The following is a 57,671-nucleotide window of genomic DNA, read 5'->3' as shown; positions in this document are numbered from 1 at the left end:
CGCTGCATCAAGTACATATTTTGGCACCTCAAATGTTGGAAGTGTTTCAAAACCGCCAGAGAAGAATCGTTTAGCTTTATGATTATAAATTTGCCAATGATCTCTGGCCATTAAGTATTTACAAGCATAAATAGCACGCCCATTTAATACACCTATGCGCCAATCGAATTCTGTATATAAATATTCTTGTACTAAAACCAATGCACTTACTTTAAACATATCTTCGAGCTTAGTTGTTAACTCAGCACGATCTTTAGCTTTGAATACACCATTAGAAAATGATCCCTCAGGCATTTTTAATACTACAGGGTAATTAAACATACCTTCTAAGAAAGCTATGGTTTCAGCACTTTGATCACTAACCACTTGAGTTTTGGGGCTACGTACTTTTTTATAATTAAACGCGTCATGCAAGTACACTTTATTACAACAACGTAAAATAGAAGCTGAATCGTCGATAACGACCAAACCTAAGTCTTCCGCTTTACGTGCTAGACGATAAGTGTGGTGATCAATTGCGGTAGTTTCACGAATAAACAAGGCATCGTAATGTGCTATGTCATCAAGTTGTTCAATACTTACAACCTCTGCGTTAATACCATACTTGCTCGCAGCTTTTACAAAGCGCGATATTGCCTCTTTGTTACTTGGTGGCACTTTATCTTCATGATCAACCAAAATGGCCATATCCCAGCGAAAGTTTTTACGTTTGTTGTTAATACGCCACACGGTTTGTTTAAAATCATCAAGGTGTTGTAAAAAGCTTTCTTGTTGCTGTTTATCAAGCTCGGAAAATGAAGTGCGAGTAATCGTTATATTAGGCTTTCCGTCTAGCGATTGAACATTCAAATTAAGTAATGGAGCTGGATATAAAGCGAAAAGTTTTGCTGATAATTTGTCGAATTCTCTATTATCGGTTTTTCCAAACCATACTTGTTTGTTAATAACCGTACCCAAGTCACTCAATAAGTGAGAGAACACTGCGGTACTATCACTATCGTGAGTAATATTGCGTAAGCCATTAATAGTTTTTAAACTTGGTAATACAAAATGATTACGTGCTTCTGCAAGTAACGAACAATAATAGCCTTTACTTAAATATTGTTCTGTATCACATAAATTGATAATGCGCGTTTTAGGCTCATTTAATTTAGGATATTCACGTAAATATTTTTCAAAACTAATAACGTCTGATCGACCTTCACCAAGATCAATTTGTTCATTATCGACAACAATAAGCGTTTTATACACAGTTGGTAACCCTCAAAAATTAAGCCATATGTTTTGCCAAGTTATGCTAATTTTTAAAGATGTATTTTCAGTAGATGTAGGACGGATTTTAAGTTCGTGTTAATCGACGAAGCAGCATAACGCGCTAAATTTAGCACCTTTTTTAGAATATGCAATTATTATTTAGTAATATTTTACAACTACATTTTCTTCAATTAAATCAACGAATAACTAAAGCAATAAAAACTTTATTTACTGCACATAAACAATGTTTATTATTTTTTTAAATAGTCTAAGGTATCTACCATTTCAAATTTAGGACTTCTTTGAATAAACTCTCTCAAAAACGCAGTATGAGCAGATCCCATTAGAATAAAAACACGGTCATTTTCATCCATTTTGATACGATTGAGGTTAGAATAAATTTTCATATTTCTATGATAAAAAACAGCTGCATTATCAGCACCTTCAAAATTATTTTCTGATCCTACATATAATAATTTATCTGCATTAGCATTGATCGACGCATCAAGTTTTACAGGATGATTAATTAGCCTTAATTTATCAATTAATGACAAGGTTTCGTACTGTTCATCTAGCGCTGCAATTTCTGGATAATCTTTAAACGGGGTATTGGTTATTTCTAGGTATGTTTCTGAATCTATGGCGTTTGTATAGTCTGGGCTGCTTTCAAAAAAATCACCCACGCTGTAGTTGTAATTCATTTTATTGTCTATACCATAAATTTTTTCAATATTATTCAGTCGAGCTACATCAAATGCCACCATACTCGTTTCACCACCAGAAGTGATTAACTTTTCAGGATTTTTTACAAATTGTTGGTACAACAAATTAAGTTGTTCATTTTCCTCAGGGAGAGCTTCAACACAAATAATAGTGGGCTTAAAAGTAGCAAGCATTTTTGAGAGCGCTCTTACTTCTTTTTGAGATTTCTCATCTTCTTCATCAAATTCAGTACTGTTTGCATCAGGTGTTGTGCCAAAGTGAAATGTACCAAAATTGAGTACTTGAATCTTTTGATTTTTTTGCGTGGCGAGGGTTGGATTGTTAGTCTGAGCATTCACATTAAATACAACTAAGGCACTGATAAAAAGAATAAAGGACATTTTCATTGTGTTGACCCAATAGTAAAACAATACCCAACCTAGTTGAGCGAGTAATTTCCTGTAATTATAAAAATGATGTCATATCATGATTAACTGACAGGGCTTTTGTTGATCGTCGATAAAGGCATATTAATATCAAATATTTTACCTCTAACCCCTTTTACTCCCATCTCAGTTAGGCGAGCAGAATGCATTGCTAAATAGGCTTTTGCGCTTTCTTCATCTTCAAATAAGTAAACACCACCGGCTATTTGATCTTTTTCGCTTTCTGTCCAAATCTTCCAAATAACACCTGCTTCATTATTAATAGATTCAGCTAAACCTAACAAAGCATTCGACATTTCTTCACCAAAAGGGCCTGAAAAATCAAAATCAACTTGTAGTAATTTTTTCAAAATTGTACTCCAATTATTATTAATTAAGTCTACTTTTAATAAAGTAGACTATAATCTAACGCTTAAGCAGTTATAAAACTACGCTTTATCTAATGCCTGACTTACATCTGCAATAATATCATCAATATGCTCTATACCAACCGATATTCTGATCAAGTCTGCACTAACACCTGCTGATGCCAGTTCTTTGTCATTCAACTGGCGATGTGTTGTTGATGCAGGATGACATGCAAGTGACTTAGCATCACCAATATTAACTAATCGTAAGATCATTTCAAGTGAGTCTATAAACCTAGCGCATGCTTCAATGCCGCCCTCAACCCCAAAGCTAATAATGCCTGAAGCTTTACCGCTAGTTATTTTTTCAGCGCTTGCAAAATAAGGGCTATCAGGTAATGCTGCATAATTAACCCATGTAACTTTGCTATGTTGCTGTAAGTATGCGGCAAGTTTTTCTGCGTTTTCACAATGCCGATCCATACGTAAACCTAGTGTTTCAAGACCTTGTAAAATCTGAAAAGCATTCATAGGTGATAACGCTGCGCCAGTATTCCTCAAAGGCACTACACGACAACGGCCAATATATGCTGCAGGCCCCAATGCTTCAGTGTAAACTACGTTATGGTATGAAGGATCTGGCTCATTTAACATTGGAAAGCGCTGTTTATTCGCAACCCAGTCAAACTTTCCTGAGTCAATAATAACACCACCAATTGAAGTGCCGTGGCCACCAATATATTTAGTTAGAGAGTGCACTACAATATCTGCGCCTAGCTCAAAAGGTCTGCATAAATAAGGGGTTGCAACCGTATTATCGACAATTAATGGTACACCATGTTTATGGGCAATTTCCGCTAGTCTAGTTATATCAACAACATTACCAGCAGGGTTACCAATAGATTCACAAAATACTGCTTTTGTATTTTCGTCAATCGCATTTTCAAAGCCTTGATAATCATTATACGAAACCATACGTGCTTCAACACCTTGTCTTGGTAAGGTGTGTGCAAAGAAGTTGTAGGTGCCGCCATAGAGTTCGCTTGTACTTACAATATTATCACCAACCTCACAGAGGCATTGTATAGCATAAGTAATAGCAGCCATTCCAGAAGCTACGCATAATGCACCAATACCACCCTCCATAGCCGCCATGCGCTTTTCTAATACATCAGTAGTTGGATTCATAATACGGGTATAAATATTACCTGGTACTTTAAGGTCAAATAAATCTGCGCCGTGTTGAGTATTATCAAAGGTGTAAGATGTTGTCTGATAAATTGGTACGGCAGCAGATTTTGTTGTTTCTTCTGATTTATAACCTTCATGTAAGGCAATTGACTCTAATCTCATGCTATTTAACTCCTAATAATAATTGTTGTTCTATTGGTATATGCCAGAAAAGGATACGCAAGGTAAAAGCTGGTTTTTTCGACCAACTAATCCTATCTAAGCTTAAATCGTTGTCCATAATGTGTAATGAATTATTTAGCAGTCTAGCCATCCAAAACGCCAATTACAATAAGTTTATTACTTTTTAACCGTTTTTAGATTAATAGTTGACTGAGAAATGGGGATTGGTAAGTTTATACCCAAGCCACCTCAAGATGCAGAATTCAGCGTGTCATAGGTACTTAACCTGAACTCGGGTTAATGAATGTTGATTTTCTCACATAAAACATTATTTTATTCACTGTTTAAAACAGTTAACCTTTATTTCTCAGTATTGATAGTTTTGTGAATATCAAGGCGAATTTATTGATCCAATAGCGGGCTATTGGCAACAAATTCAACGTAGATAGGCTCAAAAATAGCTTACTGAGTAACTTTGCTTAACCCGAGTTCAGGTTACTTAATATCAAGGCGTTAATTTGCAAGAATGGCAGTCCTTTTTAAGAAGAAACAACGATGAGAGTAAGTGACTGTGAAGCGCCTAAAAGATTGGTTTAAATCGATCTATACTACCTTATTCATTTTAATAATAGACACACTATTACTTGCAATCAATGCCTTGTCTCAATCACTTTTAATGCCAACTGAAACTCGCCTCTTAAGGTGGTTTGGCTTTAAGTGTCTATCTGCTCAATCTCTAACGGCGTTAAATACCGGCTTTCTCCGACTTTAATTTTATTATCTAGCGCCAATTTACCAATTGATTGACGATGTAAATTAACAACGGGATTGCGAAAGCGCCCGAACATCCGTTTAATTTGATGATACCGCCCTTCCACTAAGTCAACTTGCGCTACATAGTCAGATAAAATTGCTAGGGTTGCTGGTCGAGTCGTAACATTTTCAAAAGCAAAATACATACCTTGTTCAAATGCTGCTATATAATCTGGTGTTAATGGATTTTTTAAGGTAACGATATACCTTTTTTTAACTTTATTTTCTGGCTTTGTTAATCGTTCAGACCACCGACTATCATTAGTTAACAATACTAATCCAGAAGTATTCAAATCTAAACGTCCAACAATGTGTAAGCTTGATTTTTCAGGGAAAGTAAGTAAGTCAATAACCGTTTTATGTTGCTCGTCTTTTGTTGCGCTTACTACTCCTACTGGTTTATAAAGCATTATATAGCTCGCTTTATTTGCTTGTAGAACTTTACTATCAAATTCGATATGAGAAAATTTATTGATAATTAAACTAATATCGTCTGTAGTTTTACCGTCAACTACAATACGCTTTTGCGCCACTAGTAAACGTACATCACGTCGACTAATATTAAGTTTTTCACTAATATAACGATCAAGTCGTGATCGATTAATTGACATGCTTCACCTATTTGAACTCATTAATTTGGCTAACAGACTATTTATAAAAGCTGCTTAGTTACACGCCATGGTGGGTTGATCCTATTTTCACCAGCCCAATAAAGTTTAACTTTATTGCCTGACGGATCAAATAGCACGGCTTCTCGCCAAAGATAACGTTGTTCGGTTGGCTCTTGTACAAATTTAATTCCTCGTGATTTTAACTTATTTACCCAGTCATCTAATGCTTCATGTTCAAAATATATAACAGCACCATTGGTAAATGGCGCTGTTTCTAGCAGTAATGAAAAGGTGGCATTACCAACAGGACACTGAAACCTTGCATAGTGCTCTGTATCTACAATTTGAGTAAAGCCAAGCGCCAAATAAAAGCGTGTTGCCTTATTCATGTTGTCTACAGGTAAAGTAACTTGGTTAAGATTCATACAATTCCCTAATATTCAATTAAAATGGCCATAAAGTATATTTAGCGCCATAGCTGTAATATTTTATCAGCACCTTTTTCAGCTATCATGACCGTCGGCGCATGAATATTGCTACCGGTGATTGTTGGCATTATTGACGCATCAATAACTCGCAAACCGGTAACTCCATGGACCTGAAGATCAGTGTTTACGACAGCCATTTTATCGTTGCCCATTTTGCAACTGCCCGCTGTATGGTAAACAGTTTCTACATGATGTTTTATCCAGTTTTTTATTTGCTCATCTGTTTGTACATCAATACCTGGTAGTTCTTCCCCACCATTAAACTTTGCCAGAGCTGGCTGATTAAGAATATTTCTACATAGCTTAACACCTTTAACTAACGCATTAAGTTCCTTTTCTTTTTCGAAATAATTTGCTTCAATGATTGGCGCAACAAAGGGATCCTTACTTGCTAGTTTTACTTTACCTCTGCTTTCGGGTCGTAAATGACAAACATGAAGTACATAGCCACTTTTCATTGAGGTAAATAAACCTTCACCATGTGGTTGCATACGTACTGCACCAAATTGCAATTGTAAATCTGGTATAGGTTCGTCTGGACTCGACTTTATAAAACCACCAGCATCAGTGGGTGTATAAATAAAATCTTTGCTAAACAGAACCTTTTTAAAAAATTGCAATGTGTCCAACGAGAACGAAGTGGTTAAAGCACCACCTGCTTTACTCAAAAAACGAACAATTACATCTGGGTGGTCTTGTAAATTTTCACCAACACCCAATAGCTCATGTATTAACGGAATATTATGGTGTGCTAACTCACTAGCAGAACCTATACCAGAGAGCTTTAATATTTGAGGAGTGTTAATAACTCCTGCGCTTAAAATCACCTCTTTACTTGCTAGAATTTGCTCAAACTTACCTTTATTTGCGCCTCTGCTAATTTCTACGCCCGTCGCTCGTTTACCATTAAAAATTACTTTAGTAACATGAGCATTACTTAGCACGGTTAAATTTTTTCGTTCAAGTACATCATCTAAAAAGGAGTACGCTGAGTTTGCACGATGTCCACTCGGTGTTTGGGTTACCTGAAAAAAACCACACCCCTCTTGTTGTGCGCCGTTAAAGTCGTTACTTATGCGAAAGCCGGCTTCGTCACAGGCATTTACAAATGCTTTGCTGGTTGGAAAGTGAAAATTTGTATCAACTACATCCATAGTCCCTTGATTATCATGATAGTAGTTTGCACCTCGCGACCATCGTTGCGATTTCTTAAACCAAGGTAATACATCTTTGTAGCTCCAACCTTGATTACCAATTTGCGCCCAGTGATCAAAGTCCCACGGATGTCCTCTGGTATAAATCATTGCATTAATAGAACTACTGCCACCTAGTACTTTACCTCTAGGCCAAAAAAATTGTCGATTACCTGTTCTGCTCTCTGGTTGGCATTTATATCCCCAATTATACTGCCGACTTTTCATTAACATCAGCATGTTTAACGGGTTAGTGTTACGAACCAGATAATTTTTATCACTCCCGCCAGCTTCTATTAAACACACACTATGGTCAGGATTAGCGCTTAAACGATTAGCTAACACACATCCTGCTGAGCCAGCACCAATAATAATAAAGTCGTACATTATGATAACTCGATTGGTTAAGTGATATTAAAAAGACAAAGTATAGCTGTGTAACTTTACGATATTTGTTGTACTTATTTAAGTCTTTTAAATTAGACAATGACATGACGTTGTTAATGCAAAGGTAGGGAACAAGACGCTCCCTACCTGCATTTTTCATTATGAGCGGTCAAACTCTTTAATTGAGTGAGTTACTTCCACTAAATTATCTTTGATGGAATCTTCCAAATCCTGCGATAGCACTAAGCTAAAATTCTCCTCAGCTATGACTTTATCTACACAAACCCAGCAATCACGTTGCTGTCTTTTGCCCATATAAAGCGCATTATCTGCTAGTTTTACTAATTGGTCCCAAGGCCTAGTGAGATCATCTTCAGGTGAACTCGGGAATATGACACTACCAATAGTACAACTCACTTTGAGTTTCAGCATATTTTCAAGCTCAAATTCTGTGTCGCTAATAGCCCCCCTTACTCGCTCGGCAATTGCGTAATAATCATCTAATTCAAACAGTCTTGCAACCAATAGAAACTCCTCTCCACCCCAGCGTATGAACATATCAGAGTCCCTAATAGCCTCATTAATTCTTCGCGCAAACTCAATTAATACCTCATCACCCACATCATGCCCGTAGGTGTCATTAACATTTTTAAAATGATCAATATCAAACAGGTAGATTGCAATTGGCGTGTATCTGTCACCTTCTATAGCCCGTTTAACAAATCTCATCTCCCGCTTTATATTTTGTTCGAAATAATGCCTATTATTAAGACCTGTTAGTTTATCAAATAAGCTCATTTGGGCGAACTGATCTGCCAATTTCTGTTTTTGTCTTAACTGCAATACAACCATAAGTAAAAGAAGAATAAAAACAGCAATTATTGCTATCGTCAGGTTAGATTGGCTTGCTAGTTTTTCCTGCTCTGCAGCTGTAAGTGCTTTTTCTTTATTAATTAGTTCGCCCTTTAAACGAGACTCCTGCTGAAGGCGGGTTAACTCAGTGCGCGATGCTGATTTACCTGAATTTTGTTTGAGTAGTGGTAATAGGCTATTTATGTATAATGAGTAAAGCTTCTGTAGGCCTATTAAACTAAGCTCGGCATGTTCGGCATCAATCATGCGTTTTAAAAGGTCTTGTTGCACCTCAACTGATGTTGACTCACTGAGTAAGTGACATTGCTCAATTTCAGTAGAATCATCAAGTTTAACTTTGATAACCTCTTGATAACATTTCAAATAATCCGAGTTAAACGTTTGGCTGCTAGGTACTTGAAAAGATTGAGCTAATAGCGCTTTAGATTCTTCAAAATTATTAAGCTCTGCATAAGCTAAACTTGAAAACACTAAAACAGATTGTCTTAGCTCTGTAAGTTCGGGATCAATAAGCCCAAAATAATGTAATGCTTGTGGATAGTTTGTTCGATGAAAGGTATTGGCAATACCTAGGTTAAAATGAATTCTTGCGAGTGTATTCTCTACATACCTTGAAGCACTTGGATCATCTAGGAGTAAATTGTTGACACGTTCAATTGCATCAAGCATTAAACTTATCCCTTTTTCTACATATTCACTATCACCATGTACAATATAAAGAGTGGCCAAGTTAAGTGTTACATCATTAAACAAATATATGTTCGCGTACTCTGCTAACGGTAAAGCAATTTCATAATTTCGAAAAGCTTGCTCTATTTCGCCAAAACTTGAATAGATCCATGCGATGGTACTAGATGATTCTGCTGCAACTCTAATATTGTCAGCTTCGAGCGCATCTTTTTGCAGTACAACAAGCGTTTTTAGCTTAGTTTCATCATTATCTACATGCGCAGTTACACATAATAAGCGGTAATCTAGGTCTTTACTCTCAGGAGGGAGTGACTGACAAGTCGAGCGAATTAATTCTGTTTCATTATTTAAGTCGTATTGAAAAACAAGCTCTGTCGTTAAACGGTATATGTTATCGCGACTCTTACTATTATCAATTGCTTGTTTTAACCAATCAACTTTCTCTTCATAGCTATAAGTTTCATATACTTGCGGCAACGTAACTGGTACCTCAGTAATATTTGTTGTTACCACTTCACTAGCGAACAACTGAGTTGATACAAAAACGCAGAAAACCAACGCAATAAAATTGCTTAATGACTTAAATTGCACACCGTTCCATTGTAATAAAATCATAAACCCACCTAGTTTTAATGCAATTCAACACTTTCAATTTTATACATTCTACAGTTAATTTCAGTAGAAACTGCCGTTAAGTATATAAAATCTTGGATAAAGTTAAAGGTAGCAAGAAAAATATTAAAAAGCTAAGAATTATCATTTTATGAATAAATAGCAACATAAAAACAGAGAGTTCCTTAATTAAATAAATTCATTTGTGCATCTGTTATTTCATTAAAGCTAGTACCAATAAATGGCAGTATAGCGTCGGCAACTGAGGAAAGTTGCCGCTCTACATAAAGTTGATAGTCTAATGGAGCATTAACGTAGCCTTTAGCTTGAGGGCCTGAAGTGGTTAAGTAATATTCTATCCAACCTTTATTTTGAAATTTCAATGGTTTGTTATTCTCTTTGTTAAACTTATCTGCCAAACGTGCGGCTTTTATATGAGGTGGTATGTTTTTAACATAATGGTTAAGTTTGCGACGAATACGTTTGCGGTACAGCAGTTTATCGTCAAATTCTCCTGCATAAGTTTTTTCAACCGTTTGTTTAATAAAGGAAACCACACATTCTTGGTTAAATACTTTTAGGTATAACGTGCGTTGAAATTCTTTTGCTAGCTCGGTCCAGTCGGTACGTACACTTTCTAAACCTTTAAAAATTAATTGTTGTTTTCCTGCTTTTTCAACTAGGCCTGCATAGCGTTTTTTACTTCCTATTTCCAACCCTCTAATTGTTGGCATGAAGAATTGGCTAAAGTATGTTTCAAACTCTATTTCTAACTCACTTGTTACATTAAAGCGCTCATTTAATTCATTTATTAGATTGTTGTTTATCAGTTTCGCTAATATTTTACCTAGCCGTTGACTTTCTTTACTACTTTTATCTTCACCTACGTGAATAAAAATGGAATCTGTATCACCATAAATGACTTGATAGCCTTCTTGCTCTATCCATTTTTTGGTTGTTTTTAATATTTCATGGCTACGTTTAGTAATTGAGCCTGACAAACGCGGATCAAAAAATCGGCAACCCGTAGACCCTAAAACACCATAAAAGGAATTCATAATAATTTTTATCGCTTGGGATAAGGCACTGTTTTTATCTTTTTTTGCTTTGTCACGCTCTGACCACAAACTTTTAATAATGTCAGGAAGAAAGTGCTTATCACGTGAAAAGTATGCACCGTCAAAGCCTTCGATGCTACTTTCTGGCGTTTTTAGCCCTTCAATCATCCCCATAGGATCGATTTTAAAAGTACGAATAATACTCGGGTACAAGCTTTTAAAGTCCAGTACAAGTACATTTCGATATAAGCCAGGTACAGAGTCCATTACATAACCACCTGGGGAAACTAACCCTTGTAAACCATCTCCCATATTCGGTGCAACATAGCCACTTCGATGGAGTTTGGGCAAATATAAGTTGGTGAATGCAGCAACTGACCCACCTATACGGTCAAGCGCTAGCCCAGTTAAATGGGCTCTTAATATGGCAAAATCTAAGAGTAAGGTTTTATCAAAAATCAAGCTAACTAAACGGCAATCTTCAAGATTATATTTTGCTAAAGCGAGCTTATTGTGTTTGAAATTATCAGTAATTTCTGCAACACGGTTGTCAACATCATCAACTTTTTTGCCAATTCCTAACAATGTATTTGCCACGTAATCAAGTGAAAAACTAGGGAAGCTATAAGTAGCGCTTCTGAGCATATCTATGCCATCTATTACTACACGGCCTGCTATGTCGATAAAGTTTTGTTCACTGTTAGCATGCTTACGCCACCGGGGTTTAGACCCATCTCGCCCTATAGTAAAAGTAATGTTATGGTGGTCGAATCGTTTTTTTAATAACAAAAAGTCAAAGTTAATGACATTCCAACCAATGATAATGTCTGGATCGTATCTATTCATCCATTGGTTTAGCGCGTGTAATAATGCTTTTTCATTAGGCACCCAAACAAGATCAAAGTTGATGTCTTCAGTTAAGGCTTTAGGTTCACCAATCATTAATACCGTTTGCATTAATTTACTGTATAACCCGATAGAGTAAAGCTCCCCTTCCATTGAACATTCAATATCAAGAGAGACACTATTGAGTAAATCTGTTGAAAGAAGCGTTGGCTCATCACAACGTTTACACTTAACATCCTGATAATATTGGTAGTTACTTGTATTTAATGTGAGCCGTTGATCAGTTTCAGTTTTTTTAGCAATAGCCTTCCCAATAAATGAAACTTGGCCAGTAATAAAGCGCTCCATTAAAAAGCGATCGTCAGGCCTTAAATCATCTTCATAACATTTTATATTATGTTGCTTAAACAAATCTCTGATTAAATAAAAGTCACGTAGTTTATTAAAGTACACGCCTACAACATTTTGTTGAGTAAATGTTTTTAACGCTAATGGTTTAATCTGGGTTTGAAGTAACTTTGAACGGGTAATTAAGTGCTGTGCTTGCTCACTGTTGTTTTGTTCAATAAAAAAAACAGGCTTTTCACCACTAATTTCTAACTTAACAGGTCCGGTTGTAGTTTTAATCCACAAATACACTAAAGTACCGCCAGGTGTATCAATAACCTGTCGAGTTAATAAAATGCCTACACCGGTGTATAAAGAAGTTTTATCTGCAGAAATTTGCATTAATAATTCTGCTCTTTACTAAAAAGCTGTTAATATAACCAGTAGTGTAATTGATAGCGTCTTTAATGGAAACCATTAGCTAATGTTAAGTGATAAAATAAAAACAGCCATTCGTTCGTCTTATAAAGCTATTGGTGAAAATTTACCTAATTTTAATCCAAGAAAACAACAAACATTTTTAATTGCCGAAATAGCCAAAACTTTAGCTGGTGAATACGATAGTGTGCGTAAAATAATCACTATCGAAGCAGGAACAGGCACGGGTAAATCACTGGCCTATAGTTTGGGCGCTATTCCATTAGCCATATCACGTAATAAAAAGGTATGTATTTCAACCGCAACAGTAGCTTTACAAGAGCAATTGGTTGATAAAGATCTTCCTTTTTTAAAGAAAAATTCAGGACTTAACTTCAAATTTACACTAGTAAAAGGTCGTCAACGTTATGTTTGTCGGCAAAAACTGTCTTGTGCGGTTTCAAATGACGAAACCCCACAAGCAGGTTTTACTTTTGCTCAAAAGCCAAGTGCACTTGATGTTAGAACACTCAACACCATGCATAAAAAATTAACCGATGGTAGTTGGCTTGGCGATCTTGACTCTTGGCCTGATCCTGTGCCACATCACATTTGGCTGCAAATCCAATGCGACAAACATAGTTGTTTAAAACATTTATCTGAACATAGTCATTGCCCGTTTCATAAAGCACGAGAAACTATGGACGAAGCAGATGTATTAGTCATAAACCACAGTTTGTTATTGGCTGACTTAGCCCTAGGTGGTGGTAAAATACTCCCACCACCAGAGGATACTTTTTACATTATTGATGAAGCCCACCACTTACCTAAAATAACTAGAGACCACTCAAGTGCTAATGTGGCTGCTAAAGGTTCAGTAGAATGGCTAACCAAATTAAAAGAAACGGGTGATAAAATATCTGCTCTTGTAAAGTCTCAATCGGCAATTTCTCCAGCGTTAAAACTAGGTGATGACTGTCAAGACACTATTATTGAGATGCAAAAAGTAGTTACGTTCTTTGACAATAATGCACCAGCTTACTTTGCTTCAATTAAGGAAAGTGACGATGCTATATATCGTTTCAACAATGGTATTATTCCAAAAACATTAAAACATTGGGCAGAAGATTTAGCCGACTTAAGCAAAAAGTGTATTACACATACTAACAAGCTTTATAATTTGTTGATGGAATCTACCAAAGACGGTGATACCCAAATGTATTTAGCTGAGCCTTTGTTAGCTGAAGCTGGGTTTATGTTACAACGTTTAGAAAATTTTCAGTCACTTTGGCAGATGTACGCTAAAACAGATCATGAAAAAGGTGCACCATTAGCAAGGTGGATTGAAAAAGTAGAAGGGAAAAGACAAGACTATATAGTTTCAGCCTCTCCCATAGATGTTGGTTTTGCTTTAGAAGATATGCTTTGGTCTAAATGCGAGGGTGCCGTGCTCTGTTCAGCAACCATTATGGCACTTAATTCTTTTGATCACTTTAGACGACAAGTAGGATTATCTCAAAACGATGGCAGTCAATACCAACAGGTAGACTCTCCTTTTGACTACAAAAATAATGCTTCGTTAATTATCGCTAATATGGATAATGAACCTAGTGCACCGAATTTTACTGATGAACTTATTGTAAAGCTACCTGAATTAATTGCACAAGATAAATCAACTTTAGTACTTTTTTCTTCGTATTGGCAAATGGAGCAAGTGGCAAAGTCGTTACGCAAAAAGCACAAAATGGAGATTCAAGTACAAGGAGAGCAATCTCGACAGCATATTATTGAAGCACACAAAAAACGGTGTGACCAAGACAAACCCAGTATTATTTTTGGTACACAAAGTTTTTCCGAAGGACTTGATTTACCCGGTAAATATTTAACAAATTTAATTATTACTAAACTGCCATTTTCTGTTCCTACCTCTCCAGTTGAAGAAGCACAGGCAGAGTTCATTACAGCAAAAGGTGGTAACCCATTTATGTCGCTATCAGTACCTGACACTTCAAAAAAACTAGTGCAAGCAACAGGTCGATTACTTCGTAATGAAAAAGATACCGGCGTGATAACCATTATGGACAAACGCCTACTAACAAAACGCTACGGTAAAGATTTATTAAACAGCTTACCGCCTTATAAAGTGATAAAGCACTAACAATTAATGCTTAACTTGTTATTTAAAACAGCTATCTAGGATACTATGTTCGCTAGAAGGAGCACCATAAAAGAGATAATGCCGATAAGAAATTTGAAAAGCTCTTGAATCGATTTATGATTTAAATCGAAGACAGTTTAACGGACTTTATTTACATTGGTTAGTAATGTTCAAAAATCTGTTGTAGGCTCGAACTGAAATGAATTAGTTTATACTCTGTATTAATTGATTATACTCTCCATTCTCTTTCATTACCTTTAGCACCTCCGCCAGCTTAATTGCGATAGCTTGATGTTTTTGATGTAAATAGCTGAACATATGTATTTCAACTAATGCAGGGCTTTGACGCATAATTTTTCCCTTGTAGTTCTCATGATGTTTAAGGATAAGATCGCCCGTTGACTTACTGGTTATAGTAAAATCAGCTCTATCCTTATAAACTAATTCAAACGCCTGTTCTGTTGAAGATACTTGCATTAAATATTGAAAGTAATCCTTATTTTCCTCAATAAATAGTGTACCTTGTTCATAAGCAACAGTATAAGGGTAAAGGTTTTCCCAACCATCTACATCAATTGTTTTTTTGCTATAAACCCATTGTTCAACAGAAAATATTGTTTCATTAACACGAACCAAATTAGCGTATATATTTTCAAAGTTATCGACTCTGAAAGCAATTCCGTCAATTTTATCCTCGTTCGCCCATAATAAATTTCGTTTATTGGGTAAATTAACTAATGAAAATTGATAGCCTAACTGTGCAAAAGCGTGTGTTAAAATTAGATCGGCTTGCTTGAAAAGTAATGTATGAGATCCATTGGTAGTGCCAAAAATCAATTTATTTTGCTTTGTTTGTGCTACATACGGCAATGCCTCCCTTGCTAAATTAAGACTATAAGCCTGAGGTGTTAAAAATAATACCCCAAGTAATAGATAAGTTAACTTGCTGTGTAATTCCTTTTTCATCTGCTCACCTACTATAAACAATTAACGAGTAAAATAAACGGTTTACAACTATTGTCATGTTTAACTCAGTATAGTAGATATAATAAAAACAAATACAAAAGATTTAGGGCGTGTTGATCTTTTCTGAATATTTTTGCAGCGATTTATTTGGTGTTTATACAAGGCCGAACTTATGTAATGGGCTTGTTCCCCATAAACATATGAAAACGTGGTAGAAAAACCAAAGGGGCGCTGTCCTTCGGATACGGTTTAAACATGATTTACTTTTCGTTGCTTACACGGAAGTAGGTACTTAGCGTGATCAGGACGCGGAAACTGTCTAGCTCATTTATGTAGAATAACTTCACTTTGCTCGCTACGCCTCAATTAAATCATGTTTAATTCGTACAAAATACGTACACGAATGATCAACACGCCCTATTTCTTAGAAAAATTAAATAAGGCCAGTAGTATGGGAGCTACTAGCCCTTATCTAAAAGTTACATCGCTATAATATGTTTAGTTTACACCTCCTATTTAAGTTTAAGATTTACTCACTATAAAAAGAACCATTGGTAAGCGTTAATGTTTAATAATTATTTGCTACGTGCTGATCATTTTCGATATTGTTTTCGTTAGAACTAAGTTTAATAACCACTCTACGGTCATAAAAGCTCACCTTTTGCTCATTCGTTGCTACCACCGGCGAGTTATCGCCAAATGCATAAAGTTTAATACGATCTGGTGCCACACCATTATCAATTAAGGCTTTTTTAACTGAATTAACACGCGCAATAGACAAAGCATGGTTGTTTTTACTGTTTCCTTGTAAATCTGTATACCCCGATAAATCGACTGTTAAATGCTTTGCTTGAACCAAAAGTCTAGCTAAAGCGTCTATTTGCGCTTCATAATGTGCTTGTATTTCACTAGATCCTGTAGAGAATTGTAAACTCATTAATAAGTTTTCTGCTTGTAATTTACTGGCCTGAGATAATGATGCTTTAACCGCAGCAATTTGGTTACTAAAAGCTCGTTCTTGTGCCTCAAGCTGTTGTGCATATTTTTCATCTAACGCCGCTTTTGCTTGCTGTTCCTGTACGATGGCGCTCGATAAGTAAGTTATTTCTTCTTTTGCGTTAATTTCTTTTGCTACAAGGCTGCCTGCGATCCCTGTAATAAGTGCGCCTGCTGGTCCGCCAAATATTGCACCAAGTACCACACCCACCCCGAAACCAACTCCTTCTTTGTCACCCGCAGACATAATGGTTTGTGCTTCTATTTCATTGATGGCATTCTCTTGTGCCATTAAAGGGCTTGCTGCTAAAGATGCAATAACCATAGTGTTTACAATTGCGTTTTTAGTAAAAGTTTTCATACTATTTCCTTTTTCATGTTAAGTGTTATGCGTGAAGCTGATCAGCAAACGATTATTTGCTGTTAGCTTTCGATGACGTTATTTAAACAAAGGAATTTGGCTTTAATACGCTGTAAAAATGGCAATATGAAGGTCAATTGTGGCAAGATTATGGCAATATCGTCTTTAACAAGACGCACTTAATAATATTCGTTATAGTTCACCCATAAATATCACTTGTTAATACCTAAATATATATGTCAAAAAGAATTGCTATTGTTGAAGATGAAGCCGCTATCAGAGAAAACTATGCCGATGTACTAAGAGCACAAGGTTATCAAGTGCAAACCTTTGCCAATCGTGAAAGTGCTACCCAAGCTTTCACTCTACAATTACCTCACTTAGTTATTTTAGATATTGGTTTAGAGCAAGAATACGATGGTGGCTTTACTTTATGTCAATGGTTACGCACCTTATCAAGTACCTTACCTATAATTTTTTTAACTGCTAGAGATAATGACGTTGATACTGTTTCAGGCCTTCGCATAGGTGCTGATGATTATTTAACTAAAGATATTAGCTTGCCGCATTTAACTGCTCGTATTGCAGCATTATTTAGACGAGAAGATGCACTTAAACAACCATCGGCTAAAGAGCATATACTTAATTTAGAGCAGTTAGAGATTGATGTACAACGCATGACAGTATCATGGTTGTCTGTGCCACTTGATATTACCATTACTGAGTTTTGGATGGTTCACGCATTAGCGAAAAACCCGGGATTTGTTAAAAGTCGACAACAATTAATGAACGAGTCAAAAATATTTGTTGATGACAGCACCATTACCTCTCATATAAAACGAATTAGAAAAAAGTTTATTAAAATCGACCAAACATTTGACTGTATAGAAACCGTTTACGGTATGGGTTATCGTTGGAATACCGCCAACAGCAACGCTACCAATCACATAACCTCATCCGTAACTGACCAAGAGTAAAGTGAATTATTATAATGCGCATTAGATTTGGGCTTAGAGCCAAACTCTTATTACTCGCCAGTGTTTTGTTTACCATCCCTTGGTTTGGCTATCAATATGTGTGGGAAATGGAAAAATACCTACGTTATGGCCAAGAACAAACTATTTTAGGCACAGCTCGCGCATTAGCCACTGCCTTGCATGAAAGGCCCAACCTATTTAACAACCAAGCAAGCTTTTTACCCAGTGTTGAACAAGGGAAAGACTTTTATGGTTATGAATTAAAGCAAGCGATTCAATTAGATGGTTTGCCTAACGATTGGCCAAATTATGAAAATAGAATTCATTTATACAACCAACAAAACAGTATTAACCCACTACTCGCGAATATAAACTCCGAACATATGTTCACAGCTACAATCGCTAAATATGGTAAGTATTTATACTTATTTATCAGTGTTGTTGATAACAAAGTAGTTTTCAGGCCGACAAATGCACAAAGTATTGTTAATAATGACCATTTAGAAATAGCTTTGGTCGATAATAGCGGCGTTTTCAATCGATATATTATTGCTAACAAACAATCTGGTTGGTTAGATAGCTACCGTATTACTCATCTATCGGGCCCCTTTCCAGAGGTAGCCAACTTTATACAAGGACATTGGCTAACAACTCCCCAAGGCTACAATATTGAGTTACGAATACCACTCACTCATGTTGGTGATCAAATTGCTTTTGCTGTACACGATGTTGACAGCACAACTGAGGGAATATCTTCTAGCATTGGCTCTGCCGACCCTAGTCAAAAAGAAACCTTGGGCACAATTGTTGTGCCATCACCTGAAATAGAGCGCATTGTAAAAGGTATGAGCCATACTAATTCTCGTATTTGGGTGGTTGATCAACATAAACGGGTATTAGCCAGTGCTGGCGACTTAACTAAAGCCGGTGGTGTGTGGCAACGTACTCGTTTGCCTGATGACAATACAAACGGTAATAATTTAAGTCCTTGGCAACAACTTGAGCAGAATTGGTTAATTCCTTTGTATTATAAATTTCTTACAAAACCACCAAAGGCGTTTATTGATAATTTGTATGATACACAAAATTTAACTGGCCAACATATAGAAACGGCACTTATTGGTGACCCTTCCTCTCAATGGCGATTAACAAAAGACCAACAAGCAGTCGTATTATCAGCGGCTTACCCTATTTTTATCAATCAACAGGTACACGGTGCGGTTATTGTTGAAGAAACAACAAATGGTATCAGAACATTAAGAAACAAAGCATTAGAAAAATTATTTAGCGCTATTATTGCAATTCTACTCATTAGTGCTGTGGTCTTTTTATTATTTGCTTCTCGTATTTCCAATCGTATTAGCAAGTTGAGAAATCAGGCTGAGAATGCCATTGATGAAAATGGACGAATTACGGCAAGTATAACGGCTTCAACAGCAAATGATGAAATAGGAGATCTTTCACGTAGTTTCGCGCAAGTTGTAAACCGTTTAAGTCAATATAATCACTATTTGGAGGGAATGTCGTCGCGGTTATCTCATGAATTACGCACTCCAATAGCCGTAGTAAGAACGTCACTCGAAAACCTATCATTACATGATATACCCCAGCAAAGTCAACAATATATAGATAGAGCACAAGGAGGGATTGCAAGACTAAACGCAATTCTCACCAGTATGAGCGAAGCTACACGTATAGAGCAAATGTTAGTGAGCTGTGAACGAGTAAATTTCGATTTTAATCGAGTATTAAATGGTTGTATTCAAGGGTATCAGCAAGTTTATAGTACAATTAATTTTCATTATAAACCTAGCGATAAAGCACTTAGCATGAATGGTTCACCAGAGCATATCGCCCAGCTTTTCGATAAAGTGATTGCTAATGCTGCAGAGTTTAGTATTGACCAAAAAATATTTATAACAACTGAATACCATAGTAAAGAAGTGGTTGTACATATTAGTAATAACGGACAACTTTTACCTGAACAGATGCATGAGCGTTTATTCGATTCTATGGTGTCAGTAAGAAAAGGGAGTCAAGATACCCAACCGCATTTAGGTTTAGGCTTATATATAGCCAGACTAATTTGTCAGTTTCATCAAGGTAAAATTACAGCCACTAATCATCATAATCCGCAAGGAGTTACCATCAGTATGAGTTTTCCTAGGACCTAGCAACTAGGTCCAAAGTGAGTAGCTTATTCTATCCCTATGTATTTATGTACTTGTACAGATAAACGCCAGTTATTGTCTATGCAGGTTTGTATCGCTAACTCAGTTGCACGTTGTTTTTGACTAATAGGCTGTAAGTAAATTGGTGTGTGCTTAACATTATGATCTAACAAAAGCTTCTTTAGATCGTCAACGTGCTGTTCTGTTGCAACAGGGTGTTTAATTTCATTGGCACGCTGCATCGCACTTTCTAAAATAGCATAACCACCTTTCATATTTATTTTTGGAGAAACAGTTACCCAACAGCGCTCAGTGGTAAGTATCTCAAAAGTGCCTGATGTTTCTATTTGACAAGAGTAACCAAGCCTTTCAAAGGTGTCACATAACGGCGTTAAATCAACCATACAAGGCTCGCCACCAGTAATAACAATATGCTTAGCTTTATAGCCCTGCTGACTAAAAATATTGGCCATTTCATCTGCAGTTAGATGCGACCAATGCTCAGATTCTTGTTTTTTAGTTAACATATCATTAGATGGAATGATCAGGTTGGGATCTATCTCCCATGTATGCTTGGTATCACACCATGAACAACCTACAGGACAACCCTGTAGCCGAATAAATATAGAAGGCTGACCGGTAAATGCCCCTTCTCCTTGAATAGTTTGAAATAATTCATTAATTTTGTATTTGGTTGTTGTCATAGTTTAACGCTTTGCTTTAATGCCTAGGTAATTTAACGTAAAATGTCGCGATAAATATTATACCTAAGAGAGCTTACAAATGACTAACAAAGTTGTTGTTATTTTTTCCGGTGGCATGGATTCATTTACCGTGCTTAATCGCGCATTAAAAGATGGAAAAGAAGTTTTTGCTTTATCCTTTGACTATGGACAACGCCACGTAAAAGAGCTTGAATGCGCCAGCAAGGTCTGTAAATCACTTGCCGTAAGTCATAAAGTTATTGATATTTCGGCAATTAATCAACTGTTAGCGGGTTCTTCACTAACTGATGACATTGAAATCCCTGAGGGTAATTACGAAGTAGATAACATGAAGTCAACTGTAGTGCCAAACCGTAATATGATCTTAATTTCATTAGCAGTTGCATACGCAGTCTCAGTAAAAGCTAGCCAAGTATATTATGGTGCTCACTCTGGTGATCATAATATTTACCCAGACTGCCGACCTGAATTTGTTGAAAAAATGAATGATGTTTGTCAAATTGCTAATTACGATGCAGTTGAAATTTTCAGCCCATATTTAACTGTATCTAAAAGCGCAATTTTAACCGATGGTTTATCAATGGGGTTAGATTATAGTAATACTTGGACCTGTTATAACGGACGAGATAAGGCCTGTGGTAAATGTGGAGCATGCCAAGAACGATTAGAAGCCTTTAGAGACAACAACGCGATTGACCCCATCTCATATGAGTAAAGTTGACAGTATTTTAAAAGAGTAAATGTTCATACGTTTACTCTTTTTAAATGAAAACTCATGCGAGTTTAGCTTGCTGTAGCTAATTCCGTCGGCTTCACGTTTTGCTCAAAAAATGCTTTATGTAGTTGCTCAACCGCTAAGTTAGCTTGCTCTTCATTAACTAAAAAACATAAATTATGCTCACTTGCCCCATGACAAATCATACGAACATTAATACCGCTAATCGTATCAAAAATACAACTCCCCACTCCACTTTTTTGCTGCATTTTATTGCCAATTACAGCAATCAAGGATAAGCCATTTTCAACGGAAACTTCACATAATTTTTCTAACTCTTGAACAACTGTTGAATTTAGCAATGCTTGTGTTGTACCCGTTGGGTTATCAAAAGTCATGGCTACACTAATTTCACTAGTAGTAATCAAGTCTACACTTAGCTGGTGCTTAGCCAATACATTGAAGACTTTTGCTAAAAACCCACTTGCATGTAACATTGCAGGGCTTTTTACCGTCACTAATGTTTGCTCACGTCGAAGCGCTATTGACCGATACGTTGGAGTTGAGCTAACTGTTTTTTGAATATAAGTTCCACCTTTGTTGGGCTCTTTACTGGAACCAACAAATACCGGAATATTATGTCGCATCGCAGGAATTAACGTTGCTGGGTGTAAAATTTTTGCTCCAAATGTTGCCATTTCTGCTGCTTCGCCAAAACTAATTTCGTTAATCGCCCTCGCCTTATCGGTAATTCTAGGGTCTGTGGTAAATATTCCAACAACATCTGTCCATATCGCCAAGTTATCAGCATTTAATGCTTCAGCTAGTAACGCGGCACTATAATCAGACCCACCTCGTCCTAGCGTTGTTGTATTATTATCATAGTCTTTGCCAATAAACCCTTGTGTAACAACAACCTGATTCGTTAGTAATGGTACAAGTAGTTGATGACAGTTTTGTTTCAGTTTCTCTGTATCAACCACCGCTTTTCCAAAAGAACTGTTAGTTTGCATGACACTGCGAACATCAAAATATTGCGCGTTAACTTGAACCGTTTTCAATACTTGAGCGAAAATACGTGAGCTTAGCTGCTCCCCAAATGATAAAATAGTGTCAGCAATTTTCGAACTAACTTCCGCTGATTGCAGCTTGGCATACTCTGAAAGTTCTACTAATATGCCATCAACTTCTTGATTCAGTTCTGCCTGATTAACTAAGTTTTGAGTGATGTTATATTGAATATCACGCACTTGATTAATAATACTAACTTGTTCTGATGAGCTTAAATTAGCTTGTGATAAACGTACCAATAAATTAGTAACGCCAGCACTTGCTGAAACCACAACTACACGATTACCCGTATCGTTTTTTATAATATTTGCGCACCGCAACATTGCTGGGTAATCACCAACACTGGTTCCACCGAACTTGGCAACTGTTAATTTTGACATTTACTAAACCTCCCAAATCTAAATGTGTATAACATTTAGTTATTATATAAATACAAGGAAGAGCATGACTGAGTGGAAAGGTGCGTATATAAGCGAGCAGCTTGTCTTTTCAGCCAGAAGCTCTCCACCCTATGCGACTCAATTTAAAAGTTGAACCGCGGTGACAATCCTAAGGATTCAACCTTAGCGACCGAGCAACTCGTCTCCACAAGCTTTGTTGCCCTCGGCGTTAGTCCCCCTCATTTTCATTCATTGGAGTTGTGGCTCCTCTCGAAAACTACCTGGCTAACGCACCTCTTCTGGTGCTTAATATATAGAAGTTGTTCAAACCCAACACAAATTGAGTAATTATTCTAAAATAAGACATCGATATTAAACATTAATATAGTACGAATATCAATGGTCTTTTTAGTGTATTATTACCTAGAAGTTTTCATATGCAATGCCAACATTAGGTCGCACATTTTAACTATAAGGACTAGAGGCATCACTAGGCTTTAATAATAGCTAAGTGATATATTAAGTTATATACACTACAGATAAACTCGCTCCACTTGAATGTGCGGGATTTAGCTGGAATTAGAAACGTTTTTGACAAACAATGATTGAAATGAATGGTTATTCTCGGTAACTGATCCTGCGTTGCATTTCTTTTTAAGGAGATAACCATTAGTAAAAAATTGCGCCTTGATTATGAGTAGCTCAGACTTCCTTAAACGAGCATCTTCAAGTGGAACGGGTACAGATAACAAAAGGATACAAACTAATTGCTATGGATTTATTTTTCTTAAAAAAAGTTGCAACTGTAATGATAATGCCGCTTTCTATTGTTTTATTATTACTTTTAATTTCACTTATTTTATTTCATAGAAAGCCTAAACATAGCTTCAAATGTATGGTAACAGGGTTTGTTATTTTGTTATTGGCATCTTTGTCTCCTTTATCTGATCGTTTTATGTTGCCAATAGAGAGCCAATATTCAGCATTTACACGTTCAGCTAGCCCTGTTCACTATATTGTTATTTTAGGTTGCGGTCATACTACCGATGATGCCCTACCCGCCACTTCACAACTTAAAGCTTGCTCGTTACAACGTTTGGTTGAGGGTATACGAATATTAGGCATTCACCCCGAAGCAACACTTATTACATCAGGCGCGGCACTCGGTGACCCTGTAGCAAACGCAGAAAAAGTCAAACAAGCGGCGATGCTATTAGGGGTAAACCAAGCAAAAATTATAGTAGAGCCTTTTCCAAAAGATACAGAAGAAGAAGCAGAGCTAATTGCGCCCCGGGTTAGGGGTAAAAATGTTGTCTTAGTAACCAATGCAGACCATATGCCAAGAGCGCTGAAATACTTTACCGAGCAAGGCGTTAATGCCATTCCAGCACCGGCTAGCCCATGGGTAAAAGGATTTGATGATGATAAAGCCTGGGGCTATTATGTACCTAATGTTCAAAGTTTATCGAGAAGTACCAACGCAACTTATGAGTATGTTGGTCAATTGGTACAGTGGCTAAAAGCATTGTTTTAACCGCTGTAATACCATTACACAAAATAAAAACCCGCCCTCATTACACTGGGTTATCAATATCAATAAACTTAGCTTCTATGGCTAAGTTCTCATTGATATACTCAGCTAATGCTTTTGCACCATAGCGCTCTGTTGCATGATGTCCTGCTGCAAAGAAGTGAATATCCATCTCTGTTGCCACATGTGTTGTTTGCTCTGAGGCTTCGCCAGTTATAAACGCATCAATACCAAGCTCAGCGGCTAATTCAATGTAACCTTGCCCTCCGCCAGTACACCAAGCCACAGTTTTTATATGTTTATTCGAGGGTGGTGCAATATGCAGGCATTGGCGGTTTAATTGCGTTGAAATAAGCTGTGCAAAGCTTTCCCCATCGGTTTCCGTTGCAAGCTTACCTTGTATAGCAACACTTAACGGATTTTCAAGCTCTAAAGGGCCCGTTACTTCTATTGATAATAGCTTTGCTAGCTGTGCGTTATTACCTAAAACAGGATGAATATCCAGTGGTAAATGGTAAGCATACAAGCTTATTCCGTTTTCAATTAATGCTTTAATACGTTTGTATTTCATACCACTAATGACATACGACTCATTTTTCCAAAAGTAGCCATGGTGTACCACAAGAGCATCTGCTTTTTCTTTAATAGCTTGTTCAATTAATGCTTGAGTGGCAGTAACACCGGTAATGACTTTATTTATTTCTTTTTTACCTTCAACTTGTAACCCATTTGGGCAAAAGTCCTTAATTTGTTCAGGTTTAAGTAATTGATTGAGGTGTTGCTCAAAGTTAGTGCTTAACATATTTTTTCCATTAAGATTTTTTATTTTGTGAAGATGAATTCATCGTAGAGGCATTAACAGCTTCTAACTTAGCTCTTAACTTCCATTTAGGCTTAATTGGTGTGAGCGGTAATACCCTTTTTTTAGCAACAATAACATATACTGAGCCTAAGTTAGGTAAGTAATGCTCTGCAAATTTACGCCAATTACGCGCTACTATACCTTGGCTAATACTACCAACAAGCGTTGAATGTAAACACCGTTGATCATCTAAAATTTCATACCCCATTAGGTGTAACCAATCTTTTACTCGCATCGGTGAAAAAAAACGTTCACTCCAAGGTGTAACTTCTCGGCGATAAGGCATTAATTTATTTAAACCAACTAAACTAAAGGGATTAAAACCGGTAATAACTAAATAACCATTAGGTATTAATACCCGGTTTGCCTCACGAATAACATGATGAGGGTCAACTGAAAACTCTAATGCATGGCTTAACACACAAACGTCAATACTGTGTTCTAACAAGGGTAAATCATCAATATCTGCGGTAATGTCTGCTTTGTGTTTAGCCTCAGCCAAAACCATTTGATGTTTAATTGATGATAATGAAGTGTCTACGCTGCCACTTAATGCACCTATTTTAAGTAAATGATAACCAAAAAACTTAGGCCACCAAGGCGCTAATGCTTGATCTATATTATCAAGAATCAATTCACCATTAGGTAAATTTTTCCATGATTTAGGATAATGGGGTTGTCTAAAAGCTAAAGCTGGTTTCATCAATATCAAATGTTAGTATACTGTAGCTATCAGTATATTGAGGATATAATTCAGTGCCAACTAATTCTAACGAACTTATTAATATAAATCCCATTAAAGCGTTCAAAGATAATTATATTTGGGCTATTACAACTAAAGGAAATAACTTTTTAGTTTTAGTTGATCCTGGTGATGCCACTGTTTGTATAGATTATATCGAACAGCATAATTTACAGCTAGATGCCATATTAATTACGCATCATCATAACGACCATATTGGTGGAGTAGATGCTTTACGCGATTACTGTAATCAAAAAACATGGCCGCTTACTGTTTATGGTCCAGCAATTGAAGCAAAAAAGGCTAGCGATATAAAACTTGTAGAAAACGATACTGTAGTGTTAAAACATTTTAACCTTAGCTTTACTGTTATTGATCTACCAGGGCATACATTAGGTCATATAGCCTTTATTTGCGACGATATTCTGTTTTGTGGAGACACATTATTTTCGGGTGGTTGTGGTAGAGTTTTTGAAGGAACTGCCAAGCAAATGTATAACTCGTTAAATAAGCTAAGCAAATTGCCTGCGAGAACACGTGTTTATTGTACCCATGAATATACACTAGCAAATTTATCTTTTGCTTTAGCAGTTGAACCCGATAACCTTGATTTAATTGCCTACTATAATCAAGTACGAGTAATGCGTGAACAAGATGAAATAACGCTACCAAGTACAATCGGCAAAGAAAATTTAATTAACCCTTTTTTACGATGCTTTCAGCAAACTATTATGAGTAGCGCTACAGAATATGGCGGGCAGGCTGTTGAAGCTGGGCTAGAGACATTTACTGTGATCAGAAAATGGAAAGATAATTTTTAACACCAACTACTGACTATTGTTGAATAGTCTACCTAAATAAGTAACACTGTTGCCCAAATTGAATTGAACAATAATATATGAAGTATTTAACTTTTTCCATTACCGCTGCGCTTGTTTTATCCGGTTGTCAGTCAACGCTAGAACAAACAGAAAACAAATCTAATATCGTTATTAATCAGGAGAGTGTAGCCTCACCTATTGACATAACTGAAGCATTAACAGCCGATGGTGCTGTTGATGTTATTCACCCTGTAGACGATGTTGAGATTACCCTTACAGACAATGAAACCTACGTAACTGATGATCTTTGGCAACGAATAAGAGACGGTATAACTTTTGATATTCCACAAAACAAGCGCGTTATTTCACAACGCAACTGGTTTAGTCGAAATCAATCTTATTTAGATAGAGTCGCTAAACGTGCCGAGCCTTTTTTACACTTTATCGTTGAAGAGCTTAAAGCTAACGATATTCCAATTGAAATAGCATTACTTCCTATCGTAGAAAGTGCATTTGATCCCTTTGCCTATTCGCATGGTAGAGCCTCTGGTATGTGGCAATTTGTACCTGAAACAGGTACACGTTTTGGTATGAAGCAAAACTGGTGGTACGACGGCCGCCGAGATGTAGTTGCTTCAACAAAGGGAGCTATTGGATACTTAAAGTACTTACATAAATACTTTGATGGCGATTGGTTATTAGCACTAGCTGCATATAACTCAGGGGAAGGAAGAGTAAAACGCGCCGTAAAAAATAATGCACGTCGCAATATGCCAACTGACTTTTGGTCATTAGATTTACCTAAAGAAACTCGCGCGTATGTACCTAAATTATTAGCATTAGTTGATTTAGTTAAACGGCCTGAAGAGTTTGGCGTTAAGTTATACGAATTACACAACACTGGCGTGATCAGTCAAGTTGATATTGGCTCACAAATAGATTTAGCTAAAGCGGCTGAATTAGCCGATATTTCATTAAAGGAATTACAGCATTTAAACCCCGGTTATAATCGCTGGGCGACCGACCCTAAAGGGCCGCATTACCTTGTATTACCTAATTCTAAAATTGACGCTTTTAATCAAAAGCTAGCTAAGCTTAGTTCGAAAGACCGCTTATCGTGGCAGCGCTATCAAATACGCAGAGGCGATAGCTTAGGCGAAATAGCGAAAAAGTTTAATACGGACATTGGTGTTATTCAGCAGGTAAACAATATTCGAGGTACTCAAATACGCGAAGGGAAGCATTTATTGATTCCTGTTGCTTCAGAGGCCGCTGATAAATATATATTATCTAAATCTCAGCGCCTACAAGCAAAACAAAACAAAACCCAACAAGGCATTAAAAAGTACCACACGGTTAAGGCTGGTGACACTTTATGGGATATTAGCCGTGCATATAAGGTTGACTACCGAAGCTTAGCCAAATGGAATGGAATGGCACCACGCGACACATTAAAACTTGGCCAAAGGTTAGTTGTCTGGCAAAAAAATGCTATAGCAACAACTGCTGCAACACAACAGCCTAACGAAAGTTCAATTATGCGCAATATTATTTATCGTGTCCGTAAAGGCGATTCGTTTGCTCGTATAGCAGATAAATTTAACGTTACCATTAAAGATATTGAGCGCTGGAATAAACTTAGCAGAAATAAATATTTACAGCCTGGTCAAAAACTAAAACTGTCTGTAGATGTAACTAATAACATTTAATCGAATTATTAACTAACCTGAGTTCTGGATAACGGATGTACGATCAACACAGATAAAGTTATACTTTTCAATTACTTATTATAGAGCAATCGTATTGCTTATGTAGTTATATATCAATGTTATAAGTTTTGAGTGAATCAAGGCAAGTTTGCGTACCTAATAGCGAGCTATTAGTAGCAAATTTAACGCAGATACGCGCAAAAATCGTGACATTGACGTGCTTAGCTTATCCAGAACTCAGGTTAACTAACTTAAAAAGGTGCTATTTAGCACCTTTTTTATTTCAAGAATTACTATATTTCAGTAATTGCTAATGTCAGCATTTGTTTAATTTGTTTAATTATTTTTTCAGATGTTACAGGGTCATAAGCGCTAATTCTTGGTGTATGAATATGGCCGACAGGTAATAATGGATTATAACTGTTTCGCAGTAATATACTTCGATAAGAAATCTCGTTAGATAAATACCCTCCCCCAGAGCCTTCTACTGAAGTTTCATTTTGAAGTTGTTTTAAAGATGAAGCGTCGAATGTCCCCGTTAAAGTGCTTACCTTGTTATTATCATTAACAGAAAAATATCCTTTAGCTTGCTGCATTGCTTTAGCAGGCAAACTAAACTCAACAAACTCCTCCCCTTTTAACGGCATTTCATTTAATAAGGGAATTAAAGGGTTTTTAGCACTAGCTCCGGTTAGCACATTTAAATTATCAGGGGCTTCTGCACTTCGTCTAAGTGCAGGATACCTTTCTAAGTCAAATGATTTTCGCCCCATACTAATTGTTACAATCATATCTACGTTTTTCATATAAGGTGCAAGTAAAGTTTCAACCATACCCTGATCAAAGTCTTCAAAACGAACAGGGAAAATAAGCGTTTCAACTTCAGCTTTTATACCATCTGAACTAAGCGTTAAATCGTCTAATGCTAATGCAGCAATACCAGAAGGATTACTTTGATTAATATTTTTATCTAAAAAGAAAGGATCAAAGCCTGTAACCAGTATTTTTTTATGTGTACCTTGATCAAAACGAATATCTTGTTGACCACGAGACAATAATTCGAAGCTCCATAGTATCTTTTCTTGTTGCATTGGTAATAAGTCATTAAACACTTTTGCTTTACGCAGTGCCGCTTGCATTTGCAGTCTAGTCCAATACAGTGATCGATCATCCATTTGGCTTTGCTTTGAAAAGTCTGAAACCGCGTCTTTCCACAAGCCAGTTCCATGACGAATAATAAGCTGAGTTAATGCAGTATAGTTTCTTGCAATTGTTATTTGCTCAACAAACAGCTGATAACGCTTTTCTAGCCGAGTAAAAACCTGTGGCATAGTTTCTTGCGCCAATGCAATACGGCCCTCTTCAACAGTCAACTCATTCATGTTGTTAGCAAGGGCAAGGGGATTATGTAGCAAAGTGCCTGCAACTATTGCGGTAAAAATAAGTGCAGGTTTAAATTTATTAACTAACATTTGCTTGCTTTGTATCCTATTAAAATTCATATATTAAACTCAGATGTCGTTATTAAAAGATAAACAGTTTATTAATTTTTGATGGGTAACAACTTAGTAGATTACATAAGCTAACACAAGCCACGAAAAACAAAGAATACCCTCTCTATTAGTAATAAATTGGCTTTTATACCAGTTTCATCAATTAAGTGATCTATTTTATACGCAATGAAAACAGCCAAATACAAGGCATTTATTTTCATAACGAGTTGTTCAGGGCAATTATGCTCCAGCATTGCCTACATAAGCTACATCCTTGTAGCGATAATTATAAAATAAATAACGCAGTAGTTGACTATTTTAGCCCGTAGAAATGATCACATAGTTAGTAAGATTGGTATTATATCGCTAATAATCTTTTATATGTTTATTTTAACTAACGAAAAGCGAAATAACAGTTGATTTTTATTCTAATACTGGCACATTAACAAGTGTAAACAGAAGTTAAGTTAATGCTAACTGTTTATTTGTAGTTTTAGTGAAAGTCTTCAAAATCTCTCGCCGAAATAACACCTTAAACATAATATTTTCTAATAATTATTATAGATATAAAACAAACTGTAACCTTGTTAGTGAGCCTATTTACTAACGTCTAACAAAATGGAGTAGCGCTTCAATGTGTTCGATTTTTGGAATTTTAGATATAAAAACAGGTGCTGAGGCTTTACGTCCAAAAGCACTAGAATGTTCTCGATTACTACGTCACCGTGGTCCTGATTGGTCAGGCATATACAACAATGAGCATGCAATATTAGTACATGAACGCCTGTCTATTGTTGACACTGAGCATGGTGCACAACCTCTTTATAATAAAGCTAAAACACATATATTAGCCGTAAATGGCGAAATTTATAATCATAAAGCATTAGCCACTAACCTAAAGGTTGACTACGAATTTCAAACGGGCTCTGACTGCGAAGTTATTTTACCGTTATATGAAGAGTTCGGTGTAGACTTTGTAGATAAACTACAAGGTATGTTTGCCTTTTGTTTATACAACGAAATAGACAACAGCTATTTAATTGCACGTGATCACATTGGTATTATTCCGCTTTATACTGGCTACGACGAAGAAGGCAACTTTTACGTTGCGTCAGAAATGAAAGCATTAATGCCTGTATGTAAAACTGTATCTGAGTTTCCTCCTGGTCACTTCTTAGATAGTCGCGTAGGTACAGTTCAAAAGTATTATCAGCGTAACTGGCAAAAATACTCTGCGATCAAAGATAACTTTACTAATAAAACAAAGTTACGTGAAGCATTAGAAGACTCAGTAAAAAGTCATCTTATGACCGATGTTCCTTATGGTGTATTACTTTCAGGCGGTTTAGATTCCTCTTTAATTTCAGCTATTACGCAAAAATTTGCTGCGAGAAGAATTGAAGATAATGATTTAGCAGAAGCATGGTGGCCAAAAGTGCACTCCTTTGCCTGTGGTTTAGCTGGCTCACCTGACTTAATAGCAGCTCAAAAAGTAGCTGATAGCATTGGTACTATTCATCATAGTGTTGTATTTACAGCACAAGAAGGAATTGATGCGCTTAAAGAAGTGATTTATCACCTTGAAACATACGATGTTACCACAATTCGTGCCTCTACCCCTATGTACTTAATGGCTCGTAAAATTAAAGCGATGGGTATAAAAATGGTGCTATCAGGAGAAGGCGCTGACGAAATATTTGGTGGATACTTGTATTTTCATAAAGCACCCAATGCTCAAGAGTTTCACGAAGAGTTACTGCGTAAACTTGATAAGCTACATATGTTTGATTGCTTACGCGCAAACAAATCTATGTCTGCATGGGGTATTGAAGCCCGCGTACCATTTTTAGATAAAAGCTTTTTAGATGTGGCTATGCGTATTAACCCCGCTGATAAAATGTGCGGCAATGGTAAAATGGAAAAAGCAATTTTACGATCTTCTTTTGAAGGCTATTTGCCTGAAGAAATTTTATGGCGTCAAAAGGAGCAATTTTCTGACGGCGTTGGTTATTCGTGGATTGATGGTTTAAAGGCTCATGTTGAAAGTCAAGTGACCGATCAACAACTCGCCAGTGCTGAGTTTAAATTTCCATTAAATACACCAGACACCAAAGAAGCCTATTTTTATCGCAGCATTTTTGAAGAACACTTTCCACTTCCTTCTGCCGCGGAATGTGTACCAGGCGGTAAGTCAGTTGCTTGCAGTACACCTGAAGCTCTTGCATGGGATGAAAGCTTTAGGCTTATGGCTGATCCATCTGGGCGTGCTGTACAAAATGTACATAACGATAGTTACTAAGCTATAAAATACAGCACTTATTGTATTTTTAGTACGAAGTCGAAGATAAGTAATTATTTTCGACTTTTTATTTGAATTAATTGTAATTATTAGTTAAAAACTAAGCACTTTTGCTTTAAAGTTATAGCGGCTATTTTTTCGTACCATTGTAGTAATAGGAAAGCATTTTGACTAATAGAATAGAACCAGAAATTACCAGCATCACGCCTGATATTGATCAGGTTGAATCATTTCAATCTACACGTTCTAATACGCGCAAAGGAGGCTCGCCAACACCACCTCCGACAGCTGAAAATAGTACAAAAGGGAAAGCTTCATTTGCAAACAAATTTGCATTAATACTAGTATATATTGCCTTAGCAAGTGCAAGCTATTGGTTTTATCTAGAAAATACCAAGTTAAAAGAAATACAAACGGATGCAGAACAGCGTATTGCTCAACTTGAGCAACAATTATCAGCAACAGGTGAAGAAATTGGTGAATCTACAGTAGCGCTAAAAGTTAAGCTTGAAGCATTAACAGAAAAGTCTAATGAGTTATGGAGCGAAATGGATAAACTTTGGGCAAGTGCATGGCGACGAAACCAAAGTGAAATAAAGGAATTACGTTCAAAGTCGATAGCATTAGATAAAAGCGTAAACAGTAATATTAACAGTTTAAAAAATACCGCTAGTTTGGCTGTTGTTAAAGAAATCCAAGAAAAACAAACATCAACAGAATTTAGTTTAAATGCAATTTCTGAGCAAATATCTGCTTCAAGTAAAATGCAAAATGAACTTGCTACCCTCCTAAAACAAGTAAACTCGCTGAGTCAGAAAGCTGACATACGTGACAAACAACAAATGGAAGTAGCAACATCAGTTAACCAAGTAGACACTTCTTTACAGCTTGTTATTGAGCGTATTGAACAACTAGAGGCTCAGTTGAAATTACAAGCGAATAAACCTTTGGCGCCTGGTCAAATTAATTAATTTATAATAAAAAAGCGCCAATTAAATTGGCGCTTTATAAATTTAACCTTTACGTTTTCTTGGTTTTACAACTTCATTACTACTTGATTCTTTTTTCAATTTACGTTTCTCTTTTAACGTCAATACAGGTTGTTTCTTATCTTTTTTAGACATTTTATCACCTATTAGTAACTATCAGATTAATAACATATGGTTTTATAAAACTAACAAATCGAAAAATTAAACGCTTAACCTCCTTACTAAAATTTTTGCACTACACTTGTGATATACGTCCACAGAAATAGCGCGTAAAACAAATTTATATTGAGTAAAAATAACTTTATAAACAATTCAGGGGAAATTATCTTTAACTGTAAAAACTGTCTGGGCAGTAAAATGCCCGTTTAAACGGGAAATTTTAGGGCGAAGCTCCCTAAAAATATAATGATATTGAGTAAGACAATGGGTGTTTTCATAGAGCTCAATATAGCAGGTTAAATAATAACTTCAAGCCTATTTATTAGCTTGAAAAAGAGCATGTAAAACATAAATATAAAATTAGCTTTAAACGTTTTTTGGTTTGATTTTTATTGCAATAATTTACTGGTATGCCCTAGTCTCAACCTTGATTAAGGGGTGAAATACTCCTGGTTAGTGTAGTAACGCATAGACAATTTTGGCTATTAAATACTGCACTTAGAGTACCCCCCCCTACTTCAGTTAGGCTATATTAAAATAACTAAATTAACTACTAATAAGTAAACTTGTTTAGTTGACGCTCTAAACCATTTACGGCATTTTTCAGTTCCACAGCTTGAACACCTAAATCTTGAATTAACAACGTACTTTCCTCAGAAAAGTCGTTAACTTCGCTCATCGTTTCACTAATTTCATTTATGGCTTTAGTTTGTTGCACACAAGCTGTAGCAACTTGTCCCATATCATCTTGAATGGTATCTAATAGTGACCCGATTTCTTCCATTGATTCTCCAGAAGTCGCAATATTCATACTCACTTTCTTAGTTTGCTCAATCCCTTCCGACATACCTGTACCAGCTTGCGTTATTTTACGTTGTAAGTCGTCTACTACAGTATATATTTCTTTTGTAGACTCTTGGGTTCTTTGTGCTAACCCTCTGACCTCATCAGCAACAACTGAGAACCCTCTTCCATGTTCGCCAGCCCGTGCAGCTTCAATTGCAGCATTTAGCGCTAATAAATTTGTTTGATCCGCAATAGAGTTAATTACATCCACTACCTGGCCGATATTAGCAGACGCTGAATCTAAGTCTTTCATAATTGTATTTACAGCTTCTATTTTATCACCAAGCAGTTGCATATTAGTAACAGCTTCTTTAGCCAAAGAGATAGTTTCATCAGTTTTATCTCGCATATCTGTAGAAGCATTCGACGTCTTCATCGCATTGTTTTCAATTTCACCAGCACTCGCAGCCAATTGTGTTGCCGCTACACTCGCCGTACTCAATGCTTGTTTGTTTACATTGGTTTTTTCAATTAGTTGCTGTGATACATATTCTACTTTTGCTGAAGCGGTTGATACACCTTCCTTATCTAAAGCTACTCCGGAGATAACCTCTCGAAGCTTCGCTAAAAAGATATTAAAGTAATTAGCTAATTTACCTGTTTCGTCTGAACTATTCTCATCAATAACTAGTGTTAGGTCGCTATCGCCTTCCGCTACACTAGCGAAAGCATCTGTTAACCTCCTAAGGGGACGACTCACAATTGAAGTAATAATTGTCAGAATAGTCAAAGTAATTACTAATATTACTATACTAATTATAATTTCGTTAGTTACAGCTTTTCTGGCCGGATTTTCAATAACTTCAATAGGAATAAATAAAGCAAGATGCCAAGTCATTTTAGGCATTTGAGTTGTTACAGGCATAGTTACTGCGTAATAATTAGTTTCATTGATAGTAACTTCTGTCATCTTAAGAGGGTCAGCTGTTGATAATGAACTAAGGCCGATAGTCCCTTGTAATTCATCATATTTTTCGATGGGAGTATTTATATCTTTTTTTATGATGGTGTTTGGGAATGTAATATTTTGCCATTTATCATCAAACAATGCCGCAAAACCTTGTCCCTTAAAATTGATCTCTGATGAAAGCTTATTAATATTGTTCAAAGAGATATCAATACCACCAACACCTAGTAATTTATTATTAACATAGACTGCTTGTTCTAATGAAACTGAAATTGCGCCTGTGATAGCATCAACAGCAGGCGGTGTTGTTAACATATCTTTGAAATCTACTGCATGATTATACCAAGGCCTTTTACGTACAAAGTAGCCTTTTTCTTCATCAAACTCATGACCTTCGTCAGGCACTCCTGTTATTCGACCCTCTGCCATATACTCTTGAGTTGCTTCAGATGCGTAGAATGCAGATAAAATATTTTCATCTCGGTCACTAATAGTATGAAAGACACGATTTAAACTATCATATTGTTTATCAGCCGCAGTAAATGCTCCTCTTTCCTTATGGTTAAGCATCCAATCAATAACTTCAGGTGCATTAATAAAGGTGTCAACAACACGTGCATATTGCATAAAATAGCTTGTTAGCTTTAAGCTATCGCGTTCAAGTTGAGTAACGATTTGTTGCTGAAGGTCATCTTTAACTTCTTGGTAAGAACTACTGGCAAATAAAACGGTTCTGCCAAAAATAACAACAATAGCAAAACTAGATATAACAAAGAGAATTTTCTTTTGAATGGTGTCCAACTTCAACATACAACTGACCTTAATTATTTTTTAATACCAACCTGAAAGGATAAGATACAACAATACGTGTTTTACTTAAACTTTAGACAGGTAGTTTATGACAACATCAACACAAAAACGTTGAAGCTACTTCTGCAACTAAATTATCTCCTTAGTAAATAACGCCTGAATATATTTGTACCAGCGAGCCATCTACTTCATTCTTCCCTTTTAAATATTTACTGCTAATAATAATACTGTAAGTTAACTAGAAAATTAATAAAAATCAATCAAGACACTCGCTTATAAATTACCTACAACAAAGCCAGCATGCAAGCTAATAAACAGCTTAAAATAAACTCAATGATTAAGAATATAAACTTAATTTGAAAAACATTGGGCAAAGTTACAGTCAAAGTAGAAAAACACTGTTTTCTAAGCATAACTACTACATCAGGCTTGATGTGTTGGTGGGATTTAAGTGGTAGTACTAAAAGTTTTGCTTAATACTATGCTAACAATTTAGTACAACGGTTAACATTGGCTCGTCGTTTTAACCCTTTATGTTCACAATAGTCAGTTAATACATCGCTATGACCTACAGCGCCATGAAAGAGCTTTCTAAAATCTTTACTTAACGTTAACCAGTTTTCAGGCTTTATATTTAGCCTTGTTAGCAGTGCTGGTTGGTGTTTGTCAATATACCCTGTTTTGTCTTCTCGAATACAGCGCCCTGTTAGCTCAATGAGTTCAAGGTAGTCTTTAAGCTCAAACGGTAAGCCTTTTGGCATGGTTTGGCGTGGGTTGCCTATAAAAGGCAATAATAGTGTTGGTTGTGTCGCTTTTCTAGCTGATATTACGCGTTGTTTGACACTAGTATTCTCTGAGCTTTCTGGTGTTTTAGCTACATTGGCTCGCACGGGGTTTAAATCAACATAGGCCATACAAGCTGCAAGGGCGGCTTCATCAAGTAACGCTTGTGATTTAAAACGTCCTTCCCAAAAATGCCCTGTACAGTTATCTTCTTTATTGGCTTTTGTGGCAATACTTTGGTTTAGTAGGCGCATAAACCAGCTAATATCCATTAAACGGCTGCGATATACCTCAACTGTTTCAAGCAATGAGGACATTAAATAGTCGGGAATTTCATCACCACAACAATATTGCTGTGTGAGTAGTGTGCCTTTGAATAATTGATGCCAGCGTTCAAGCACTTCTTTGGTTGACCAACCTTTAGCGGTGTCTTCATCAATAAACAGTACGGTATGCGTGTGGTTACTCATCACAGCGTAAGCGCATACATCAATAGCAAACACTTGAGTTAGGCTAAGTAGTTTTTCTTCTACCCAGCCTTTCCTGTGGTTAAAGTTCTGACCTGTATTTTTATCTTCACCACACAAAAAAGCACGGCGTACACAACGAGAAATACAATGATAATAAGGGGTGTCGGTTAAGCTAATTAACTGTTTTCTCGCTGTTGTCATAATACCATCCTTGAATTTTGATTAGATATTAACCTTAGTTCAGTGATTTGTATTATTCAAATATAAGCGACTGTCCTAGTTATACTTTATCTTGGTTTGAGCAAAAAACACTAGCTTCAGCCAAAACCTCGGCCATTAATGGCTCGTTACCCGATGGAAATGCACCTTCTTGGCGAGACATAACATAAGTATTTTTACCAGCAGGCATTGGGCCAGTGGTTGTAGTGACACACCCAGTTAGTAAGCTGATAAGTGCAAGAGCATAAGTTATATTTTTAAATTGCATTTTGAGCCTTTAAGAAATTTGCTTTGGGAACAACCCAGCTATCGGCATTTTGACTATTTGATATTATCTCAAGAGCTTCTAGGCCTAAATTACAACTTAGAATTCTACGAGCAGAATTAACTTTTGTTCTAGCGGAGTCATCGCCATACCCTTCAATTTTAATAAGAGCATCAACCAAGTCATCGGATTCTTTGGTCTCGTTAGAAAAGGCCTCAAAGTACTTAACAAATGTACCCATACCAACTCGTTGAATCGCTCGTACTAATTCTTCATGATTCATAGTGTGAACCTTTGCTTTAAAATATAACGCCGTTTTAAGCGGCAAATTGCAGTTGGCTAAAATAAGTGAGGCACGAACAAAAAGCCAACTGTAATTTGTCCGACTTGAAAACCCTTGTTAGGGCTTGAAGCGCACAAGAGTTGCCATAATAACTTATTAGGCGGCAATTATTTTCCTCTATTTATACATTTAAGCCAGTGAAAAATATAGCATTAATATTGGCATAAAAACCGCATATATGTAATAGGCAGCTTTAATATTAGAGACAATATAATGATAACTTCGATTAACTCACAAAATTATACCGTACAACAGACACAAACGAATACTAATAAAACGGAAGAAACAGTAAGAAACATCCCTAAAAATTATGAAAACACCAATAATATTGATACTCGAAAGAATACTCTTTCCTTCATTGAAACAGCCTCCCCTGAGGAGCTTGAAGCAAAAGTTAACTCATTAACAGGAAGAATGCCATCAATGGCTGTTATCAATTTAAGGGAAATTATGAATTCCGAAAATGGGGATGAATTAGTCGCTAGAATAGGTCGTTTACAAGGTCAAATGGATCAAGAGCATCGTAATGTTTTGGATCAAGAGCAAAATTTAATTAGTCAGGGACGTGCAGAAGGAAAAAGTAATAAGGATATTTTAATGAGTATTGTTAAGATGCAAGATGAACAGTCTGAGCTATATAAAATGTCTGCTAATTGGGGAAGCAAGGGACTTACTTCACCAGAAAATTATACAAAACTGGTTGAATTAACCTCTAATTATGTAAACTATTATGCTTAATCACAAAAAAGGAATTTTATGATATTTTGTCACCAAATATACAATCTATAAATTAAAAGCCCTAACGCCCCATTCAGAGGCTTTTAATTGTTGGCTATAATACCGAGCGCAGCGAAGGAAGCCAACTGTTAAAAGTCCTTTGCAATGGCTTGTTATATGCGACCTGCTTTGAGCGCTTGCTTAATACAGTATTTAGCCACAACCTTATGAAATGGCTTTATAAATGCCATATACACCTTTCCAGTTTTAGTTTTTAAATTTACTAAAGTAGATACTGCAAACTCATCGTCTGATAATTTTAAAACGGAAAGCCACATATCCATATTAGGTTCATATGCACCACAAATAACTTCTGTCGGTTCTACTGACTCGATAATAAGAAAACCTGCTTTTTTACCCGCTTCAATATCTTCTAATGGTAAAGCCATTTCCGTATTGCTAGCGGAAAAGCCGAAGTGTTTAACAATAGAGTTACGAAATGATAAAGCTAACTGCACTGGTTTAGGCAAAAAACCGAAGATGCTGTGATATACATTTTTCGCATCAAGTTCAGTTTTATTAACCTGTAACTTAAAGGCATCTCTATAATATGAATTTAGCTCTTTACCATTGATTTTTGTTTCTGATGGAAACTCCATTTCTGAAACCATGCTTAACCTCCTTGGGGCATATAACGCCCTGTTAACAGGCAAAAAATAGTTGGTTAAAATTAGCGACGAAGGAGCAAAAACCAACTGTTTTTTGTCCTTGTTTAACAGCTTGTTAGTTTACAATTACGCTAACACTAATGAAAAGGCACTTAGCCAAATTAGCTGAAAACCATAAGAAATACGTTGATGAATTCCAGGGTTACTTTGAGATTTTAAGGCTTTAGCCATAGCAAATAGATAATAAACAGCAGCGATAACAGAAACAACTGAAAAAATACGGAAATATAGTGGGATAATTTCTGTTGTTGGACTTATAGCTACTAATATTGGTGCTACAACTAGCGACAATAACATAATAAAACCAGCCCAAGAGTGTACCTTACAATTAAAAGTTGGATTTTTAGTAAATGGATCAGCGTCCATAGGAAAGTACCCTGCTACCCATGTACCAATGCCATGAGCTATAACTAACCAACCCGCAATATTTACTAAAATTGAAACGCTTGATAGCTGCGCCAAATACCAACCGAAAAAGCAAAAGAAAAAGCCTAGAGGGTAATTATTAATTAAGGGAGACAATTTTTCTGTTGGGCTGCCTGTTGCGCCTAATTCACTACAAAATTGTTTAGAATGGCTGTAACCATTATAAAATCGGCTCGCAACATAAACACCAATGAAGATCCAGATTGTTGCAACTAACCCTGAATAGATCGCAATACTTTCAAACACTACCAAAATCCTTTTTGTAAACTAACGCCTAAATAACAGGCTTAAAATTGTTGGCTATATTACCGAGCGCAGCGAAGGAAGCCAACTGTTTTAAGTCCTTGTTGATTTTCTTGTTAGGGCTTGGTTATGTGCCAAACATTTCCGATATAATTTTTTAAGCGGCAATAATTTTCCTACAAGACCGTAAATTAATTACTAAATACACTCATAGCCAACACCACCAAAGAATTATTATTGGCTTGTTTTTTGCTTTCATGTCATCGCATCTGCCGGTTTTATATTTAATAAGGGAATTTTAATGCACATAAATAATAATGCTCAAGCAAATCAAATTTATCAAATCCAAAATATAGCTTCTAATACTTCGGAACACGAATCGGGCACTACTATTCAGAATAAAACAACAACAAAAACCGATACAGTGAGTATAAGCAATGCAGGTTTTAATGCCAAAAGTAATTGGCAGAAAATTGCCGATGAGTATGATGTTAAAAACATATCACAAAATGAAATAGGCAGTATGGTTTCAAGTCTAACTGACAATAAATTAATATCTTCAAAAGATGGCTTATACTTAATGGCACCTACTAGTATGAATCAAGATCCAGAAGTTAAATATGATTTATTAGCATCTATGCGTAAAAGACTAGCTTCAGCTATAGCAAATGGAAGCTCTCCAGAGCACATTAAAAACACAGAAAGTGCCCTTAACATTATAGAAGAACTAAAAGCACTATCAAACTAGATAAAAAAGAACTAAAGAGCAGAAAATGCCACGCAATTAAGAGCCCTAACGCCTCGTTAAGAGGCAAATAATATGTTGGCTAAAATAAGCGACGCAGGAGCAAAAGCCAACTGTTATTTGTCCTGCTTTAACGACTTGTTATGTACTCTGAGATAATACTCTTATAAGTTCAAGTAAGAAGAAAAGTACAAACATAGCAATGTAACCTGATGCGCCAATGAGCGTATATTTCATATTGATTTTATCGTTACCCTTTTTTCTATTCTTAAAAAATAGAATACATCCCCAGATTGCAGGTATGGGATAGCCTAACATTGAGAAAAATAACCCTATAACAAGTGGATTGCTTGCGGAGTTAGGTGCTGCTACGAGAAACATTGCCATCATAGCTAGAAAAGGCCAAGCTAATATCCCTAACGCTATATGTACATTTATAAATCCCAAAACACGCACCTTCCTTGAGTACATAACGCAGCCAGCATGCGCGGCTTTGTAGTGAAGGCGAAGCCGCAGCGGAAAAGGCGTCGCCGTGACTGGCCTTGTTATAAACCACTTTACCCACTTACTGCTGCCGATGTTGAACCTACATCTTTTTTAAGCACTAGCACCACCAAATAAACTAAGCCAAACGGTGGAATGATTGAAAGTACCACACCGAGCAAACCAGCCAAAATTGGAGTTTGAGTTTTACGACGGCCAAGGTAATAACAGACTGCACCCATGATTAAGGCGAATAAAGCGATGAACTCGCCGAGCAACGTAGCATTAATATTCAAATGAACTCTCCTTGTGGTTTATAACGCCCGCTTAAGTGGTGAGCAACGCTACCACGAAATTCAATTATTACATCGTAAACACGAAAACTGAATCAAACCAAAACCGCCGAGCGTTGCGAATCCGCCTTGAAGCGTTTGTTATGTGCGTGCTAAACGAGGTACTTTTGCCAATGATTCAAGTCTTTTTGCTCAACTTGATAATCTTCGAAACCACATGACTGATATAACTTTTTAGCCACTGTATTGTTATTGTTTACTTCCAAGGTGATTTTTAAATACTCATTGGCGTTACAGTATTGCTCAATACCATTCAGTAGAATCTTACCCAATCCTTTACCTCGATAACGTTCTGAAACCATAAAGTCATGAACGTTGAGTAATTTCATGGAACGGTATGTCGAAAACGACTCGTAACATACAGCGCACGCCGCTGGCTGATTATTCACAAAACAAATAAATCCATGAAAATACGGTAACTCAAATAACTGTCCTACGACTTTCGAGCGAACTTCCTCGGGCAAATCTGATGCGTATTCTTCGAATAAATCGTTAAACTCTAGATAGTGCTTATCTCTTTCAACGTATATTACTTTGGTATCCAACCTAATTCTCCCTTGAAGCACATAACAGCTTATTATGGAGACTTCTCAGTAATGTCCGTTCCATATTTTTTATTTATTATCTCTTAATATTCCACAATTTCAACAAATTATAAATATTAATTTAACTATAATTGATTATGTTCGAATATTACTGAGAAGCCTCAGTAATATCCAGCCAACAAGAAAAAAATAAAAGTATATTATTCAATAATTTAAGTTGATTATTTTATAGTACTCTTATCATTTGGTCATTTACTGAGACTTCTCAGTAATATCAAATTAAGAAATTTATTTGATCTTTATATAATTGAAACCTATAACTGTATATAAATACAGCTATAGGTTTTAATTATGTCTACATCACCTTTCCTTGAAAGTATCCGCCATATCCTTCGTACGAAGCATTACAGTATTCAAACTGAAAAAACATATTTACTTTGGATTAAACGATTTATTCTTTTTAACCAAAAGCGTCACCCAAAAGATATGGGAGAACAAGAGGTTAGTAACTATTTAACCTACTTAGCTGTTGATAGACAAGTTACTGCTTCAACTCAAAATTTAGCACTTTGCTCAATCGTTTTTATGTACAAGCATGTGTTTGAGCGCGAGCTTACTCTATTATCTAATATGGTCAGAGCAAAAGCACCGACCAGAGTGCCTATGGTATTATCAAATCAGGAAGCAACTACAATTATCAATGAACTAAAACATCCTTATCATCTTATGTTTAGCTTGTTATACGGCTGTGGATTAAGAAAAGCAGAGTTATTGAGGTTACGAATAAAAGATATTGATTTTGATGGTAATTCAATTTACGTTTTTAGAGGTAAAGGGGCTAAAGACCGAATGACCTTACTACCAAAAACACTTATAGAATCACTTCAATCTCAAATAAAAAAAGTCGAAGACTTGCATCATAAAGACTTAGCTGAAGGTGAGGGAAAAACTAGTTTACCTTCTGGATTAGCACGAAAATACCCTAAAGCTATTACGCAGTTTAAATGGCAGTATTTATTTCCCTCAACCGTGAGATGTCAACACCCAACAGATGGTTACTATTGTCGTCATCACTTACATTGGACTTCATTAACCAAAGCGCTAAGAGTTGCTGTTTTAAAGACGGGTATCAGAAAACATGTTACAGCACATACGTTTCGGCATTCGTTTGCAACTCAGTTATTGTTAAATGGAGCTGATATTAGAACGGTACAAGAGTTGTTAGGACATAACGATTTAAAGACTACACAAATATATACACATGTCGTTGGTCAACATTCATCAGGAACTTTAAGCCCAATTGATAGGTAATACCAACCTCACTAACTATGTGATCATTTCTACTGGCTAAAACAGTCAAATACTGCGTTATTTATTTTATAATAATCGCTACATGGGTCTAACTTATGTGGACAATGCAAGAGCATTAACAAACAACCTGTTTTTTCATTGATACAAGCAATAAGTGATTGGATTTTAGATTGTTGCTAATATTTTCCCCAATATGGCTTTGAATTATGAAGCTTAGAATCTAAAGAAAGACGGTAGTTTCATGTTAGAGAACTTCTCGCTAGATACGTTAGGACTAACGTCTATATCTTATCTTTTCTAACCTAATCAACTGTACGATCAAGTTAACTCGAATACTAAACTACAACCTTCGACTAGCATTGCTTCAATTGGTATAAATTATTCGAGTTAAAAATTAAGTTGTAATTTAAACTTACATTTTAGTGTTGCCGCGTAATAATAAATTAAAGCTTATTGCTTCTAGATAGCAGAAACAACGTCTTTTACAAGCTCAGGTCCTTGATAAATAAAACCTGAATATATTTGTACCAGTGAGGCTCCAGCTTCAACTTTCTCTTTTGCATCTTTACCGCTAGCAATACCGCCAACTCCAATAATGGGTAACTTACCCGATAATGCTTTTGCTAGTAACTTTATTACCTCTGTGCTTTTATCTTTAACTGGCCTGCCACTTAAACCACCCTGCTCTTCGCTATGTTCAAGCCCTTCTACACCTTCTCTTGATAAAGTGGTGTTAGTTGCGATCACACCGTCAATATCGTTTTCAATTAAACATTGCGCAATTGACTCAATTTCTTCTTCTGTAAGGTCGGGGGCTATTTTTACCGCTAGAGGTACATACTTATCATATTGCGCAGCAAGTGCTGTTTGCTCAGCTTTTAGTGAAGACAGCAAATTATTGAGGGCGTCGCCATATTGTAATGAACGCAAACCAGGGGTATTGGGAGATGAAATGTTAATGGTAATATAGGAAGCAAAATTATAGACCTTACGCATGCAGTATATATAATCATCTTTTGCATTATCATCTGGTGTATCTTTATTCTTACCTATATTAATACCTAATACACCTCGGTATTTTGCTTTTCTTACTTGTTCAACAAGGTAATCTACACCTTTATTGTTAAATCCCATGCGGTTAATAATTGCATTTGCTTGTGTTAAACGAAATATACGTGGTTTTTCGTTACCCGGTTGTGGTCTTGGTGTTACTGTACCAATTTCAATAAAGCCAAATCCCATGGCTTCAAAAGCTCGAATACACTCGCCATTTTTATCAAGCCCTGCCGCTAAACCACAAGGGTTTGGAAAATGAATACCCATTACTTGTACAGGCTTACTAGGCACTTGTTGTTTGTAAGCAAAGTTAAATGGGGTTGCACCTGTATTCTTAAGGCTTTTAATCGTAAGATCATGGCTTACTTCAGGGTCAAGTTGAAACAGAATTTTACGAACAGCAGAGTAAAGCATAGTACCTCAATAATACCAATAGCGTTAATTGGTATAACATTGTTAATATTTGTGAATTAGATAAATTTTAGACAAAAAAATCCCCACGTTTATGTGGGGATTCTATCATTTATTTTGTTGGATCACAGTTTAAACTTAACAACATTAATTCTCGTAATGCGACTGAAAACTTCGCGAATTCATGTGTTTGACCAATTCTAAAGTCATCTAAAATATGATACCAGCGCTCTAGCGGCTGTTCATTATTGTTAAACCAGCTATCAAGCATCGCATCAACATCTTTACTTTTCGGCTCACAACGTAGTATTACCGATGAAATTGAACGCTGCTGCCAGTCAAGTTCTTCTCTAAAAGAAGATCTTGCAAGGGCTTGCCAATGATTTGATACCGGTTGCTTAGTAATTTGATCTAAGAACCAATGTAAATCAAGTCTAGCACCAAGTTTAAAGTAAACATCGGCAACTATGTCAACATTACGACCATCGTTATCAGCAAGCTCTGCAATATCCATTACTGAAAAAAGGCTGCTCAATTGTGCAATACGTTTAGCTACCGCTTTTGGCGCACCAGCATTTGCTAGGTCGGTTTCTACTCGTAGTATTTGAGCTGCTTCGTCTGCGATCATGTAAGTTGAAACATTTTTAGCCATGTTTTTAAATGTTGCACTATAAAAAGCAATTGATTGTGCAATATCTAATGACTTATTACGGTGGCGTAAGAACCAACGTGTTGCTCTTCGAACTGTGCGACGTAATTGGAATAACATCTCTGTTTGAACCAATGTTGATATTTTATTATCAAGGTTGGTAATTTTTAACCAAATATCAGAGAGTTCAAATACTTCACTAGCCATTGTATAACAGTTAGCTATTTCATGAACCGATGCACCTGTTTCTTCTTTCATGCGGTTAACGAAATTGAACCCCATGTCGTTACCAATTTTATTCGCTAACTTGGTTGCAATAATCTCAGCCCTTAACGGATGATTTTGCATATCCTTGCTATATTTTTTCTGTAATGGCTCTGGAAACGCCTCAATTAACAGGCTGTTATGATAAGGGTTGTCTGTTATTTCAGGACAAACCAAGTCTTCCTTTAATACCATTTTACAGTAGGCAAGTAATGTTGCTATTTCTGGGCGAGTTAAGCCTTTACCTTGCGCTAATCGTTCTGCAATTTCATCATCATTTGGGATAAACTCAAGCGCACGGTCAAGTTTACCTGAACGTTCTATTTCATTAATAAAGCGGGTTTGCTCTTTAAGTTGGCTAACACCACGTAATGCAGTAATAGAAATTGAGTGTGTTTGACGATAGCAATCGTTTATTACAATATTGCCAACTTCGTCAGTCATATCGTATAACACTTTATTACGTTGTTTAACGGTTAAATCACCATTTTTAACAAGACCGTTTAATAAAATTTTAATGTTAACTTCGTTATCTGAACAATCTACACCACCTGCGTTATCAACAAAGTCAGCATTTATGCGGCCACCTTTAGCTGCGTATTCAATACGCCCTAATTGAGTAAAGCCTAAGTTGCCACCCTCTCCTACTATTTTAGCTTGTAAGTCAGCACCATTAATACGTAAACCATCGTTAGCTCTGTCACCAACATCTAAGTGGCTTTCTTTGCTACCTTTTACGTATGTACCAATACCGCCATTCCATATTAAATCAACTTTCATCTTCAATAATGATTGAATCAATTCATTAGGAGACATGCTTTGTTTTTTAGTATTCAACATTGTTTTGATTTGCGGCGACAATTCAATAGATTTAGCTGAGCGATGGAATAATCCACCACCTTCAGAAACTAACGATTGGTCGAAATCTTCCCAAGTACAACCTGGTGTTTTAAATAAACGCTCGCGCTCTTTAAAGGTAGTCGCTGCATTAGGTGAAGGATCAATAAAAATATGAATGTGATTAAACGCCGCTTGTAAACGAATATGTTTAGATAACAACATACCATTACCGAATACGTCACCGGCCATATCGCCTATGCCGATACAAGTAAAATCTGTTGTTTGACAGTCAATATCAATTTCACGGAAGTGACGTTTAACAGATTCCCATGCACCTCGTGCAGTAATTCCCATACCTTTGTGGTCATAACCAACACTACCACCAGAGGCAAAAGCATCACCCATCCAGAAGTTATACTCATCTGAAATACTATTTGCTGTATCTGAAAATGTTGCGGTACCTTTATCTGCAGCAACAACTAAATAAGGATCATCATCATCGTGACGAACAACATTAGCAGGAGGAACGACTTCACCATTAACAATGTTGTCAGTAATATCTAATAGACCACGGATAAATGTACGATAGCACTCTTTACCAGCTTCGAAAATTTCGTTTCTATCACCTTTAGGAAGCTGCTTGCAAACAAAACCACCTTTTGCACCAACAGGAACAATAACAGAGTTTTTAACTTGTTGAGCTTTAACTAGCCCTAAAACTTCTGTACGGAAATCTTCTCTACGATCTGACCAACGTAATCCGCCTCGAGCAACTTTACCACCACGTAAATGTACACCCTCTATTTGTGGAGAATAAACGAAAATCTCATATGCTGGTACTGGCTGTGGCATATCAGAAATTTTTCGAGGTGTAATTTTAAACGATATATAACTCTTGTAAGTATTGTCTGCATATGGCTGAAAGTAGTTAGTACGAATTGTTGCCTTTATAATTTCAACAAAACGACGAATAATACGATCGTCGTCAAGGTTAGCAACCTTATCTAAAGACGCTTCAATATCAGCTAAGAATCGTTGAATTAATTTGTTATTGGTTTTGCGATTTGGATCAAAACGCGCATAGAATAATTTAATTAATAATCCAGCAATTTTAGGGTAGTTGGCAAAGGTATCTTCAATATAGCTTTGACTAAATGTTCCGCCGATTTGACGCTCATATTTAGCTAAAGCTCGAATAATCGACACTTCACGCCCACCAAGCTCAGCACCTAATATTAAGCGGTTAAAGCCATCATCCTCTAACTCACCACTCCATACTTTTGCAAAAGCGTCTTGGAATAATGTTTGTACTTTCTCTAAATTAAATTCCTCTTTACCTGTTAACAGCATTGAGAAGTCTAATATCCAACAGGTTTCACCTTCTGATGTACGTATAGCAAATGGACTTTCGCCAATTACACGTAAGCCAAAATGCTCTAACATTGGTAAAACATCAGACAAATGTATTGGTTCACCACAATGAAACAGTTTTAACTTAACAAAACGGCTTCCAGCTTCTTCTTCTTGAGGCTGATAAAATAACATTTCTAAGTTATCTTCAGGGGTAAGCGCTTCAAGTTTTTCAATATCGACGATTGCTGAACCCGGCAAAACCTCATCTTTATAAGATTGAGGGAATCCTGAGTATTTACGTGCAAGTGCTTTACCGGCTTCTTCACCCTTGTTAGAGTTTAAGGCCGAAGCAAGTTTATCGTCCCAGCTGCGAGCAGCTTCATTTAAATTCTTTTCAATTTCTTTCACGTTAATATCTGCTTTTGTTGATTTAACACGAACAATATAATGTGTTCTAGCTTGTACTGATTCAGAGAAATACGTAGTAAACTCAACAGGTTCATCACTACCAAAAGCTTGCTGTAATAACTCTTGCGTTTTTATTCGTAACTGCGTGTTATAGCGTTCTCTTGGAACATAGACCATACATGAATAAAAACGATCGAAAGCATCTCGACGAATAAATAAGCCTGAATAGTCACGCTCTTGCATTTGAAAAATACCCATAACTTTTTGTAAAAGTTCTTGAATACTTGTTTGCAAAATTTCATCGCGAGGATACGTTTCTAGAATATTAATTAATGTTTTGTATGCATGTGTACCTGTAGCAAAGCCAGAAAGTTCACAAACAGCTAATACTTTTGATTTAATCAGGGGTAAATCAAGTGCGCTATTAGTGTAATAAGCAGAGCCAAACAAACCTACAAAACGCTCTTCGCCAACCACTTTACCGTTACTGTCGAAGCGCTTAACACCAATATAATCTAAATGTGCAGGACGATGAACACGTGAGCGAGAATTGGTTTTAGTTAATATAAGTAAGTTGTCACCTAAAGCTAACTGACGAGCAGGCTCACCTAGTGATGATATTAACCGCTCTGGTGTACCTATTGACTGCTTCATAAGGCCTAAGCTCGACTTTTCGTCGGCTGCTAATGCCTTATCCCCTTTTAATACTTTAATATCGTAAGAACGATAGCCAAGCAAAGTAAAGTTGTTATTTAGCATCCACTTTAAAAACTCTAAGCCATCTTCTTTTTCTTTTTTACCACAGGGCAATTTAGCTTTTGACGTTTCGTTAATAACATCTTCTAAACGATTTTTCATCGCCTCCCAGTCATTAACCGTAATTGAAATATCACGTAATACTGACTCTAGCTCTTCTTTAATTTCATCAAGTGCAGCTTGTTCGCTTTGACGATCAATTTCAATAAAAAAAACTGTTTCTGTTGATGTTGCTTTTATCTTTTTATCTGCTGCCGCCGACAACTGTGTTATACCGTGGTTGCTGTCGCGTACAAGCTTAATAGGGCTATTCAACATTAAATGAGGTGAAAGGTTTAAACGACTTAATGCAATGCGAATTGAATCAACCAAAAATGGCATATCGCCCGTGATAATTTCAATAATGGTGTGGCTAGACTTCCAGCCGTTTTTAGTCACCATCGGATTAAATACTTTAATTACAGGTGTATTTACTTGGTGATCATTTAATGATTTCCATAGACTTAAGGTAGCACCGTACATATCGCTATCATTTCTATGTGCTAAATCAAGTGTTGATATATTTCTATATAAGAGTTCAGCAAACTGCTTCACTAACGGAGCTGTTTTTGCCGGAACTTTCTGCTCTATTAATTGCGATACATTCGACAATATTACAGAGGGTAACCCATCTACTAACGCCATGCCTTTTTCCTTTTTGGATAAAACACTTAAATAATTTGTTGTATATTCTTATAGCTGTCTAAAAATAATAGACTACATCTACGATCTTATTAAGTATTTTAGGCTTTTGCGAGGATTATTTTTTGTACTGGTCTTTTAAAATAGGGTTTGCAGCTGAATAAACAAGGCTTTATTCACTTCTTATAAATAGAAAATGACCAAACGGCCATTTTCTTGTTTATTTATGCACTAATATAGAAATAATTTATTTTAAACTATTTTTGATTTTTCCATAAAAATGCGGCAATTGCAGGTAAAATAGTTACCGCTGCCAACATATTCACTAAAAACATAAACGTTAATAAAATTCCCATATCGACTTGGAATTTCAAATCAGAGAAAAACCAAGTTGAAACACCGATAGCTAAAGTTACGCCAGTGATTAACACTGCAGTTCCTCTTTCTTTTAATGCGGCTAAATAAGCTTGTTGAATATTATCACCGGCAGTTAGCCTTTGACTCATTGTAGATAAAATATATATTCCATAATCTACCCCTATTCCCACACCTAAAGCAATTACTGGCAATGTAGAAACAGTTAAACCAATATCAAGCACTGTCATCAACCATTGAGCTAACGTTGATACTATGTATAAAGGTACCACAACTGAAACGACTGCTTTTATGCTCTTAAAACTTAACCAGCATAAAATAATTACTGCGCCGTAAACGTATAACATCATGGGGGTTTGTGCTTCTTCAACGGCTTCATTAGTTGCAGCCATAACCCCTACAGGACCTGAAGCAAGTTTAAATGTTACAAGGTCGTTGTTGTAATCATCAATCGCTATTTTAGCCGCATCTACAACTCTATTGATTGTTTCTGCTTTATGGTCCTGCAAAAACAGAATAACAGGCATAACACTACAGTCGTTATTAAGTAATCCGGTAGAGCTAGGAACATTTGATAAAGCTTGCGCTAATGCATATTGATTAGGTGATATGATACGCCACTTTAAATTACCCTCGTAATAACCTGCATTAATTATTTTCATTACAGAAGGCAAACTTACCGTTGATTGAACACCTTCGATGTTTTCCATACGCCACTGAAAACCGTCCATAGTTTTTAACACTTCTGGATTTGTACAGGCATTAGCGTTGGTTTCAACAATTACCGACATATAATCAACACTAATGGCATATCTATCGGTAATTAAGAAGGTATCTTGATTATAGCGTGAATGTTCGTGCAAAGAAGGTGCCCCTGCATGTAGCTCACCAATTTTAAGCTGTTTTGAATAATGAAAGCCAAGACCAAAAAGTATCGCGGCAATCACTAAAACAACACTTGCCACCTTGCGGTCACTAAATGACTGCATAAATCGCCATAACAAATGCTCTTGCTGTGCTTGTTGAAAACCCATCTGAGATTTACTTTTAGGCTTAACTTTCTTAACTGGAATGTTGATAAAAGACACGAGTACAGGTAACAACAATAAGTTAGTTAAAATTATAACGCCAACACCAAGTGAGGCTGCAATTGCAAGCTCGCGAATAATACCAATATCTATCGATAATAAGGTGATAAAACCTACAGTATCAGACAGCAAGGCTATGCCTCCAGGTACTATTAAGGTCCTAAAAGCAAATTTAGCTGCTTTTTTACTTTTCATCCCAAGTGATACTTTTTTACCTATCGTATTAATCATTTGCACACCATGACTAACACCAATAGCAAAGACTAAAAATGGCACTAATATCGACATTGGATCTAAACCAAAACCAAGTGTTGATAACAAACCTAATTGCCAAACAACGGCGATTAACGAACAAGCGATAGGTAATAGTGTTAGTGCGATTGATTTAGAAAAGAGATAAACCATAACCGTCGTAATCGCAATTGCGATTAAAAAGAAGGTAACAACCCCCTTTGCACCGTCAGCAATATCACCAACCATTTTACTAAAGCCAATAATGTGTACGGTAATACCGTCTTTTTCATAGGGCTTTCTTATATCGTTTTCAAGTTTTGACGCTAATGCTATAACATCAAGCTTTTCGCCAGTATCTGGATTATTTTCCATCAACACAGCTTTAACCATTGCACAACTATAGTTATCCGCAACAATTCGACCAACAATTCCTGCTTTTTCAATATTTGCTTTAACTATGGCTAAACCTTCTTCGTCGGCTACGAAGTCTGCAGGTACAACAGGCCCCCCTGCAAAACCATCTTCAACAACCTCGATAAACCGAGTACTAGGAGAAAATAAAGAATTAACTTGGGTCCGCTCAACACCAGGAATAAAAAACAACTGGTCATGGACACCTTTAAGAGCGGTAAAAAACTCTTTATTGAAAATGTCATCGTCTTGATTACATACTGAAATCAACACATTATTAGCACCGCCAAAGTTAGCTCTGTGCTTTAAATATGTTTGCATATACTCATGGTTTAACGGGATGTTTTTGGTAAACGATGCATCTAATTTAATTTGTGTTGCTTGATACCCTAAAAATAGTGACATCAATAAGAATAGGCTGATTACAAACACTCTATGCCTGAAAACAGTAACTTCAATGCGATTAATTATGTGATCAATTGGTCTCATTTATGGGGTAACCTGTAATACTTTAATACCTACTTCAGACGCAACAATTAATTTATCTTTAAATATAGCGCCCGCCAATAATGCTTTTCCGTCTGCCTGTGTGTTCATTGTAAATGTAATACCGTCATCAACACTCTTTAAGAGTACACCATTATTACCTAATAAAAAGACAACGTTATCTTGGTAAAGCACAATATTATTTAATAATGCGGTTGTCTCTACAGGACTATTGAGCCAATCATTACCATTAGAAACACTTCTAAAAACATTGCCTCTTAAGCCTACAGCTAATAAGTTACCTTTTTTGGTGCGATGAATGTCGTAAAAGGAACCTTGGTAAACGTCGGCTAAACGTTCCCAGTTTGCCCCGTAATCATTACTTTTGGCGATTAAACCTAATTCACCAACTAAATATACCGTTCGGCCATCTTGATAAAAGCGGTTAAAGTGAGGCAAAATTCGTGAACGTTCCGTTAGGTATACTGCCTCGTCATCTCGCTTTAATTCATCTAGGTATTCAAGGTCTTCTTCGGTCAACAATGTTAAATGAAACTCTTGTTGCCAAGTAAGGCCAGCATCTTTTGTTCGATAATATAAACCATAAGAACCAACAGCAACACCTTCTTTACTGTCTTTAAAATGTACGTTTAGAAATGGAACTTCGAGCTGAGGGTTTTGATTTTGCACCGTCCAAGTAAAACCTGAATCATTACTATGTAAAATAGTGGCATTATGCCCAACAGCCCAGCCTAGTGAAGAGTTCACAAAAAAAACTGATGTTAATGTAATTTGTGTCGGTGAAGGCATTTGTTGCCAATTCTTACCGTCGGTAGAGCGTAATATATGCCCTCTTTCACCAACAGCAATTAAAAATTGATCATTAACATTTTTAATGTCTAAAAGTAGAGAGTCTTTAGCTAAGGGAGATATAACTGCGTCAGCAGTTAATGTAGTTGCTTGGGTAGCTTGCGACAAGATGATCGTAAAGATCAGAAGAAGTATTTTTATCATCAAATGTTTGATCCTAATACATGCACATAAAAAAGGCTGACAATAGCCAGCCATTTCAAATGAAAGTTACTAACTAACGGTTGTCTCGTTGTAACGCTCTCGATGTAAAGTCTACATCTTTTAGTTTAGCTGAGAAGTCATACATGTTCGCTTCATTATCTAAACCCATTGCAATATAACGCTTAGATTGCAGATCATGAAAAACTTCTAAAGTTGACCACTGTGTGGGTACTTCATAATAGTTTAATCCATGTGCTACACCAACGCGATATAATTCATCACGCTCATCATATATGTCGGTAACAGCAATTTGCCAGCTATCTTCGTCGATAAAGAATACACGTTTTTTATAAATATGACGGGTATTATCTTTCAAATTAGCTTCAACTACCCAAACTCTATGTTTCTCATAGCGAACATGTTCAGGATTAATATGCCCTGGACGAATAATATCAGCATATTTTAGTTTATCACTGTGCAAACGATAGTCGTTATATGGGATTAAGAGCTCTTGCTTGCCTTTTAATGTCCATGTATAACGATTTGGCGCACCGTTGAACATATCAAAGTCATCTGTTGTTCTTAATCCATCCGCAGCAGTACCTGGGGCATCATAGGCAACAGTCGGCGCTTTTTGTGCTCGACGGATACCTTTGTTATATATCCATGCCTGACGAGGCGTTTTAATTTGGTCCATCGTCTCATGCACAAGTAATGCTGTACCTACTAGTTTAGATGGTTCTGTTACTTTTTGTTTAAATTTAAAAAGAATATTTGTTTTTTCTAAGTCTTCAGGTGAAGCGCCCTCTATTCCATACGGTAACATCAGCTGATCATCAAAACCTACATAGGTGTAGCTTCCTGAAGATGTTGGTGTAACTTGCCCGCCTTGACGAACAATAGCCTCACCTCTATAACGTAAAATATGGTTCCAAATAGCTTCTAAACCATTCGCAGGAATTGGAAATGGAACACCTACGGCAGCTTTAGTTATACCATTACCCTCTTGCACTAACATTGAACGGGTAGCATTATCAATGGTTGCCTGATATACAAACTCAGGATAAGACGCAGATCGTCTTGTTTGATAAACGTTCATTTTATAAGTTTCTGGAAACGTTTTAAATAGTGCTACTTGACCCGGTGTAAGAAGCTTTTCATATTCAGCAACGTTTGCTGAAGTAATGGTGTACTTCACTTTATCATTCGGATAAGGGTCTAAATGGTGATCGCCAACGGTATAACCTGCTGGTGGGGTTGTAATACCGCCTGTCCACTCTGGAATTGAGCCGTCGGCATTACCTGCTTTTACCGCACCCATTGGGGTAAGTTCGCCCGATAACTTCTTTGCTTGCTCTGTATCGACTTTAGCAATACTAGCGCCTGAAAACGCTAAAGACATAGCAAATGATAACAATGTAATTTTTTTCATTGATTCTGCCCTTATAAAGAATATTTTATATTGAAAGACACATAATCGCGGTCTTCAATTTGATTGGTTGTACCTACACCACCCCAAAAGCTGTTATAGGTAACGTCGGCTGACCATTTACTTTGGTAGTCAAAGGTAATCCCTGCAGAAAGTGACTTACGGTCTTCAACAAATAAGAAAATAGGATCAGGTGTTATACCACTAACGTCATGAGAGAAAATAAACTTAGGTGTCATGTTAATGCCAGCAACCACGTTGGTATAATCTAACTTAACAACAAATTTATAGCCCCAAGCAAAGTCATCAGGGAAAGGATTAGTTTCTCTTCCACCTTGAAGTGCAACTTCTAGCCCTTCTTTGCCTGCAATTCCGCCATTTCTAGCAGTTCCTGGGCCATTTAAGCGAAGTACGTCTTGGTCTGGCATATCATTAATATTTATACCGCCAACTTCAAGCAATGTAGTTAACTGACTAGCGCCAATAGAAGGTCCCCAAAAACGGGTGAACGCCATTTGTGCTTGAACAGTATCGCTTAAAATATACCCTTGTGCTGTTTCCCCTGGTGCAAATACATCCATTTGTGAAATGCCATCAAGATCTGGGCGATAATTTACAGAGTCAGGGTGTGCTAACTGCTGTGGCATAGCGGCAAACAATAGCTCAACGTCATCAATTTGAAGTGGTTCGTCTTGGCGATAAGTAATTTCACCCGAAACTGCAAAGTCAGCTACAGTCGTGTTAAAACTTAATGCTGTCATTTTAATATCTTCAGGATAAGCAAGTAGTACTTGAGAGAAAGTACCTAACTCATGGTAATTATGCTCAGTTATCTCATTAGACGCTAAAAATGCTAAATCTGATGCTATTGATGCAGCCGAGAAATCAGCTGTCTTACCTGAGAAGAATGGACGACGACTATGGTAATTAACATAATACAAACTAACTTCAGTTTCATTTAACTCAGGTAAATACCAAGATAAACGAATACCGTATTGACCGCCGTCTTCAGGGTCTAAAGTACTGGCTGCACCTGGCGCTTTCAATGTAAGCTTAGTTGGATAAGCCATGTACATTGCTCCAGCAGCGCCCATTGTTGCAGGGTCTCCAGAGCGCATCATATCACCCAATTGATTCATTCCGGTCGTAAGGGTATCTAAATCAATATCAGGGTTACCAGTAAAGCCCAGTTGAATATTGTTGTAATGACCGCCATCTCCGGCAAAGTCGTTAGTAGAAAAGTAACTACCTGGTGCAGGTAAAATTGTTTTTTCCCACTGATATTGATAAAACATTTCAATATTGAAGTTTTCAGAAATCCCTAAAGAGGCCCAAACAGCACCAAATGGGATGAATGCTTCTGTTAATTCAGCACCTGGTGCTTTAAGACGAGATATATCGACAGGGTTAATTTCACTAATACCATGTGAAATAAGTAAACTTTCACCCCATCCGATAACTTGCTGACCTATACGCACTGAAAAAGGCATTTCACCTATATCAAAATCACCATAAAAATAGGCATCAAGTAATCTAATATCACGACAAACTTGATCTTTAGCTTCACTGTCACGACATGGATTTATCTTTTCACCAGAAACAACATTGCTCCATGGACGATCGTTATCCATCATTTCGAAATCGTAAAAGTACATACCACGCAAAAAGACACCAACATTGTCTTTGCGAATATCTAATTCATGAGTACCTTTAAACAAACGTGAAAATGTATCTCCCGCATCAAAGTTTAAATTCCCCAAATCACCATTATTAGAATAACTACCTTCACCCTGCCATATTGTATTACTTGCAGGGTTTGGATTTAATGCTGGATGGTACTGAGAAAAATCAAGACCATTATTAACATTGTTTGAAATACCAACGTGATCTTCCCAATTTCTATTTTCGGTACGAAAGCTAGCCCCTACAGAAAAAGTAGAGTTAAAGCTAATATCGAAATCGCCTAATTGAAAATTAGCCGCGCTCACTTGACCCGTTTGCGAAAGCAAGATGGCAGTAGTAATACTTACTGCCAATGGCTTTTTGATAAATCTTGTTATTGGACTTTGTCTCATTATGTTCTCCCCAGACCTGAAACAGTTTTTATCGTATTATAATTCTATTTATCCACTATAGTGGTATAAAACAATAATTGCATCATTTTGGCAGGGGTGCAAGCACTAATCTGACCAGATGAGTTCCTTGTATATAAAGCGCTCAAATACTGTCAAGATACAATTAGCTACCCCGTTTAAAACACTTGTTTAAATTAGTGCACATCTTACATTATTCACTTAGCTAACAGTATTATTGGTACGGGTCTTTATAGATTGATGATAAACCGAGCAAGCATCATTGGTCAGACCAGCGTTTAAAGCATAAACTCTAATAATTAACTTTTGTTAGAGAAATAAATTTATTATTTACTGTTTCCAAGCAAAAACGGCCTTGTACCCCTGCCAAAGTTACATACTTTCTAA

44 protein-coding genes and 1 riboswitch (2 of these 45 cut by a window edge) are annotated in these 57,671 nt (G+C 36.5%); of the genes, 12 read left to right on the top strand and 32 right to left on the bottom strand.

Translation table 11 applies throughout. The features are described from left to right. The 9 genes from QUD79_RS07680 to QUD79_RS07640 all read right to left on the bottom strand — a co-directional run. Window positions 1–1,251 carry the 5' portion of a RimK family ATP-grasp domain-containing protein gene (locus tag QUD79_RS07680; RefSeq protein WP_184426459.1) on the bottom strand. 195 nt of this gene lie to the left of the window's left edge, so only the first 1,251 of its 1,446 coding nucleotides appear in the window; its start codon is at window positions 1,249–1,251; its stop codon lies beyond the left edge, outside the window. 254 nt (window positions 1,252–1,505) lie between these two features. Further along, complete coding sequence (locus QUD79_RS07675; protein ID WP_184426458.1) at window positions 1,506–2,363, bottom strand: DUF5694 domain-containing protein; 858 nt, start codon at window positions 2,361–2,363, stop codon at window positions 1,506–1,508. 83 nt (window positions 2,364–2,446) lie between these two features. After that, entirely contained in the window at window positions 2,447–2,752 is a 306-nt protein-coding gene (locus QUD79_RS07670) for a monooxygenase (protein ID WP_184426456.1), read from the bottom strand. 78 nt (window positions 2,753–2,830) lie between these two features. Then, on the bottom strand, window positions 2,831–4,102 hold the full coding sequence (locus QUD79_RS07665) for an O-acetylhomoserine aminocarboxypropyltransferase/cysteine synthase family protein (protein WP_184426454.1): 1,272 nt from the start codon (window positions 4,100–4,102) through the stop codon (window positions 2,831–2,833). A gap of 713 nt (window positions 4,103–4,815) precedes the next feature. Beyond that, complete coding sequence (locus QUD79_RS07660; RefSeq protein WP_184426452.1) at window positions 4,816–5,526, bottom strand: pseudouridine synthase; 711 nt, start codon at window positions 5,524–5,526, stop codon at window positions 4,816–4,818. Between the two features lie 41 nt (window positions 5,527–5,567). Beyond that, a complete protein-coding gene (locus tag QUD79_RS07655; protein WP_184426450.1) occupies window positions 5,568–5,951 on the bottom strand; it encodes a VOC family protein in 384 nt (127 codons plus the stop codon). Window positions 5,952–5,992: 41 nt separating this feature from the next. Next, the gene (locus QUD79_RS07650; protein WP_184426448.1) at window positions 5,993–7,594 is read right to left on the bottom strand and encodes a GMC family oxidoreductase; all 1,602 of its coding nucleotides are present in this window, start codon (window positions 7,592–7,594) and stop codon (window positions 5,993–5,995) included. Between the two features lie 159 nt (window positions 7,595–7,753). Beyond that, entirely contained in the window at window positions 7,754–9,772 is a 2,019-nt protein-coding gene (locus tag QUD79_RS07645; protein WP_184426447.1) for a GGDEF domain-containing protein, read from the bottom strand. Between the two features lie 182 nt (window positions 9,773–9,954). Continuing rightward, complete coding sequence (locus tag QUD79_RS07640) at window positions 9,955–12,402, bottom strand: DNA polymerase II (protein ID WP_184426446.1); 2,448 nt, start codon at window positions 12,400–12,402, stop codon at window positions 9,955–9,957. Between the two features lie 82 nt (window positions 12,403–12,484). Between QUD79_RS07640 and dinG the strand changes: the two genes are divergently transcribed. Further along, complete coding sequence (dinG, locus tag QUD79_RS07635; protein ID WP_184426445.1) at window positions 12,485–14,575, top strand: ATP-dependent DNA helicase DinG; 2,091 nt, start codon at window positions 12,485–12,487, stop codon at window positions 14,573–14,575. A gap of 204 nt (window positions 14,576–14,779) precedes the next feature. Here dinG and QUD79_RS07630 read toward each other — a convergent pair whose 3' ends face one another. Both QUD79_RS07630 and pdsO read right to left on the bottom strand, forming a co-directional pair. Beyond that, a complete protein-coding gene (locus QUD79_RS07630) occupies window positions 14,780–15,541 on the bottom strand; it encodes a substrate-binding periplasmic protein (protein WP_184426444.1) in 762 nt (253 codons plus the stop codon). A gap of 568 nt (window positions 15,542–16,109) precedes the next feature. Continuing rightward, entirely contained in the window at window positions 16,110–16,898 is a 789-nt protein-coding gene (pdsO, locus tag QUD79_RS07625; protein WP_184426443.1) for a sortase-associated OmpA-like protein PdsO, read from the bottom strand. Between the two features lie 236 nt (window positions 16,899–17,134). Here pdsO and pdsR point away from each other — a divergent pair, with 236 nt between their 5' ends. Together pdsR and pdsS are read left to right on the top strand one after the other, a co-directional pair. After that, window positions 17,135–17,875 (top strand): proteobacterial dedicated sortase system response regulator, encoded by a 741-nt coding sequence (pdsR, locus tag QUD79_RS07620; RefSeq protein WP_184426442.1) that lies wholly within the window; start codon window positions 17,135–17,137, stop codon window positions 17,873–17,875. A gap of 11 nt (window positions 17,876–17,886) precedes the next feature. Continuing rightward, window positions 17,887–20,049, top strand: a complete 2,163-nt coding sequence (gene pdsS / locus QUD79_RS07615; protein WP_184426466.1) for a proteobacterial dedicated sortase system histidine kinase — start codon at window positions 17,887–17,889, stop codon at window positions 20,047–20,049. Window positions 20,050–20,072: 23 nt separating this feature from the next. Here the strand turns inward: pdsS and queE are convergent, their stop codons facing one another. Continuing rightward, window positions 20,073–20,750: a 7-carboxy-7-deazaguanine synthase QueE gene (queE, locus tag QUD79_RS07610; RefSeq protein WP_184426440.1), complete on the bottom strand. Its 678-nt coding sequence runs from the start codon at window positions 20,748–20,750 to the stop codon at window positions 20,073–20,075. 79 nt (window positions 20,751–20,829) lie between these two features. Between queE and queC the strand changes: the two genes are divergently transcribed. Next, window positions 20,830–21,486 (top strand): 7-cyano-7-deazaguanine synthase QueC, encoded by a 657-nt coding sequence (queC, locus tag QUD79_RS07605; RefSeq protein WP_184426430.1) that lies wholly within the window; start codon window positions 20,830–20,832, stop codon window positions 21,484–21,486. A gap of 68 nt (window positions 21,487–21,554) precedes the next feature. Here the strand turns inward: queC and lysC are convergent, their stop codons facing one another. Beyond that, window positions 21,555–22,937 carry a lysine-sensitive aspartokinase 3 gene (lysC, locus tag QUD79_RS07600; protein ID WP_184426428.1) on the bottom strand — a complete coding sequence of 461 codons (1,383 nt, stop codon included), beginning with the start codon at window positions 22,935–22,937 and terminating at the stop codon, window positions 21,555–21,557. 109 nt (window positions 22,938–23,046) lie between these two features. Continuing rightward, window positions 23,047–23,244, bottom strand: a riboswitch (Lysine riboswitch). 465 nt (window positions 23,245–23,709) lie between these two features. On the opposite strand from lysC, the gene QUD79_RS07595 reads away from it, so the two are divergent. After that, on the top strand, window positions 23,710–24,471 hold the full coding sequence (locus tag QUD79_RS07595) for an ElyC/SanA/YdcF family protein (RefSeq protein ID WP_184426426.1): 762 nt from the start codon (window positions 23,710–23,712) through the stop codon (window positions 24,469–24,471). Between the two features lie 40 nt (window positions 24,472–24,511). On the opposite strand, the gene QUD79_RS07590 is transcribed toward QUD79_RS07595, so the two are convergent. Beyond that, window positions 24,512–25,270 (bottom strand): Nif3-like dinuclear metal center hexameric protein, encoded by a 759-nt coding sequence (locus tag QUD79_RS07590; protein WP_184426424.1) that lies wholly within the window; start codon window positions 25,268–25,270, stop codon window positions 24,512–24,514. A 10-nt stretch (window positions 25,271–25,280) separates the two neighbouring features. After that, window positions 25,281–26,033: a class I SAM-dependent methyltransferase gene (locus QUD79_RS07585; protein WP_184426463.1), complete on the bottom strand. Its 753-nt coding sequence runs from the start codon at window positions 26,031–26,033 to the stop codon at window positions 25,281–25,283. Window positions 26,034–26,086: 53 nt separating this feature from the next. On the opposite strand from QUD79_RS07585, the gene gloB reads away from it, so the two are divergent. Both gloB and QUD79_RS07575 read left to right on the top strand, forming a co-directional pair. Beyond that, on the top strand, window positions 26,087–26,893 hold the full coding sequence (gloB, locus tag QUD79_RS07580; protein WP_184426422.1) for a hydroxyacylglutathione hydrolase: 807 nt from the start codon (window positions 26,087–26,089) through the stop codon (window positions 26,891–26,893). A 77-nt stretch (window positions 26,894–26,970) separates the two neighbouring features. Then, on the top strand, window positions 26,971–28,602 hold the full coding sequence (locus QUD79_RS07575) for a LysM peptidoglycan-binding domain-containing protein (protein WP_184426420.1): 1,632 nt from the start codon (window positions 26,971–26,973) through the stop codon (window positions 28,600–28,602). Between the two features lie 293 nt (window positions 28,603–28,895). On the opposite strand, the gene QUD79_RS07570 is transcribed toward QUD79_RS07575, so the two are convergent. Continuing rightward, window positions 28,896–30,074 (bottom strand): PA0049 C-terminal domain-containing protein, encoded by a 1,179-nt coding sequence (locus QUD79_RS07570; RefSeq protein WP_184426418.1) that lies wholly within the window; start codon window positions 30,072–30,074, stop codon window positions 28,896–28,898. A 655-nt stretch (window positions 30,075–30,729) separates the two neighbouring features. On the opposite strand from QUD79_RS07570, the gene asnB reads away from it, so the two are divergent. Together asnB and QUD79_RS07560 are read left to right on the top strand one after the other, a co-directional pair. Next, the gene (gene asnB, locus QUD79_RS07565; protein WP_184426416.1) at window positions 30,730–32,394 is read left to right on the top strand and encodes an asparagine synthase B; all 1,665 of its coding nucleotides are present in this window, start codon (window positions 30,730–30,732) and stop codon (window positions 32,392–32,394) included. A gap of 167 nt (window positions 32,395–32,561) precedes the next feature. After that, on the top strand, window positions 32,562–33,365 hold the full coding sequence (locus tag QUD79_RS07560; RefSeq protein ID WP_184426414.1) for a hypothetical protein: 804 nt from the start codon (window positions 32,562–32,564) through the stop codon (window positions 33,363–33,365). Window positions 33,366–34,095: 730 nt separating this feature from the next. On the opposite strand, the gene QUD79_RS07555 is transcribed toward QUD79_RS07560, so the two are convergent. From QUD79_RS07555 to QUD79_RS07540, 4 genes are all read right to left on the bottom strand, one after another. Then, complete coding sequence (locus tag QUD79_RS07555; protein WP_184426412.1) at window positions 34,096–36,105, bottom strand: methyl-accepting chemotaxis protein; 2,010 nt, start codon at window positions 36,103–36,105, stop codon at window positions 34,096–34,098. Window positions 36,106–36,584: 479 nt separating this feature from the next. Continuing rightward, a complete protein-coding gene (locus tag QUD79_RS07550; protein WP_286290577.1) occupies window positions 36,585–37,559 on the bottom strand; it encodes a transposase in 975 nt (324 codons plus the stop codon). Between the two features lie 79 nt (window positions 37,560–37,638). Then, the gene (locus tag QUD79_RS07545; RefSeq protein ID WP_184426928.1) at window positions 37,639–37,845 is read right to left on the bottom strand and encodes a hypothetical protein; all 207 of its coding nucleotides are present in this window, start codon (window positions 37,843–37,845) and stop codon (window positions 37,639–37,641) included. After that, window positions 37,835–38,125, bottom strand: a complete 291-nt coding sequence (locus QUD79_RS07540) for a hypothetical protein (RefSeq protein WP_184426926.1) — start codon at window positions 38,123–38,125, stop codon at window positions 37,835–37,837. The genes QUD79_RS07545 and QUD79_RS07540 overlap by 11 nt, the downstream gene beginning before the upstream one ends. Window positions 38,126–38,398: 273 nt before the next feature. Between QUD79_RS07540 and QUD79_RS07535 the strand changes: the two genes are divergently transcribed. Next, window positions 38,399–38,923, top strand: coding sequence for a hypothetical protein (locus tag QUD79_RS07535; RefSeq protein ID WP_184426924.1), 525 nt, complete (start codon window positions 38,399–38,401; stop codon window positions 38,921–38,923). Window positions 38,924–39,075: 152 nt separating this feature from the next. On the opposite strand, the gene QUD79_RS07530 is transcribed toward QUD79_RS07535, so the two are convergent. Together QUD79_RS07530 and QUD79_RS07525 are read right to left on the bottom strand one after the other, a co-directional pair. Beyond that, on the bottom strand, window positions 39,076–39,573 hold the full coding sequence (locus tag QUD79_RS07530; RefSeq protein WP_184426922.1) for a DUF2867 domain-containing protein: 498 nt from the start codon (window positions 39,571–39,573) through the stop codon (window positions 39,076–39,078). 123 nt (window positions 39,574–39,696) lie between these two features. Next, complete coding sequence (locus tag QUD79_RS07525) at window positions 39,697–40,302, bottom strand: DUF998 domain-containing protein (protein ID WP_184426920.1); 606 nt, start codon at window positions 40,300–40,302, stop codon at window positions 39,697–39,699. A 298-nt stretch (window positions 40,303–40,600) separates the two neighbouring features. On the opposite strand from QUD79_RS07525, the gene QUD79_RS07520 reads away from it, so the two are divergent. After that, the gene (locus QUD79_RS07520) at window positions 40,601–41,047 is read left to right on the top strand and encodes a hypothetical protein (RefSeq protein WP_184426918.1); all 447 of its coding nucleotides are present in this window, start codon (window positions 40,601–40,603) and stop codon (window positions 41,045–41,047) included. 138 nt (window positions 41,048–41,185) lie between these two features. On the opposite strand, the gene QUD79_RS07515 is transcribed toward QUD79_RS07520, so the two are convergent. The 3 genes from QUD79_RS07515 to QUD79_RS07505 all read right to left on the bottom strand — a co-directional run bounded on the left by QUD79_RS07515 (window position 41,186) and on the right by QUD79_RS07505 (window position 42,425). Beyond that, complete coding sequence (locus QUD79_RS07515) at window positions 41,186–41,491, bottom strand: hypothetical protein (protein WP_184426916.1); 306 nt, start codon at window positions 41,489–41,491, stop codon at window positions 41,186–41,188. 110 nt (window positions 41,492–41,601) lie between these two features. Further along, window positions 41,602–41,823 (bottom strand): hypothetical protein, encoded by a 222-nt coding sequence (locus QUD79_RS07510; protein WP_039925283.1) that lies wholly within the window; start codon window positions 41,821–41,823, stop codon window positions 41,602–41,604. Between the two features lie 149 nt (window positions 41,824–41,972). Further along, window positions 41,973–42,425 carry a GNAT family N-acetyltransferase gene (locus QUD79_RS07505; protein ID WP_069505851.1) on the bottom strand — a complete coding sequence of 151 codons (453 nt, stop codon included), beginning with the start codon at window positions 42,423–42,425 and terminating at the stop codon, window positions 41,973–41,975. A 351-nt stretch (window positions 42,426–42,776) separates the two neighbouring features. On the opposite strand from QUD79_RS07505, the gene QUD79_RS07500 reads away from it, so the two are divergent. Then, on the top strand, window positions 42,777–43,736 hold the full coding sequence (locus QUD79_RS07500) for an integron integrase (protein ID WP_184426948.1): 960 nt from the start codon (window positions 42,777–42,779) through the stop codon (window positions 43,734–43,736). Between the two features lie 459 nt (window positions 43,737–44,195). Here the strand turns inward: QUD79_RS07500 and pyrD are convergent, their stop codons facing one another. From pyrD to QUD79_RS07465, 7 genes are all read right to left on the bottom strand, one after another. Continuing rightward, window positions 44,196–45,206: a quinone-dependent dihydroorotate dehydrogenase gene (pyrD, locus tag QUD79_RS07495; protein WP_184424028.1), complete on the bottom strand. Its 1,011-nt coding sequence runs from the start codon at window positions 45,204–45,206 to the stop codon at window positions 44,196–44,198. Between the two features lie 109 nt (window positions 45,207–45,315). Continuing rightward, on the bottom strand, window positions 45,316–50,157 hold the full coding sequence (locus QUD79_RS07490; RefSeq protein WP_184424027.1) for an NAD-glutamate dehydrogenase: 4,842 nt from the start codon (window positions 50,155–50,157) through the stop codon (window positions 45,316–45,318). A gap of 254 nt (window positions 50,158–50,411) precedes the next feature. Next, entirely contained in the window at window positions 50,412–52,751 is a 2,340-nt protein-coding gene (locus QUD79_RS07485; protein ID WP_184424026.1) for an efflux RND transporter permease subunit, read from the bottom strand. Continuing rightward, complete coding sequence (locus QUD79_RS07480) at window positions 52,752–53,762, bottom strand: YCF48-related protein (RefSeq protein ID WP_184424025.1); 1,011 nt, start codon at window positions 53,760–53,762, stop codon at window positions 52,752–52,754. A 73-nt stretch (window positions 53,763–53,835) separates the two neighbouring features. Then, window positions 53,836–55,194, bottom strand: a complete 1,359-nt coding sequence (locus QUD79_RS07475) for a DUF1329 domain-containing protein (protein ID WP_184424024.1) — start codon at window positions 55,192–55,194, stop codon at window positions 53,836–53,838. Window positions 55,195–55,205: 11 nt separating this feature from the next. Continuing rightward, window positions 55,206–57,266 carry a DUF1302 domain-containing protein gene (locus QUD79_RS07470; RefSeq protein ID WP_184424023.1) on the bottom strand — a complete coding sequence of 687 codons (2,061 nt, stop codon included), beginning with the start codon at window positions 57,264–57,266 and terminating at the stop codon, window positions 55,206–55,208. A 310-nt stretch (window positions 57,267–57,576) separates the two neighbouring features. Then, a protein-coding gene (locus QUD79_RS07465; protein ID WP_184424022.1) for a DUF2835 domain-containing protein crosses the window boundary here: on the bottom strand, window positions 57,577–57,671 show its 3' end. It continues 124 nt past the right edge of the window; the window shows 95 of its 219 coding nt (coding positions 125–219); its start codon lies off the right edge, out of view; it ends in the stop codon at window positions 57,577–57,579.

The organism is Thalassotalea piscium, from assembly GCF_030295935.1.
GTDB lineage: Bacteria > Pseudomonadota > Gammaproteobacteria > Enterobacterales > Alteromonadaceae > Thalassotalea_B > Thalassotalea_B piscium.
The sequence above is the reverse complement of the archived record's forward strand: the minus strand, read 5'-3'. Positions and strand labels throughout refer to the sequence as shown.

What these genes read in the sequence shown, in the direction of transcription:
- QUD79_RS07675 (WP_184426458.1), bottom strand. Translation starts at nt 2,363, where the DNA reads ATGAAAATGTCCTTTATTCTTTTTATCAGTGCCTTAGTTGTATTTAAT.
- QUD79_RS07665 (WP_184426454.1), bottom strand. Translation starts at nt 4,102, where the DNA reads ATGAGATTAGAGTCAATTGCCTTACATGAAGGTTATAAATCAGAAGAA.
- QUD79_RS07660 (WP_184426452.1), bottom strand. Translation starts at nt 5,526, where the DNA reads ATGTCAATTAATCGATCACGACTTGATCGTTATATTAGTGAAAAACTT.
- QUD79_RS07655 (WP_184426450.1), bottom strand. Translation starts at nt 5,951, where the DNA reads ATGAATCTTAACCAAGTTACTTTACCTGTAGACAACATGAATAAGGCA.
- QUD79_RS07650 (WP_184426448.1), bottom strand. Translation starts at nt 7,594, where the DNA reads ATGTACGACTTTATTATTATTGGTGCTGGCTCAGCAGGATGTGTGTTA.
- QUD79_RS07645 (WP_184426447.1), bottom strand. Translation starts at nt 9,772, where the DNA reads ATGATTTTATTACAATGGAACGGTGTGCAATTTAAGTCATTAAGCAAT.
- QUD79_RS07640 (WP_184426446.1), bottom strand. Translation starts at nt 12,402, where the DNA reads ATGCAAATTTCTGCAGATAAAACTTCTTTATACACCGGTGTAGGCATT.
- dinG (WP_184426445.1), top strand. Translation starts at nt 12,485, where the DNA reads ATGTTAAGTGATAAAATAAAAACAGCCATTCGTTCGTCTTATAAAGCT.
- QUD79_RS07630 (WP_184426444.1), bottom strand. Translation starts at nt 15,541, where the DNA reads ATGAAAAAGGAATTACACAGCAAGTTAACTTATCTATTACTTGGGGTA.
- pdsO (WP_184426443.1), bottom strand. Translation starts at nt 16,898, where the DNA reads ATGAAAACTTTTACTAAAAACGCAATTGTAAACACTATGGTTATTGCA.
- pdsR (WP_184426442.1), top strand. Translation starts at nt 17,135, where the DNA reads ATGTCAAAAAGAATTGCTATTGTTGAAGATGAAGCCGCTATCAGAGAA.
- queE (WP_184426440.1), bottom strand. Translation starts at nt 20,750, where the DNA reads ATGACAACAACCAAATACAAAATTAATGAATTATTTCAAACTATTCAA.
- queC (WP_184426430.1), top strand. Translation starts at nt 20,830, where the DNA reads ATGACTAACAAAGTTGTTGTTATTTTTTCCGGTGGCATGGATTCATTT.
- lysC (WP_184426428.1), bottom strand. Translation starts at nt 22,937, where the DNA reads ATGTCAAAATTAACAGTTGCCAAGTTCGGTGGAACCAGTGTTGGTGAT.
- QUD79_RS07595 (WP_184426426.1), top strand. Translation starts at nt 23,710, where the DNA reads ATGGATTTATTTTTCTTAAAAAAAGTTGCAACTGTAATGATAATGCCG.
- QUD79_RS07590 (WP_184426424.1), bottom strand. Translation starts at nt 25,270, where the DNA reads ATGTTAAGCACTAACTTTGAGCAACACCTCAATCAATTACTTAAACCT.
- QUD79_RS07585 (WP_184426463.1), bottom strand. Translation starts at nt 26,033, where the DNA reads ATGAAACCAGCTTTAGCTTTTAGACAACCCCATTATCCTAAATCATGG.
- QUD79_RS07575 (WP_184426420.1), top strand. Translation starts at nt 26,971, where the DNA reads ATGAAGTATTTAACTTTTTCCATTACCGCTGCGCTTGTTTTATCCGGT.
- QUD79_RS07570 (WP_184426418.1), bottom strand. Translation starts at nt 30,074, where the DNA reads ATGTTAGTTAATAAATTTAAACCTGCACTTATTTTTACCGCAATAGTT.
- asnB (WP_184426416.1), top strand. Translation starts at nt 30,730, where the DNA reads ATGTGTTCGATTTTTGGAATTTTAGATATAAAAACAGGTGCTGAGGCT.
- QUD79_RS07555 (WP_184426412.1), bottom strand. Translation starts at nt 36,105, where the DNA reads ATGTTGAAGTTGGACACCATTCAAAAGAAAATTCTCTTTGTTATATCT.
- QUD79_RS07550 (WP_286290577.1), bottom strand. Translation starts at nt 37,559, where the DNA reads ATGACAACAGCGAGAAAACAGTTAATTAGCTTAACCGACACCCCTTAT.
- QUD79_RS07545 (WP_184426928.1), bottom strand. Translation starts at nt 37,845, where the DNA reads ATGCAATTTAAAAATATAACTTATGCTCTTGCACTTATCAGCTTACTA.
- QUD79_RS07540 (WP_184426926.1), bottom strand. Translation starts at nt 38,125, where the DNA reads ATGAATCATGAAGAATTAGTACGAGCGATTCAACGAGTTGGTATGGGT.
- QUD79_RS07535 (WP_184426924.1), top strand. Translation starts at nt 38,399, where the DNA reads ATGATAACTTCGATTAACTCACAAAATTATACCGTACAACAGACACAA.
- QUD79_RS07530 (WP_184426922.1), bottom strand. Translation starts at nt 39,573, where the DNA reads ATGGTTTCAGAAATGGAGTTTCCATCAGAAACAAAAATCAATGGTAAA.
- QUD79_RS07520 (WP_184426918.1), top strand. Translation starts at nt 40,601, where the DNA reads ATGCACATAAATAATAATGCTCAAGCAAATCAAATTTATCAAATCCAA.
- QUD79_RS07500 (WP_184426948.1), top strand. Translation starts at nt 42,777, where the DNA reads ATGTCTACATCACCTTTCCTTGAAAGTATCCGCCATATCCTTCGTACG.
- pyrD (WP_184424028.1), bottom strand. Translation starts at nt 45,206, where the DNA reads ATGCTTTACTCTGCTGTTCGTAAAATTCTGTTTCAACTTGACCCTGAA.
- QUD79_RS07490 (WP_184424027.1), bottom strand. Translation starts at nt 50,157, where the DNA reads ATGGCGTTAGTAGATGGGTTACCCTCTGTAATATTGTCGAATGTATCG.
- QUD79_RS07485 (WP_184424026.1), bottom strand. Translation starts at nt 52,751, where the DNA reads ATGAGACCAATTGATCACATAATTAATCGCATTGAAGTTACTGTTTTC.
- QUD79_RS07480 (WP_184424025.1), bottom strand. Translation starts at nt 53,762, where the DNA reads ATGATAAAAATACTTCTTCTGATCTTTACGATCATCTTGTCGCAAGCT.
- QUD79_RS07475 (WP_184424024.1), bottom strand. Translation starts at nt 55,194, where the DNA reads ATGAAAAAAATTACATTGTTATCATTTGCTATGTCTTTAGCGTTTTCA.
- QUD79_RS07470 (WP_184424023.1), bottom strand. Translation starts at nt 57,266, where the DNA reads ATGAGACAAAGTCCAATAACAAGATTTATCAAAAAGCCATTGGCAGTA.